Origin of the sequence: Wenzhouxiangella sp. XN24 (assembly GCF_011064545.1) — a bacterium.
Lineage (GTDB): Bacteria > Pseudomonadota > Gammaproteobacteria > Steroidobacterales > XN24 > XN24.
This window is the reverse complement of sequence record NZ_JAAMFG010000036.1, coordinates 55,603-112,535: the sequence shown is the minus strand read 5'-3', so window position 1 is coordinate 112,535 and position 56,933 is coordinate 55,603. Positions and strand designations below refer to the sequence as shown.

Annotated in this window: 51 protein-coding genes and 1 riboswitch (2 of these 52 only partly in view); of the genes, 24 read left to right on the top strand and 27 right to left on the bottom strand. The window is 65.3% G+C overall.

Features of this window, described 5'->3' with window-relative positions; genetic code table 11:
- The 14 genes from G6032_RS12630 to G6032_RS12565 all read right to left on the bottom strand — a co-directional run.
- A protein-coding gene (locus G6032_RS12630) for a helix-turn-helix transcriptional regulator (protein WP_165282513.1) crosses the window boundary here: on the bottom strand, window positions 1–96 show its beginning. 129 nt of this gene lie to the left of the window's left edge; the window shows 96 of its 225 coding nt (coding positions 1–96); the start codon lies at window positions 94–96; the stop codon falls past the left edge of the window.
- Window positions 93–515, bottom strand: a complete 423-nt coding sequence (locus tag G6032_RS12625; protein WP_165282512.1) for a hypothetical protein — start codon at window positions 513–515, stop codon at window positions 93–95. The genes G6032_RS12630 and G6032_RS12625 overlap by 4 nt, the downstream gene beginning before the upstream one ends.
- A 182-nt stretch (window positions 516–697) precedes the next feature.
- On the bottom strand, window positions 698–2,074 hold the full coding sequence (locus G6032_RS12620) for a hypothetical protein (protein WP_165282511.1): 1,377 nt from the start codon (window positions 2,072–2,074) through the stop codon (window positions 698–700).
- Between the two features lie 80 nt (window positions 2,075–2,154).
- Window positions 2,155–3,144, bottom strand: a complete 990-nt coding sequence (dmeF, locus tag G6032_RS12615) for a CDF family Co(II)/Ni(II) efflux transporter DmeF (protein ID WP_165282510.1) — start codon at window positions 3,142–3,144, stop codon at window positions 2,155–2,157.
- A 23-nt stretch (window positions 3,145–3,167) separates the two neighbouring features.
- The gene (locus G6032_RS12610; protein ID WP_165282862.1) at window positions 3,168–3,743 is read right to left on the bottom strand and encodes a TMEM165/GDT1 family protein; all 576 of its coding nucleotides are present in this window, start codon (window positions 3,741–3,743) and stop codon (window positions 3,168–3,170) included.
- Window positions 3,744–3,748: 5 nt separating this feature from the next.
- A riboswitch (yybP-ykoY riboswitch) is annotated at window positions 3,749–3,919 on the bottom strand.
- A 68-nt stretch (window positions 3,920–3,987) separates the two neighbouring features.
- Window positions 3,988–6,207, bottom strand: a complete 2,220-nt coding sequence (locus G6032_RS12605; RefSeq protein ID WP_165282509.1) for a hypothetical protein — start codon at window positions 6,205–6,207, stop codon at window positions 3,988–3,990.
- Between the two features lie 110 nt (window positions 6,208–6,317).
- Window positions 6,318–6,926 carry a hypothetical protein gene (locus G6032_RS12600; protein WP_165282508.1) on the bottom strand — a complete coding sequence of 203 codons (609 nt, stop codon included), beginning with the start codon at window positions 6,924–6,926 and terminating at the stop codon, window positions 6,318–6,320.
- Window positions 6,923–7,150 carry a helix-turn-helix transcriptional regulator gene (locus tag G6032_RS12595; RefSeq protein ID WP_165282507.1) on the bottom strand — a complete coding sequence of 76 codons (228 nt, stop codon included), beginning with the start codon at window positions 7,148–7,150 and terminating at the stop codon, window positions 6,923–6,925. The genes G6032_RS12600 and G6032_RS12595 overlap by 4 nt, the downstream gene beginning before the upstream one ends.
- 304 nt (window positions 7,151–7,454) lie before the next feature.
- Window positions 7,455–9,368, bottom strand: a complete 1,914-nt coding sequence (locus tag G6032_RS12590; RefSeq protein ID WP_165282506.1) for a multiheme c-type cytochrome — start codon at window positions 9,366–9,368, stop codon at window positions 7,455–7,457.
- Window positions 9,365–10,054 carry an aquaporin Z gene (gene aqpZ / locus G6032_RS12585; protein WP_165282505.1) on the bottom strand — a complete coding sequence of 230 codons (690 nt, stop codon included), beginning with the start codon at window positions 10,052–10,054 and terminating at the stop codon, window positions 9,365–9,367. The genes G6032_RS12590 and aqpZ overlap by 4 nt, the downstream gene beginning before the upstream one ends.
- Complete coding sequence (locus tag G6032_RS12580; protein ID WP_240902287.1) at window positions 10,054–11,580, bottom strand: arylsulfatase; 1,527 nt, start codon at window positions 11,578–11,580, stop codon at window positions 10,054–10,056. The genes aqpZ and G6032_RS12580 overlap by 1 nt, the downstream gene beginning before the upstream one ends.
- Before the next feature lie 84 nt (window positions 11,581–11,664).
- Window positions 11,665–13,434 carry an amidohydrolase gene (locus G6032_RS12575; protein ID WP_206211975.1) on the bottom strand — a complete coding sequence of 590 codons (1,770 nt, stop codon included), beginning with the start codon at window positions 13,432–13,434 and terminating at the stop codon, window positions 11,665–11,667.
- A gap of 39 nt (window positions 13,435–13,473) precedes the next feature.
- Window positions 13,474–14,280 carry a transporter gene (locus G6032_RS12570; protein WP_165282504.1) on the bottom strand — a complete coding sequence of 269 codons (807 nt, stop codon included), beginning with the start codon at window positions 14,278–14,280 and terminating at the stop codon, window positions 13,474–13,476.
- On the bottom strand, window positions 14,277–16,193 hold the full coding sequence (locus tag G6032_RS12565; RefSeq protein WP_240902286.1) for an amidohydrolase: 1,917 nt from the start codon (window positions 16,191–16,193) through the stop codon (window positions 14,277–14,279). Before G6032_RS12565 ends, G6032_RS12570 begins: the two co-directional genes overlap by 4 nt.
- A 177-nt stretch (window positions 16,194–16,370) precedes the next feature.
- Here G6032_RS12565 and G6032_RS12560 point away from each other — a divergent pair, with 177 nt between their 5' ends.
- Window positions 16,371–17,042 carry a Crp/Fnr family transcriptional regulator gene (locus tag G6032_RS12560; RefSeq protein ID WP_165282503.1) on the top strand — a complete coding sequence of 224 codons (672 nt, stop codon included), beginning with the start codon at window positions 16,371–16,373 and terminating at the stop codon, window positions 17,040–17,042.
- A gap of 31 nt (window positions 17,043–17,073) precedes the next feature.
- Here G6032_RS12560 and G6032_RS12555 read toward each other — a convergent pair whose 3' ends face one another.
- A complete protein-coding gene (locus tag G6032_RS12555; RefSeq protein ID WP_165282502.1) occupies window positions 17,074–17,598 on the bottom strand; it encodes a DUF937 domain-containing protein in 525 nt (174 codons plus the stop codon).
- Window positions 17,599–17,708: 110 nt separating this feature from the next.
- Here G6032_RS12555 and G6032_RS12550 point away from each other — a divergent pair, with 110 nt between their 5' ends.
- A complete protein-coding gene (locus G6032_RS12550; RefSeq protein ID WP_165282501.1) occupies window positions 17,709–18,581 on the top strand; it encodes a neutral zinc metallopeptidase in 873 nt (290 codons plus the stop codon).
- Between the two features lie 19 nt (window positions 18,582–18,600).
- Here the strand turns inward: G6032_RS12550 and G6032_RS12545 are convergent, their stop codons facing one another.
- Window positions 18,601–19,527 carry a hypothetical protein gene (locus G6032_RS12545; RefSeq protein WP_165282500.1) on the bottom strand — a complete coding sequence of 309 codons (927 nt, stop codon included), beginning with the start codon at window positions 19,525–19,527 and terminating at the stop codon, window positions 18,601–18,603.
- 123 nt (window positions 19,528–19,650) lie between these two features.
- On the opposite strand from G6032_RS12545, the gene G6032_RS12540 reads away from it, so the two are divergent.
- The 9 genes from G6032_RS12540 (at window position 19,651) to mgtE (ending at window position 31,603) form a co-directional block, all read left to right on the top strand.
- Window positions 19,651–22,074, top strand: a complete 2,424-nt coding sequence (locus G6032_RS12540; RefSeq protein ID WP_206211974.1) for a phosphoketolase family protein — start codon at window positions 19,651–19,653, stop codon at window positions 22,072–22,074.
- A 167-nt stretch (window positions 22,075–22,241) separates the two neighbouring features.
- The gene (pseB, locus tag G6032_RS12535; RefSeq protein WP_165282498.1) at window positions 22,242–23,252 is read left to right on the top strand and encodes a UDP-N-acetylglucosamine 4,6-dehydratase (inverting); all 1,011 of its coding nucleotides are present in this window, start codon (window positions 22,242–22,244) and stop codon (window positions 23,250–23,252) included.
- Between the two features lie 3 nt (window positions 23,253–23,255).
- Complete coding sequence (gene pseC, locus G6032_RS12530; protein ID WP_165282497.1) at window positions 23,256–24,416, top strand: UDP-4-amino-4,6-dideoxy-N-acetyl-beta-L-altrosamine transaminase; 1,161 nt, start codon at window positions 23,256–23,258, stop codon at window positions 24,414–24,416.
- Window positions 24,413–25,108 (top strand): pseudaminic acid cytidylyltransferase, encoded by a 696-nt coding sequence (gene pseF, locus G6032_RS12525; RefSeq protein WP_165282496.1) that lies wholly within the window; start codon window positions 24,413–24,415, stop codon window positions 25,106–25,108. Before pseC ends, pseF begins: the two co-directional genes overlap by 4 nt.
- Complete coding sequence (gene pseG, locus G6032_RS12520; protein ID WP_165282495.1) at window positions 25,105–26,184, top strand: UDP-2,4-diacetamido-2,4,6-trideoxy-beta-L-altropyranose hydrolase; 1,080 nt, start codon at window positions 25,105–25,107, stop codon at window positions 26,182–26,184. Before pseF ends, pseG begins: the two co-directional genes overlap by 4 nt.
- A 2-nt stretch (window positions 26,185–26,186) precedes the next feature.
- Window positions 26,187–26,711, top strand: a complete 525-nt coding sequence (locus G6032_RS12515; protein ID WP_165282494.1) for a GNAT family protein — start codon at window positions 26,187–26,189, stop codon at window positions 26,709–26,711.
- A 12-nt stretch (window positions 26,712–26,723) separates the two neighbouring features.
- Complete coding sequence (gene pseI, locus G6032_RS12510; protein WP_165282493.1) at window positions 26,724–27,785, top strand: pseudaminic acid synthase; 1,062 nt, start codon at window positions 26,724–26,726, stop codon at window positions 27,783–27,785.
- A 70-nt stretch (window positions 27,786–27,855) separates the two neighbouring features.
- Window positions 27,856–30,156: a tetratricopeptide repeat protein gene (locus G6032_RS12505; RefSeq protein ID WP_165282492.1), complete on the top strand. Its 2,301-nt coding sequence runs from the start codon at window positions 27,856–27,858 to the stop codon at window positions 30,154–30,156.
- A gap of 64 nt (window positions 30,157–30,220) precedes the next feature.
- On the top strand, window positions 30,221–31,603 hold the full coding sequence (gene mgtE / locus G6032_RS12500) for a magnesium transporter (protein WP_165282491.1): 1,383 nt from the start codon (window positions 30,221–30,223) through the stop codon (window positions 31,601–31,603).
- 44 nt (window positions 31,604–31,647) lie between these two features.
- Here the strand turns inward: mgtE and G6032_RS12495 are convergent, their stop codons facing one another.
- The gene (locus G6032_RS12495) at window positions 31,648–34,047 is read right to left on the bottom strand and encodes a fused MFS/spermidine synthase (RefSeq protein WP_165282490.1); all 2,400 of its coding nucleotides are present in this window, start codon (window positions 34,045–34,047) and stop codon (window positions 31,648–31,650) included.
- A 204-nt stretch (window positions 34,048–34,251) separates the two neighbouring features.
- Between G6032_RS12495 and G6032_RS12490 the strand changes: the two genes are divergently transcribed.
- From G6032_RS12490 to motB, 4 genes are all read left to right on the top strand, one after another.
- Window positions 34,252–34,641, top strand: coding sequence for an MAPEG family protein (locus G6032_RS12490; RefSeq protein WP_165282489.1), 390 nt, complete (start codon window positions 34,252–34,254; stop codon window positions 34,639–34,641).
- Window positions 34,642–34,749: 108 nt separating this feature from the next.
- Complete coding sequence (locus G6032_RS12485; RefSeq protein ID WP_165282488.1) at window positions 34,750–35,130, top strand: hypothetical protein; 381 nt, start codon at window positions 34,750–34,752, stop codon at window positions 35,128–35,130.
- Window positions 35,131–35,145: 15 nt separating this feature from the next.
- Window positions 35,146–36,000 carry a flagellar motor stator protein MotA gene (gene motA / locus G6032_RS12480; RefSeq protein ID WP_165282487.1) on the top strand — a complete coding sequence of 285 codons (855 nt, stop codon included), beginning with the start codon at window positions 35,146–35,148 and terminating at the stop codon, window positions 35,998–36,000.
- 4 nt (window positions 36,001–36,004) lie between these two features.
- Window positions 36,005–36,931 (top strand): flagellar motor protein MotB, encoded by a 927-nt coding sequence (motB, locus tag G6032_RS12475; protein ID WP_240902285.1) that lies wholly within the window; start codon window positions 36,005–36,007, stop codon window positions 36,929–36,931.
- Here motB and G6032_RS12470 read toward each other — a convergent pair.
- Both G6032_RS12470 and G6032_RS12465 read right to left on the bottom strand, forming a co-directional pair.
- Window positions 36,921–37,145: an amphi-Trp domain-containing protein gene (locus tag G6032_RS12470; RefSeq protein WP_165282486.1), complete on the bottom strand. Its 225-nt coding sequence runs from the start codon at window positions 37,143–37,145 to the stop codon at window positions 36,921–36,923. The genes motB and G6032_RS12470 overlap by 11 nt on opposite strands.
- A gap of 47 nt (window positions 37,146–37,192) precedes the next feature.
- Window positions 37,193–37,489, bottom strand: a complete 297-nt coding sequence (locus G6032_RS12465; protein WP_165282485.1) for a hypothetical protein — start codon at window positions 37,487–37,489, stop codon at window positions 37,193–37,195.
- 279 nt (window positions 37,490–37,768) lie between these two features.
- Here G6032_RS12465 and katG point away from each other — a divergent pair, with 279 nt between their 5' ends.
- On the top strand, window positions 37,769–39,937 hold the full coding sequence (katG, locus tag G6032_RS12460) for a catalase/peroxidase HPI (RefSeq protein ID WP_276611072.1): 2,169 nt from the start codon (window positions 37,769–37,771) through the stop codon (window positions 39,935–39,937).
- Between the two features lie 114 nt (window positions 39,938–40,051).
- The gene (locus G6032_RS12455) at window positions 40,052–40,948 is read left to right on the top strand and encodes a DMT family transporter (RefSeq protein WP_165282483.1); all 897 of its coding nucleotides are present in this window, start codon (window positions 40,052–40,054) and stop codon (window positions 40,946–40,948) included.
- 105 nt (window positions 40,949–41,053) lie between these two features.
- Here G6032_RS12455 and G6032_RS12450 read toward each other — a convergent pair whose 3' ends face one another.
- Entirely contained in the window at window positions 41,054–41,617 is a 564-nt protein-coding gene (locus tag G6032_RS12450; RefSeq protein ID WP_165282482.1) for an NAD(P)H-dependent oxidoreductase, read from the bottom strand.
- A 165-nt stretch (window positions 41,618–41,782) separates the two neighbouring features.
- Between G6032_RS12450 and G6032_RS12445 the strand changes: the two genes are divergently transcribed.
- Window positions 41,783–42,559 (top strand): SDR family NAD(P)-dependent oxidoreductase, encoded by a 777-nt coding sequence (locus G6032_RS12445; protein WP_165282481.1) that lies wholly within the window; start codon window positions 41,783–41,785, stop codon window positions 42,557–42,559.
- Between the two features lie 10 nt (window positions 42,560–42,569).
- Window positions 42,570–43,568, top strand: a complete 999-nt coding sequence (locus G6032_RS12440; RefSeq protein WP_165282480.1) for an L-threonylcarbamoyladenylate synthase — start codon at window positions 42,570–42,572, stop codon at window positions 43,566–43,568.
- A gap of 4 nt (window positions 43,569–43,572) precedes the next feature.
- Here the strand turns inward: G6032_RS12440 and G6032_RS12435 are convergent, their stop codons facing one another.
- The gene (locus G6032_RS12435) at window positions 43,573–44,298 is read right to left on the bottom strand and encodes a glutathione S-transferase family protein (RefSeq protein ID WP_165282479.1); all 726 of its coding nucleotides are present in this window, start codon (window positions 44,296–44,298) and stop codon (window positions 43,573–43,575) included.
- A gap of 249 nt (window positions 44,299–44,547) precedes the next feature.
- Between G6032_RS12435 and G6032_RS12430 the strand changes: the two genes are divergently transcribed.
- Window positions 44,548–45,483, top strand: coding sequence for a carbon-nitrogen hydrolase family protein (locus tag G6032_RS12430; protein WP_165282478.1), 936 nt, complete (start codon window positions 44,548–44,550; stop codon window positions 45,481–45,483).
- A gap of 190 nt (window positions 45,484–45,673) precedes the next feature.
- Here the strand turns inward: G6032_RS12430 and G6032_RS12425 are convergent, their stop codons facing one another.
- The 3 genes from G6032_RS12425 to G6032_RS12415 all read right to left on the bottom strand — a co-directional run bounded on the left by G6032_RS12425 (window position 45,674) and on the right by G6032_RS12415 (window position 50,550).
- Window positions 45,674–46,813 (bottom strand): hypothetical protein, encoded by a 1,140-nt coding sequence (locus G6032_RS12425; RefSeq protein ID WP_165282477.1) that lies wholly within the window; start codon window positions 46,811–46,813, stop codon window positions 45,674–45,676.
- A gap of 46 nt (window positions 46,814–46,859) precedes the next feature.
- Window positions 46,860–48,638 (bottom strand): TIR domain-containing protein, encoded by a 1,779-nt coding sequence (locus G6032_RS12420; RefSeq protein ID WP_165282476.1) that lies wholly within the window; start codon window positions 48,636–48,638, stop codon window positions 46,860–46,862.
- 133 nt (window positions 48,639–48,771) lie between these two features.
- Window positions 48,772–50,550, bottom strand: coding sequence for a TIR domain-containing protein (locus tag G6032_RS12415; RefSeq protein WP_165282475.1), 1,779 nt, complete (start codon window positions 50,548–50,550; stop codon window positions 48,772–48,774).
- 242 nt (window positions 50,551–50,792) lie between these two features.
- Between G6032_RS12415 and G6032_RS12410 the strand changes: the two genes are divergently transcribed.
- Window positions 50,793–51,212 (top strand): protein tyrosine phosphatase family protein, encoded by a 420-nt coding sequence (locus G6032_RS12410; protein ID WP_165282474.1) that lies wholly within the window; start codon window positions 50,793–50,795, stop codon window positions 51,210–51,212.
- 36 nt (window positions 51,213–51,248) lie between these two features.
- Here the strand turns inward: G6032_RS12410 and G6032_RS12405 are convergent, their stop codons facing one another.
- Together G6032_RS12405 and G6032_RS12400 are read right to left on the bottom strand one after the other, a co-directional pair.
- On the bottom strand, window positions 51,249–51,512 hold the full coding sequence (locus tag G6032_RS12405) for a CopG family antitoxin (protein WP_165282473.1): 264 nt from the start codon (window positions 51,510–51,512) through the stop codon (window positions 51,249–51,251).
- A gap of 5 nt (window positions 51,513–51,517) precedes the next feature.
- Entirely contained in the window at window positions 51,518–51,982 is a 465-nt protein-coding gene (locus G6032_RS12400) for a nucleotidyl transferase AbiEii/AbiGii toxin family protein (RefSeq protein WP_165282472.1), read from the bottom strand.
- A 219-nt stretch (window positions 51,983–52,201) separates the two neighbouring features.
- Here G6032_RS12400 and G6032_RS12395 point away from each other — a divergent pair, with 219 nt between their 5' ends.
- Both G6032_RS12395 and G6032_RS12390 read left to right on the top strand, forming a co-directional pair.
- A complete protein-coding gene (locus tag G6032_RS12395; RefSeq protein WP_346763827.1) occupies window positions 52,202–54,412 on the top strand; it encodes a TIR domain-containing protein in 2,211 nt (736 codons plus the stop codon).
- A 32-nt stretch (window positions 54,413–54,444) separates the two neighbouring features.
- Window positions 54,445–54,942 carry a hypothetical protein gene (locus G6032_RS12390; protein WP_165282470.1) on the top strand — a complete coding sequence of 166 codons (498 nt, stop codon included), beginning with the start codon at window positions 54,445–54,447 and terminating at the stop codon, window positions 54,940–54,942.
- Window positions 54,943–55,027: 85 nt separating this feature from the next.
- On the opposite strand, the gene G6032_RS12385 is transcribed toward G6032_RS12390, so the two are convergent.
- Entirely contained in the window at window positions 55,028–56,104 is a 1,077-nt protein-coding gene (locus tag G6032_RS12385; RefSeq protein ID WP_165282469.1) for an NAD/NADP octopine/nopaline dehydrogenase family protein, read from the bottom strand.
- Between the two features lie 114 nt (window positions 56,105–56,218).
- Between G6032_RS12385 and G6032_RS12380 the strand changes: the two genes are divergently transcribed.
- On the top strand, window positions 56,219–56,933 hold the beginning of the coding sequence (locus G6032_RS12380; RefSeq protein ID WP_165282468.1) for a tetratricopeptide repeat protein. The gene runs 1,448 nt beyond the window's last position; 715 of the gene's 2,163 nt are visible here — the first part of the coding sequence; its start codon is at window positions 56,219–56,221; its stop codon lies off the right edge, out of view.

Genomic DNA, 56,933 nt, shown 5'->3' with positions numbered 1-56,933 from the left:
CGTCACGCCGATCCGCTTGCCGAGCTCGGCCTGGGTCATTTCGCCGTTGTGAAAGCGCAGAATGCGCACCCGGTTGGAGATGGCGCCGTCGATCATGACTGGCGGCGATAGCTGCCGACGGTGACGCCGTAGCTAACGAACTCCGCCAGCACGATCATGAAGATCGCTGCATTGACGATCGCCCAGCCCCCGGTGAAAAAGGGCATCACGATCGCGACCATGATCACGCCACTGATGAGCACGTGGTACGCGTAAGTCACGGCGCGCTGCTGGATCAGGCGGTCCCGTTCATCTGCCGGTGCGCCCGCTTCGTCGGGCGAACTGCGGCGCAACAGGAGGTGGCCGATGGCGAGGATGATCAGCTGGACCACGACGGCGATGGCGAAAAAGCTGAGCTGGCGCAGGTTGGGCAGCATGTCGTCGGGCGGGGTGGTCGCGGCGATGGCGAAATAGGGTCCGAAAGCGACCACCATGGCCAGTAACGCGAGCCATGCGGTTTTTTCTTTGTAGGGCATGCGGCTTTCCTTGTCACCGTTGGCGAAAAGACGATTTATTTTTACTTGATGTTAACTATATTTGTCAACATGGTGATAAAAATTAACACTGCGGGGTGTGCCTGAGGCTCCGCGGGGCGCCATGGGTGGGGCCTACTGGTGTGGCTACGGCGTCCGGTACGGTGCGTCGGCGAGGCGGCGCACTAGGGCGCGGGCGCTTCGAGCGGGCGCTCGAAATCCGGGCTGAAGAGGAACGGGATGCGATATTCGAACCGCGCGGAATCGTAGCGGTCGTCCACCGGTCGATCCTCGGCTCCCGCCTGCGGGTTCCAGATTACTGTAAGAAGCTGCAGGCCCGGGCTGAGGCCCTCGAGCGGCACGACAGCCAAGAGGCCCCGCATGCCGAGGTCCAACCGTTCGCTGGCGATGAATTCCTTGATGTCCACAGCTTCGCCGTTCAACTGCACGGACCATAGCCGCCCGAGGCACGCCGCGCCCAGCGCCGCGTCTTCCCCGGGGCAAAGCTGCTCGAGCAGGAGGTTGTCCCGCAAGGGCTGGTACGGCAGGAACACGCGGACATGGCTGCTGCGCTGCTCGAAGGTGGGGATGATCGGGCGCCCGCGCAGGCGGTCCTTGCCGGTCCGCATGTCTTCGTAGTAACTGCTGCGGAACAGGGGCCCATCGAAGTGATCCTCGTTGAGGTATTCGAACTGGTCGGAAACGGTGAATTCCGCCGATCGTTGAAAGCTGACCTGGCCGATGATGATGATGAAAATGACCCCCAGGACCAGCAGAAACGAGAAGATCACCGGCCGGGTATTACTCTGCAGGGTCAACCGCACGGGCAGCACCAGCCGCTGCGGGATCAGCCAGCTGTTGACGTGACCGAGTGCCCCCACCAGCCAGCGGAACCAACCGGCGCGTCGCAAGGCCGGGATCCGCGCCGCCAGCACGGCGTCCATGAGCCAGCGCAGCAGGGTAGTGCCGCCCGCGATAATCAAGAGGCCCAGGCTGGCGTAGATGATTCCCTGGTTGGTGGCGCCGAACTGCCCGCCGACGAGGCCGCCGGTGGCCGCCGTCACGGTCAACAGCATGGCGAACCAGATGATGGCGATGGCGATGACGCTGATGACCGCGAACAGCGAGGACGCAAACCGGTCGGAACGCTTGATCGCCGTCTGGAGGTCGGGCAGTTTTTGCCGGTATCGCTCGCGGGACAGCGGCCCGACGCCGACTGTGCGGTTCCAGTCGATGCCTTGCGGGAATACTGCCCGCAGCCCGATCAACCCCACCCAGTAGGCGCGGGCCAGCAGGTGCAGCAAAAAGCACGCACCGAGGCCGTAACTCAGCCCCGTGAGCACCGGGACCACCGCGCCGCCGCTGACGACCAGCGTCACCGAGAGGTGCGTGTAGGACTCGGCGTACCGCTCGAACAACCAGCCCGGCAGCGTGAACAAGGCCACCGTGGTCAAGCTCGAGATGATCAGTTCCAGCTCGTCGGTCCGATCCCGCAAGCGGGCCAGTTCGTGATCGCTCGGGCGATCGTTGCCGTCACTTTGCGTAGGGGCTTCGTTCTGCATAGGTGCCTGGTGTCGAGCTGCAGCCTGGAGCAGCGATGATCGTATCACTGTCGTACGGTGACTATGCCCGGACGGCCCGATCACGCCGGGCAGACGTGAATCTCCACGGTCAGGTGTGCGATCTCGTCGTGCTTCGCGAGTTGCTCGTGGACCTGCCGGGCGGTGAGCGCGGCATCGTGTGTCACCAGACTGAGCGCGCAGGCGTAAGCGCGTTTGCCCACCCGCCAGACGTGCAGGTCGGCGATCCGCGTGCTGCTTTCCGCGAGGCTCGATTCGACGTCTTTACGGATCGTCGCGACGACCGGCTCATCCATTTCCCGGTCGAGCAACACCTTGCCGGTCTGCACGATCAGGCCTTTCGCCCAGATCGAGATCAGGATGGCGCCGACGATGCCCATCACCGGGTCGAGCCAGCCCCAGCCGAACAGCAGGCCCCCGGTGAGCGCGATGATCGCCAGCACCGAGGTGGCGGCATCGGCGATGACGTGCACGTAGGCCGCCCGCAGGTTCAGGTCGTGGTGCTTGTGGCCGGCATGATCGTCATGGTCGTGCGCATCGTGGTGATCGTGTGAATGCCCGTGTCCGTGCCCGTGTCCGTGTCCGTGTCCGTGATCGTGGGCGTTCCCGAGCACCAGTGCACAGACGACATTCACCACCAGCCCGAGCACGGCGACGGCGATCGCCTCCTGGTAGTGGATTTCCTGCGGGGCCAGGATCCGTTCGATCGACGCGACGACCATGAGCGCCGCGATCACCAGCAGCAGCAATGAGCTGGCGAAGCCCGCCAGCACCTCGATCTTGAACGTGCCGAAGGCGAAGCGGACGTCACCGGCATAGCGACGTGCCGCGACATAGGCAAAGGCGCTCAGGCCGATGGCCAGCGCGTGGGAGCCCATGTGCCATCCGTCGGCCAGCAGGGCCATGGAATTGAACCACCAGCCCGCGGAGATCTCGACCACCATCATGGTGAGGGTGATCCACATCACCAGCATGGTGCCGCGCTCGGCGGCGCGACTGCCGGAATCGAAACTGTGGCTGTGAGTCCATGCGGTCAGGTCGTGGTGTGACATAGCTATACCTTTCAGTTCCTTGTTCAGAGAGTCATTGCCTCGCCGACGCCAGCCAGTACGAGCATGCCAAGCACGGCAAACGCGACTGCGGCGACGATGCTGATGATCCTGGTCGGCAGACGATGCGACATCCGGTCGCCGATGTACACCGCCGGGACATTGGCGATGAGCATCCCGGTGGTCGTGCCGGCGATGACGAGAAAATACTGTTGCCAGTGCGCGACCATGGCCATGGCGGCGATCTGCGTCTTGTCGCCCATCTCGGCGAGAAAGAACGCCAGCAAGGTGGCCGCGAAGGGGCCGAAGCGCGGCGGCGCGAGTTCGTCGGTGTCCGCCTTCTCCGGCAAGAGCATCCAGGCGGCGACGGCCAAAAACGCCACGCCCACGATCCAGCGCAGGCTGCCCGGCGGCAGCGTCATCGCGAGCCATGCACCCAGGCCCCCGGCCAGGCCGTGGTTGGCGAGCGAAGCCACGAGGATGCCGGCGATGATGGGCACCGGAGCGCGATAACGCGCGGCCAGCAGGAAGGCCAGCAACTGGGTCTTGTCGCCGAGCTCGGCGAGGGCGATGACCCCGGCGGGGATCAGGAAGGCTTCCATCGGATGTCCCGGGCCGGAATCAAGACGCATGACCACGCTGCGTCCCCGGCCGAGCAGAGGCAGCATGGTCAAAGGTCTTGCCAGGTCCAAGGACTGCCTGCACCACGGCCATCCGGCCGAGTATGTTGGCGCAGGCCTCTTCGGGCGAAGAGCGGCTACTCCCCAGTGACCCGATCGATTCTAGCGTCCCGTGGCGACGAACCCGATAGGTATGTACCGAAGGTTTTCCGGTGAGATTCTCGCGTCAGCGAATATCCGGAGGGGGCTCGCTTTGCATCAGGTCGTAACGTGCCCGCTCGGCTTTAAGCACGTCGTCCATCATCGCGACGATGCGCTCGGCTGTCGCGTCATCCACGTTCTCAGCCAACATCCAGCGGAGCGCCGGGATCGGTGCCCGCCAGCCGTGCTCGATGGCCCGAGCTGCGGCGGCTTCCGGACTCTCGGCTTCGCTTTCGTCAAGCACGTGCTCGATGTAGTTCTCGAGCAGGGTAATGCTTCCCGTCATTCGGATACGCTGCGCGCGCATCCCGTTCACGAGAGCCTGGATCCGGATCGCAACTTCCATGGCCTCCTGCGGACGCGCCTGGTTGTTGATCGCCATGAGCAGTCCTATGCAGGGCGCCAGTTCCTGCGGCGCGTCGCAGGACGGCATTTCCTGCGGCGAAATGTCAAGCAGCTCTCTCAATCGCTGCTCGGCGGCTGCCGGTTCGCCCGCCGCGATTTCCAGCGACGCAAGCTCGCCGATCACTTGCGTATTGCTCGTCTGCATAAGGCGGGTCGCTTCGCGGTACGTCGCCAGGCCCGCAGCCATGCCCCCCGTCTCGATCGCGCGGCGCGTCTTGAAACCGGCCAGCTCGAGCTCGAGGTCGGGGCTGTCGGTCTGTTTGACGGCATCCATCAGCAACTGTTCGGCGCGCGCGTCGTATCCGAGTGCCTCGAGCGCGGTGGCCTCCTGTACAAGCGTGCTGCGGTGTTCCGGATTCAGCGTCCGGGCGTGCGCGAGGGTGCTGGCCGCGTCGGCGAGTCGCCCTTGTTGCAAGTCCACGAGGCCGGTCGCGGCCCAGGTCATGAACCATTCCGGCGCCACCTCGCGCAATTCCCCCAGGTAACGCTCGATCGCCGCTTCGTCCCCTTCGGACAGTGCCCACATGACCTGCCGGTAGACGATGACAGGCGACAGCGGGTCGACCGCGTAGGCGCGCTGGAGGGCATCGCGGCCGGCCTCGTAGTCCGGGAATAGCGTGCCGACCAGCCACAGGTGCGCGAAGGCGTTGTTCGGATTGATGGCCACCGCGCGCTCCAGCGCGGCTCGCGCCTCGTCGCTCCGTTCCCTCGCATCCGGTCCCTGGCCGAGCAACAAGCCCTTCACGGCCCATGCATCGTCGCTGTCGGGATCGATCTCGAGCGCGCGTTCCAGGGCCCTGTTGGCCAGGGGGCCGGTTTCGTCCAGGCTACGGTAGTTGTAGTTGTCCAGCAGGGCATAAACCATGGCGATCCCCGCGTAGGGCGGCGCGTACTCGGGATCTACCAGGATGGCTTGCTGGAACTCCTCGAGGGCACGACGGAGGCCCTCGGGGGTGCGCAGGCGCGCGTGGAATTGGCCGCGCAGGTAGAGGTTATAGGCTTCGACGTCGCCCTTGGCGCTCTGGCTGATGACCTCCGTGTCTCCGGGCAGCAAGGTCCTGCGCAGCGCCCGCACCACCTCGGTGGCGATGTCGTCCTGGATGGCGAAGATGTCGTCCAGCCGGCGGTCGTAGGTGTCCGACCACAGGTGGTAACCGGTCCGCGCGTCGATCAACTGGGCCGTGACCCGCACCCGGTCGTCCTGGCGCCGCACGCTGCCCTCGAGGATGTTCGCCACGCTGAGGCGTTCGCCGATGGCGCGCAGGTCCTGGTTCTGGTTCTTGAAGGCGAAAGAAGAGGTGCGCCCGGCCACGCGGAAATCGTCGATGCGCGCCAGGACGTTGAGGACCTCTTCGGAAAGGCCTTCCGAGAAATACTCATTATCCGGATCTTGCGACATGTTGACGAAAGGCAGCACCGCGATGGACAGGTCGCGCGGCTCCATCGACGGCGTCCCGGCCGGCGCGGTTGTCGCCATGCCCGGCGTGGTCTCGCGCGCGCCGAACATGTTCCAGGACAGCAGCGCGATGGCCAGCAGCAGCACGATGATGGTCGCGATATTGAGCTTTCGTCCCGCTTCCGCCGAGGCGCGGCCGTCCGTTCCTCCGTCGCGGTCGCGCCTGATTCCTTCGGGCGTGATCTCGAAGGCCCAGGCCAGCACGAGGGCGAAGGGAAAGCCGAGCGCCAGCACGATCGCCAGCAGCCGCAGCGAACCTTCCGGCGCATCGACGATGCCGAGCAACACGTCGGCCACCTGCAGCACCAGCCAGGCGCCCGCACCGTAGAACAAGGCGATGCGGATGACGTTGCGTCGCTTCAGCTCGGAGAAGAAAGATGGCATGCCGTGATCCCGTGCTCGTTCGTCAACGCTGCTTCCGTCAAGGACGCGATCAAGCCTACAGGCGGCAAGTCAAAACGCCAACCGCCCCGGAGGTTGCGCGGGGCCCGCAGTCAGACGACCTCCACCTCGTGGCCGCCGCGCAGGAAGAACACCGCGAGCACCAGCAAAACGACCGGGAACAGGAAGATGTTGACGACGCCGAGCACGACGGTGAACTGCAGCAGGCAGCAGGCCAACAGCAGCACCGCGAACACCTTCAGCAGGGGCGGAAGTTCGATCTTGCCCACCAGCAGGACGATCGACAGGATCGAGGCGAGCACGGTGTAGACGAACAGCCCTGAAATCGCGATGACGGCGCTTGTCGTGCCCAGGGCTTCGCGGGTGGACTCCGCCAGGTCCGGCGTGAACGCGAGGACGACGTCGAACAGCACCGTGGCGTGAAACAGGCCCACGACGATGGCCATGAGCAACAACATGATGGCAGGCACGCCGCCGTGCAGGTGTTCCAGCAGCACCTTGCGCAGGGCGAGGTAAATATAGATTTCCATCACGCCGATCAGGACGAACAGGGCGTCCCGCGCGCTGACGCGATTGAGGTCGGCGATGAACGCGTCGAGGAGGGATTGTTCTCCCAGGCCGAGCGTGGACACCCAATAGATGGGAAACAGCACGGCGAGCGCGATGGCGGTGTAGCCGGGCAGGGCGTAGGTACGGTTCATCGTGGGTCTCCATGCGGACCGTCGGGGACGTACTCGAGCAGGTCGCCGGGCTGGCAATCCAGCGCCCGACAGATGGCTTCGAGCGTGCTGAAGCGGATCGCCTTGACCTTGCCGGTCTTGAGCAGGGACAGGTTGGTCATCGAAACGCCCACTCGCTGCGACAGTTCCGTCAGCGACATTTTTTGCCGGGCCAGCTCGATATCGAGGTTGATGCGGATGCTCATTTCGTCCCGCCAGCGCCTGGGAAATGAATAACAATAATTAATTTACGTTAATCATAATATTAATTACGAAAAGGATGTCAACCCCAAGCGCGGGGCAGCCCCCCGGCTGGCGCCGGGAGGCATAGGGAGACTCAGCTCGATGTCACTGCGCCCGAAAGACCGTGCGCCCGTCCTTGATGGTCTCGATCACCCTGATGTCCTTGATTGACATCGGATCCACCGCCAGCGGATTGCGGTCCTGGCGGCGATGGTGTTGCTGTAGGAGCCTGGACGTCTCAGCGTACAGCCGCCTCGAGACTTGTGGTCAGCGTCCTTTGAGGTCCTCGCGGAGGGTGAGGAGAACAGGGTCTTGCGGCATGGCGGCGAGGGCTTCTGCAAGAGTTGCGCGAGCAGCTTCTGCGCCGCGGGTGGCGGCGGCGATCCGCACGAGCATGATCCAGGCTTCGACACGCTGGCCGTCGAGGTAGACGGTTTCGCGCAAGGCGGCTTCGGCCTGAGGCAACGCCCGCAGTGTCAGGGCTGCGCCGGCCAGCTGCAGGTGGGTCTCCGGAAAGTCGACACGGCTGGCCAGGGCGGCGCGCCACTCTGCCATGGCTGCATCCAGGTGTGCCTGCGTGGCTCGCGGCAGCCGCGCGATCGGTGCGCCCAGCAGTGCTTGCGCGGCTGCCATCCGCACACTGCGGACCGGATCGGCCAGCGCCTCGAGCAGGCGCATGATCTGCTGCTCGGGCGGGGCGGAGCGCTGCAGCCGCACTGCAGCGGCCCGCAGCAGCGGATCTCGATCCGACAGTAACGGCGCGAGGCGCTCGGCCAGCGCCGGAGTGGACGCGCCCTCGAGCAGCCACATCGCGCTGGCCCGCACTATACCGGCTTGCGTTCCGTCCTCGGCAAGCAAAGCCAGGTCTTCTTGCGCGGCCGTCGGATCCGCGCGACCAGCGGCGAGGACGTGCCCGAAATGCCGCCCGCGGTTGCGACTCTCGGGGTAGCGCGCCACTATCTCTGCCGCTGCCCAGTCGAATGAGCGACCAGTGTGGCAGCGGGTGCATGCATCCGGCGCACCGCTTACGGCGGACAGATCCGGGCGCGGGATGCGGAAGGAATGATCCGCGCGCCAGTCATTGCCCATGTATACGCTCTCGGGGGTGTGGCAGTTCTTGCACTGAGCGCCCGCAGAGTCCGGCGCGTGGAAGTGATGTGCGGGGGTGTCGTACTCTGCCCGCCGGACGGTCGGGAAGTCAGGGTTGCCGGCAGGCGCATGGCATTGTGTGCAAATGGCGTTGCCCTCGGCGGGAGGTCTCCCGCTATGGGCGTCATGGCAACTCAGGCAGCCGACGCCCCTGGCGTACTTCTTCGCCTGCAGGAAGGAGCCGTAGACGTAGACCTCATCCAGGATCTGGCCGTCCGCGTGGTAGAGGCCAGGCTGCAGGAGCGCGAGGCCATAGGCATCGTAGTACGGCATGCCGGGGAGGGGAGAAGCATCGTCATGTGCTTCGCGCCGGGAATGGCAGCTCGCGCACTGCTGGATCGTCGCTTCGGTATCTCTGAAGGCCTGGGTAAAGCCATAGGCGTCGAGCCCCGGCGTTGCCTTCCATGACTGTTGCGACTGTGTCCATTCGAGGTGCGCCGAGCCCGGCCCGTGGCAAGCCTCGCAACCCACTCCGATCTCGCTTTGCGTAGAACTGTAGCGGCGCGTTGCCGAGTCATAGTTCTTCGTGAAGCCGGTCGCATGGCACTCGGCGCAGCGGGCATTCCAGTTCTTGTAGGGGCCGGTCCAGTGGAGGCCGTCGTCAGGGGACAGGACCTGGTCCGGATACAGGTGGAACCAGCGATCCTCCTGCGTATTCCAGACCACGTCAAAGCTTTGCAGCCGACCGGGCTCGGTCTCGAGCAGGTACTGCTGTAGCGGTTCGATTCCGGCCACGGAATGTACGCGGTAGTCGGTCGTGACGCCGTCGCTTTCAGTCACCGCCACATGATAGCCGTCGGCCTCGATGCGAAATCGGGCGACCATGTCCCCATGGCGGAACTCGGTGCCGTCGAAATCAGCCGCCACCGTCTCGTGAGACGGCAAGGTCCAGGCCAGCGCATGATGCGAGCCAGCCCAGGCCTGCGCTGCCTCCACGTGGCAGGCAGCGCAGGCCTTGGACCCTACATATGCAGGCGCGCCTTGCGCGAGGGCAGATGCCGCGAGGAACGTTGCGGCAAGAGTGTTGCTCAATCGTCGGACTTGCCAATGAAACGGTAAACAACTGCCCCAAGAGCTCCGCCGATAAGCGGTGCAACCCAGAAGAGCCAGAGTTGCGCAGTCGCCCAGTCCCCGACGTAGAGCGCCACGCCGGTGCTGCGCGCCGGATTCACCGAGGTGTTGGTCACCGGAATACTGATCAGGTGAATCAATGTCAGGCACAGGCCAATTGCTATCGGCGCGAAACCAACTGGGGCGCGTTTATCGGTGGCGCCGAGGATGACAATGATGAACATCATCGTCATGACGATCTCGGTGATCAACGCCGCCTGCATCGTGTAACCGCCCGGCGAGTGCTCTCCGTAACCATTCGAGGCGAATCCGTCGGCAACGTCAAAGCCGGCCTTGCCGCTGGCGATCAGGTAAAGGATCCCTCCCGCCACGATGCCGCCAACCACCTGGGCGAGGATGTAAGGGATGAGTTCCTTTGCCGGGAATCGCCCGCCCGCCCACAGACCGACGGAAACGGCCGGGTTGAGGTGACAGCCTGATATGTGTCCGATCGCATAGGCCATGGTGAGTACTGTGAGGCCGAAGGCAAGCGACACACCCAGGAGGCCGATACCGACTTCAGGGAACGCTGCCGCAAGCACTGCGCTGCCACAACCGCCGAGAACCAGCCAGAACGTTCCGACAAACTCTGCCGCATATTTTTTCATCAGCGTGCTCCGGGTTGCTTACGCATTCTCTGCAGGACGGAGTTCAGGTCGTCCACCTTGGGAGAAAAACTCGGCTGCCGCGGAGGAAACTCCTCGAAGCTCTCGACGAAGCTCGCCAGCTGCATCATGGCTGGGCCGAACAACCACGCACGATTTTCCTGCCACTCCTCATAGCCGCGGGCCTCGTGAAAACGCTCGAAGGGGTCGAGATCGAGGTTGGTGATATACGGCGTGCTCAATACGGTCTGGCCGGAATGAAACCACTGATCCTGCTTCGTATACATCAGTTTCCATGGACCGTAGCGGAGTCCATGGAAGGTGGTTTCGGTGAAGTAGTAGTAGTCCATGCGCTTCGATTCACCGTTGCGCAGAACCAGCTCGCTCTGGTCGTAGCCGTCGAGATGAACTTTGTATCGGCGTGCGCCGACCTTTTTGCCGGACTTCAATTCGTCCTTCAGGTCGGGCTGGCCGAGAAAAGACATGAAGGTGGGCACCCAGTCTTCCATGCTCATGAATTCGCCCGTAGCCACGCCCGCGGGAATGCGCCCGTCCCACTTCACCATCACCGGGACCCGATAGCCGCCTTCGTAGCCGCCCGCGCCCTTTTCGCCCCGGAACGGATGATTTCCGCCATCCGGCCAGGAGTTGGACGCAGCCCCGTTGTCGGTCGCGAACATCACGATCGTGTTTTCGGCCACGCCGAGCTCGTCCAGCAGGTCGAGCAACTCCCCGACAATATCGTCGAGTTCAGCCATGCCATCGGCATATACGCCGAGGCCCGTCTTGCCGTCATACTCCGTCGAAAGGTTGGTCCGGTAGTGCATGCGCGTGGTGTTGTGCCAGACAAAAAATGGCTGGCCGGCGCCGACGGCGTCGCGGATGAAGCGCTTGGACTGTTCGAGAACTTCACTCTCGAGGGTGCGCTGGCGTTCCCGACCGAACGGACCCAGGTCTTTCACTTCTTGGCTGCCATCGGCCAGCCGCCGCGAGTGAATCACGCCGCGTTGCTTGTCGAAGCCGAAGCGGGCGATGGCTTCAGGGTCTTGCGGATAGTCGATCTGCTCGGGATATTCACCGGCATTGAGATGGTAAAGAATGCCGAAAAACTCATCGAAACCATGCGCAGTCGGCAGGTACTCGTCGAGGTCGCCGAGGTGGTTCTTGCCGAACTGGCCGGTGGCGTACCCCATGGGTTTCAGCAGCTCAGCGAGCGTCGGGTCTTCCTTCTGCAGGCCCTGCGGCGCGCCCGGCAGCCCGACCGTGCTCAGCCCGGTTCGCATCGGGTACTGGCCGGTGATGAAGGAAGCGCGGCCGGCGGTGCACGATGCATGCGCGTAATGGTCCATGAAAATCATGCCATCGGCAGCGATGCGGTCGATATTGGGTGTGGTGCCGCCCATCATGCCCCGGTGGTAGGCACTGATGTTCCACATGCCGACATCGTCGCCCCAGATGGCCAGGATGTTGGGGCGCTCTGCCTGCTGCGCATGCGCCGTGCCGGCGATAAACAAGGTGAGCAATATCAACAGCGTATGCGTTCTTTTCATGATTCTCTCCAAATGGGATATCAAATGAGGAATTCTTGTTTTAAGTTTGTCGCGTGCGCGCTGTCATTCGGCCCGATAGACCGTACGCCCGTCCTTGATGGTCTCGACGATCCGGATGTCCTTGATTGACATCGGATCCACCGCCAGCGGATTACGGTTCAGGATCACCAGGTCGGCGACCTTGCCGGCCTCCAGCGAGCCCTTGCTGTCCTGCTCGCCATACTGCTCGGCCGCCCATAGCGTCATCGCCTTCAGCCCTTCCAGCGGCGTGATCCTTTGGCCGGGCCCGATCTCGTCGCCGGCCCGGGAGACGCGGTTGACCGCCGACCAGAGCATGAACATCTGGTCGAGGGGTACCACGGGTGCATCGGTGTGGTTGGTCGGCCGCAGGCCGGCGTCGATCGAGTCGCGGATCGGGCTGATGTACGCCGCCTGCTCCGGCCCGCGGTTCGCAATATGCGCCTCCGCGAAATAGTAGGTGTGCAGCGTGTAGAAGGAGGGCCTGATCTGGTACTCGACGAAGGCGTCGATCTGGTCGCGGCGGGTGAACTGGGCGTGGATTGCCGTGACGTTGCGGTACCGGGTCGGATCGTCGGCCGCCGCGAACTCGTGGGCCGTGATCAGCGAGTCGATCGCCGCATCGCCATTGACGTGGAACGTCACCGGCACGCCGAGCCCATAGACCTTTTTCAGGCCCTGGTTGATGACTTCCTGCGGGGCGAACAGCTCGCCTTTCCAGTTCTCCTCGCCGCTCGGGCCGCCCGTCAGGTACGGCGTCGTGAAGGCAGCGGTGCGGCCCTGTGGAGAGCCGTCGATGGTGATCTTGACGCCGCCGATCTTCAGTCGCTTCCGGTACTCGCCCCACAGCTCGAGCGGGAACTCGGCCAGGATCTTGTCCACGTCGGTGATGAAGGGGAAGACCACGACATCGATGCTGTGGGCGCCGGCGTCCGCCGCGCGTGTGAGCGCCTGGAGCTGGTGCAGGTGCGTGGCGCCTTCCTGGGCCGTGGTGATACCGGCTGCGGCGTACATGCGGTGCGCCGCCTGGGTTCCCGCGATCTCCTGCTCCGGCGTAAGCGGCGGCGTCTGCTCGAAGACCGGGAGGAAGGCGGTCTCCATGATCAGCCCCCAGGGCTCGTTCGTACCCGGCTTGCGGACGATGACGCCGCCCGGCGGCGTTTCGGTCTCGGCGCCGATGCCGTAGTGCTCGAGCGCCCGGCTGTTCAGCACCGCGCCGTGCATTGAGATGTGGTCGACGCGCACCGGGTTGTCCGGAAAGGCCGCATCCAGGTCGTCACGGTTGAGCAGGCGTCCGTCCGGCATGACCGTGTCGTCATAGCCGTACGCCATGATCATCTGCCCTGCAGGAATCTCACTCGCGGCGGCGAAACGCTGGAGCTCGGCGACGATGCTGTCGACATCGGCGCCCGGCCCGGCCGGCGGTGGGTACAGGTTGACCTGCTCGGCCAGGAACAGGGCATTGAAGTAGTGGCTGTGGCCGTCGATGAAGCCGGGCGCCATGGTGCGGCCTCCCAGGTCGATCACTTCGGTCGCATCGGTATGGTGGGTGAATACCGTCTTGGCCCGGCCTGCGGCGAGAATCCGGCCGTCCGCGACTGCCAGCGCTTCGGCGACCGTGTTGTCGGCGTCCAGTGTCAGGATGTCGCCGCCGTAATAGATCACCTCGGCGGCCTCGACCGGCACCGCCACCGCCACCTCCGCTGGGCTGCTCTCCTGCGGTTGGCCGCAGGCAGTGAGCGCCGCCGTGCCGATTGCAGCAACCAGGGCAATCCGCGCGATCCTCAGGACTTCGAGCAAAGTGGCCATGTTCATTACCCCCTCATCTGCCCTGCGGTGTTATCGCCTGCGTCTTCACCTCGGGAACAGCAGCGTGATCACGACACGCGCACCCCAGCCTTCCGCGCCCGCGTCCGGGCTGTCCACGTAGTAGCGGACGCCGCCGCCGATGCTCACGAGCTGGTCACCGATTTTCGTCACCTTCGACGCGACCGCGACCACCGGAAAGTTCCACTGCTCGCCCTCCCAGTCGTAGGTGCTCTCGGTCTGCAGCGTGAAGGTCCAGGCCTCGGGCGTGGTGTACGAAACGAACGGTTGCAGGAAGGTGGCATTGATGTCACCGCGCGCGCTATCTCCAGCGAACGAGACGAGATGATTGACGAGCCCGCCATAGGTCCACGGACCCTGTTGACGCAGCGCCACCGCCGTGGGGCCCACGCCCCACTTCTCCGCGCCGAGCAGTTCATCCGTCGCGGTCGGCAGCAGGAGGGCCGGACCGACCCCCCAGATCCAGCCGCCGGCGGTCGGCTCGACGGGCGAGAAGAACGCGCTCTGCACGATGTCGCCCAGCCCGCTCTGCCCGCCTGCGCCCGGGAAGATGTCGTCCTGGTCGATGAGCGGCACGATGGTGCGCGAGATGAGGTTCCAGTCCTCGTTGAGGCTGAGCGGGATGACCGGCTGGATGTTCAGGTTCCAGCGCTCCCCTTCGTCCGCGGGACCGATGTTGCTGTCGTAATTGAACTGCATCGGCACGCTGATCAGGGCGGCCACTGGGTTGGCGAGCTGCTTGGCGAGGTCCTGCTTGCTCTCCTGCGCCGCGCCCTGGGTAGCCGACAGGCCGCCCAGCGCGAGGGCGACGATAGCTGCTTGGAAAGTTCTCATTGTTGTTGCTCCGTGGTCGCCGGCATGGCGCTCAGCATGGCGGTGGTCAGGTTGAGGATTCCTTCACTCATGCAGGTGGCCGTCGCGGGCGTGCTGCGGCGGGGCAAGAGGGGGTTCGCGAAACTGGGCTGGCCGTCGTAGTGGCCGAGCGCGGCGAGCAGCCGCGTCATGGCAGGATTGGTCACCGGGTCCGGTGTGGACGAGGCGGCCGCGCCTTCGAGCGCGAACACTGTCGTGCCGTTCTTGATCGTCTCGAGCACCTTGATCTGGTCGATCGTCTCCGGGTCGATGGCGGTCGGATCGGCCGAGAGGACCACGAGATCGGCAAGCTTGCCGGCCTCGATCGAGCCCTTCCAGTGCTCCTCGTAATGCTGCCAGGCCGGCCAGATCGTCATGGCTTTCAGCGCCGTGATCACGTCGACACGGTGCGCCGGCCCGATGATGTCCCCGGAGCGCGAGCGGCGCGTGACCGTGGCGTCGAGGATGCGCATGGAATCGGGAAACGCCACGGGGGCGTCATGGTGCGAGCCGAACTTCATCCCGCGCGCCACGACCCAGCCCGTTGGCGAGATGTTCTCGGCGCTCACCGGCCCGAGGGTGTGGTCGCGGTGCCAGTCGCCCCAGTAAAAGGTGTGCATGGGGAACAGCGACGGGAAGATGCCGAGCCGATCGTACGACTCGACCTGGTCCTGGCGCAGGAACTGGCCGTGGATCAGCACGTCGCGGCGACCGGTTGCCCCATGGGTCTCGCTGGCGGCTGAGTGCGCTGCGATCAGCAGGTCCGAGGCGGCCTCGCCGTTCGAGTGCGTGAGAATCTGGACGCCGTTTTCGTAGGCCCAGTCGACCGCGTCGATCACCTGCTCGTTGGTCACGGCGGGATAACCCACGTAGCCCGGCGGATAATCGCCGACGGGAGCGTAGTACGGACGATCCCGCCAGGCCGTGAAGCCTTGCGGCGAGCCGTCGATGGTCAGCTTCGCGCCGCCGAGGCGATAGCGATTGTGGTAGTTGCGGTCGGCGTTTTTCGCGATGTAGTCGCGATCGACCAGGACGTCGCCGTAGGCCACCACGTCGATCGCCAGGCCGCCCTCATCGGCGACCGCGCGCAGGACATTGGCGGTGCCCGGCGACGTGCGGCCCTCCTGCCCGGTCGTGTAGCCGTAGCGCGCCCAGAGTTCGCTGCCCGCACGGACCATCTGTCTTGCGCCGGCCTCGCCGACACGCGGAATCAGCTTGATCAGCGCCGCGAAGAACGCCGTCTCTTCGACCACGCCGTCGGGCTCGCCGTCCTCGCTGCGGCGGATGATGCCGCCGGCCGGGTTCTTGGATGCCGCAGTGATGCCGGTTTCCGCAAGCGCTTTCGAGTTCATCGCGCCGATATGGCCGGACTGGTGGACGAGCACGATCGGCACTTCGGTGGATACCGCATCGAGATCCTCGCGAGTTGGGTGCCGGAGTTCGGCCAGCTGCGCGTTGTCGTAGCCGAAGCCGATGACCAGGTCGATCTGCTCGACGATCTTGCTGTTGGCCGCCATCCATTCGCGAATGACGCGCTGCATGGAGGCGATGTCCGCGACCTCGCCGTCCGGGGGCGCCAGCATGTTCGCGGACAGCGCCTGCAGGCCGCCCATAAAGACGTGGCCGTGGCTGTCGACGAAACCGGGCACCATCGCGCGGCCTTCGAGATCGACCACCTCGGTGCCTTCACCGCGATGGGCCATGACCATGTCCGCAGCACCGACGGCGAGGATCCGTCCGTCCTTTACGGCCACGGCCTCGGCGCGCATGGCGGCGTCGTTCATGGTCAGGATGGTGCCGCCGGTCCAGATCCGGTCGGCGGTTTCGCCGTGAGCCGGTGGGGCGACCAGGGCGCCAAGGGCGGTCAGCATTACGAGGGCTGGGTTGATACGCATGGGGCAGTCTCTCCTGTTGTGCCGGAGGCGGCGAAGAACCCGTCCCTGGGTCGCGACCGCCTCCTTGGTAGCGCGGCAAAGTAGCCGAGCGTCCCCGGGCAGATTGTCCGGAAATTGACAAACCGAGGTGTTTCTTCAAATCTTCACGGCAGCTTCACGGCCAGGGACAAGCGATCCATGGAAGATTTGTTGCAGCACGGCTGGTTGTCACGCTGCCCCCGGCGGTTCCAGCAGGCCGTGCTCGAACGGGGGAAAGCACGGCGCTACGCCGCAAGCGAGTTCGTCTTTCATCTCGCCGACGGGCCTGCCGGGGTATTCGGCATCGCCAGCGGCAGCTTCAGCCTGATCGCGGCGACGGAGCGCAACGTGCCGCGCGTCGGGCACGTGATGCATCCCGGCGGGTGGTTCGGTGAAGGTCCGCTGATGAGCGGCGAGCGGCGCCGCCTCGCGGTGCAGGCCTGCACCGCGGGGGAGGTCGTTTGCCTGTCCCTCGAAGAGATCGAAAAGATGTGCAGTGCCACCCCGGCCTGGCATCGCTTATTCGGCTTGCTGGCCTTCGAGAACCTGGCGGTCGCCGCGAGCATCGTCACGGACCTGCAACTGCGCCGCAGCGAGTCACGCCTCGCCGCCGTCCTGTTGCGCGCAGCCGGGCGCACGGTCCTGGCGCCGGACCGGGTGCTTATCCCGGTGAGCCTCAGCCAGGCCGAGCTGGGCGAGATGGCCAACGTGTCGCGCCAGGTCGTGAACGCCACGCTGCGCCGCTGGCAGGCCGCGGGGTGGATCGACCTGCGTTACGGCGAGGTCGTGGTGAACGACCGGGAGCGGCTGCTGGATTGCACCGCGGAGTGAGCGGGAGACCCCAGCCGAGTGGCTAAGGACCTCAGCGCTTGAACTTGCCGAGCATTCCCATGACGTCGTTGAGCGGGTTGCCGTCGCCGTCGGCGTCGAGAATGCCGGCCAGGCCGCCGGCCCGGGATGGGCTCGCGGCCTGCGGTGCGGCAGCGCCTTCCTTGCTCATGTAGCCCGCCACCAGCATGCCGAGCATCGGCAGCATCTTTTTCAGGGAGCTCGGGTCGAGGCCCGTCTGCCCTGCAGCGTTCTGCGCCACAGCGCGACTGACGTCCTTCGAGCCGAAGATCTGGCCGAGCAGCTGGTTGCCCTGTTCCAGGTTGGTCGGCTGGGCGCCGAGCACTTCGTCCATCATGCTGCCGCCGCCCAGTTTGCCGAGCATGCCGAGGAGGTCGTTCGTCCCGCCGGGTTGCGCCTGGGCCTGCTGCTTGAGCCCGCCGAGGATCGCCGGGAGGAGCGCTTCGGCGCCGCTCTGGACCTGGCCCTCGTCGACGCCGATCTCGCGCGCGATGTTCTTGAGTCCGCCCATCTGCTGTAACAATTCCGTGATCTGCATGTCCTGCTCCTTGGGTAATGAGTCGGGCGAGTATAGGGTGATGCATCCCGGAAACAAAAAACCTAGACTCGTGCCGTCCCGGGGCGCGCCCCGGTCAGGGAGGGCAGGGCATGAAATGGAAGGGCCGACGGGGCAGCACGAACGTAGAGGACGTCCGGGGCAGGCGGGTCGTGGCGAGAGCGGGCGGGCTCGGCATGCTGCTCAACCTGGTGGGTCGGACCTTCGGCATGAAGGGCGTCCTGGTGCTCCTGGTGCTCGGCCTCGTCGGCTGGCAGATGGGCCTGCTCGACCCCGCCACGCTCATGGGCGGCAGCCAGGTGAAGGAAACCGCGTACCAGCCGAGTCCGGAGGAGCAGGAACGCTTCGAGTTCGTGCGCGTCGTGCTGGCCGACACCGAGGACATCTGGGCAAGGGAGTTCAAACGTGTCGGCGGCCAGTACCAGGCGCCCGAGCTCGTCGTGTACAGCCGGCAGTACCCCACCGCCTGCGGCATGGGCGATGCGCGCATGGGGCCGTTCTACTGCCCGGCGGACCGGAAAATCTATATCGACCTGACTTTTTACGATGAACTCGCGCGCACCTTCGAGGCGCCGGGGGATTTCGCGCAGGCCTACGTGATAGCTCACGAGGTCGGCCACCACGTGCAGAACCTGCTGGGGATCTCGGGGCAGGTCGCGGCGTTGCGCGGACGACCGGAATACAACCAGCACTCCGTGCGGCTGGAACTTCAGGCGGATTACCTGGCCGGCGTATGGGCCCACCACAACCGCCAATACCTCGAGCGTGGCGACATCGAGGAAGCCATGCAGGCCGCCAACCAGATCGGCGACGATGCCATACAGCTGCGCACGCAGGGCCGGGTGGTGCCGCATGCCTTCACCCACGGCAGTTCCGAGCAACGTATGCGCTGGTTCAGGCGCGGGCTCGAAAGTGGCCGGATCGAGGAGGGAGGCACCTTCGAGATGCCGTTCGAACGTCTTTGAGGCACGCCCGGGTCCGGGGCTACGGACGAATGAACCGGTAGGTGGCCGACCAGGTGACGGTTTCGCCAGGTTCCAGCGTGGCCCGTTTGAACACCTCCGGGCAGAAGCCGTCGGCGTTGGCGAACAGGGCGAAGCGCGCGGGCGCAAAAGAGGCGCGGTAGTCGACGAACGGCCGGCCTTCGACTTGCACTTCGAAACGGTTCGCTCCGGCCGCCACCTGCGGCAGCTCGCTGGCGTAATAGGCTGCCGCACCTGGCGCCAGCGGCGCTGACATCTCGAGCGAGAACGGCGTGCGGCGAAAGCTGGTCTCGGCCTCAGGTAACTCGAAGCCGGTGACGGCGGAGTAGCCCGGACCGATCGCGTCGTCGGCCACGCGGAACCAGTGATGGTTGTAGTGCTCGAAACTCCACGTGGTGGCGCCGGTGTTGCTCAGCGCATATCGAATCAACAGTCCGTCATCGCCCAGCAGTTCATACGATTTCCGATAGTGATAGTCCCCCGCCGCATTCCCCGCGGAGCGCTGGCTGACCGAGATCGATGTTGGGCCGGATGCCACCTCCACGGGAAGCAGGGTGTCGATCGGGTACGGATGGGCGAAACGGTAGTCCTCGGCGGTGTCGCGCAGCAGCCGGCCCACGCCGATCTTCAGGAAGCTCTCGCCCGGGCGCGCGCCGTCGTAACCGAGCACCCCGTCGCCATAAAGGCCGAATTCGTCGCTCAATCCCCACGGCCCCAGGAGCTCCGTGCCATCCAGGGTCACACTGCTCACCACCGCGGTGCGGTCGAAGCGCGGGCCGAACTCCGCCATGAGGCGATCCGTCGCCACGTCGATCTCGATGCGCAGGCCATCGCGAGCCAGCACGTGCACGTCTGCCGCGGCCGCAGACGCTGCTGTTAACAGCGCGGTAACGATTGCGATGGCAGACTTCGGGCGTCGCAAATGCATGATCGGATTCTCCCGGGATGGCAGGTCTTGGTCATTGATTCGGATTATCCGCATGGCCACGGCGGGCGGCTTGCACCATAATCTTTGCTGAAAATGACAGCGCTGTCACGCGAGGACGTTCTCATGAGTTCGACACACGTAGCGCCCCGGCCCCTGTCCGACAAGGAACTCGACCTGCTCGACGCCTGGTGGCGCGCGGCGAACTACCTGTCCGTCGGGCAGATCTACCTGTTCGACAATCCGCTCCTGAAGGAACGGCTCGAGCGCAAGCACATCAAGCCCCGCCTGCTGGGCCACTGGGGCACCTGTCCCGGGCTCAACATGTTGTGCGCGCATCTGAACCGCGTCATCAAGCGCGACGACCTCGACATGATCTACATGATCGGTCCGGGCCACGGCGGGCCGTCCATGGTCGCGCATGCTTATCTCGAGGGCACCTACAGCGAGGTCTATCCCGAGATCAGCCAGGACGCCGAGGGCATGCAGAAGCTGTTCAAGCAGTTCAGCTTCCCCGGCGGCATCCCGAGTCACGTGGCGCCGGAGACCCCGGGCAGCATCCACGAGGGCGGCGAACTCGGCTACGCGCTCAGCCACGCCTTTGGCGCGGCCTTCGACAACCCGGATCTCATCGTGGCCTGCGTGGTGGGCGACGGGGAGGCCGAGACAGGGCCGCTGGCCACCAGCTGGCACAGCAACAAGTTCCTGAACCCGGCGCGCGACGGCTGCGTGCTGCCGATCCTGCACCTCAACGGCTACAAGATCGCCAACCCGTGTTTTCTTGCCCGTATTCCGCGGGAAGAGCTCACCAAGCTGTTCGAAGGCATGGGCTACAAGCCGCATTTCGTCGAGGGCCACGAGCCGCAGGCGGTACACCAGCAGCTCGCCGCCGTGCTCGACACCGTGCTGGCCGAGATCCGGGCCATCCAGGCGAACGCACGAGAGAACGGCGACCTGCGCCGCCCCGCCTGGCCGATGATCGTGTTCCGCACGCCCAAGGGCTGGACCTGCCCGCCGGAGATCGACGGCAAGAAGTGCGAGGACTACTGGCGCAGCCACCAGGTGCCGATGGGCGACATGGACAACGAGTCGCACATCCGCGTGCTCGAAGAATGGATGAAGAGCTACCGGCCGGAGGAACTGTTCGACGAGCAAGGCGGACTCCTGCCGGAGATCGCGGCCCTCGCGCCGGAGGGTGCGCGCCGCATGAGCGCCAATCCGCACGCCAACGGCGGGCTGTTGACGCGTGATCTCAAGCTGCCGGATTACCGCAATTACGCCGTGGACGTGCCCAGGCCCGGCGCGACCATCGCCGAATCGGCCCGGGTGATGGGCACTTACCTGCGCGACGTGATGAAGCGCAACCTCGACAGCAGGAACTTCCGCCTGTTCAGCCCGGACGAGAACAACTCGAACCGCTGGCAGGACGTGCTCGAGGTCACCGACCGCTGCTACATGGCCGAGATCTACCCGGAGGACGCCAACCTCTCGCCGGACGGGCGGGTCATGGAGGTGCTGAGCGAGCACCAGTGCCAGGGCTGGCTCGAGGGCTATCTCTTGACCGGGCGCCACGGGTTCTTTTCCTGCTACGAGGCCTTCATCCACATCATCGACTCGATGTTCAACCAGCACGCCAAGTGGCTGAAGGTGTGCAATCACATCCCGTGGCGCCGTCCGATCCCTTCGCTGAACTACTTCCTCAGCTCGCACGTCTGGCGCCAGGACCACAACGGCCTGAGTCACCAGGACCCGGGCTTCATCGACCACGTGGTCAACAAGAAAGCCGAGGTGATCCGGGTCTACCTCCCGCCCGACGCGAACTGCCTGCTGTCCGTGACGCAGCACTGCCTGAAGAGCCGCAACTACGTGAACGTGGTGGTGGCCGGCAAGCAACCCGCGCCGCAGTGGCTGACGATGGACCAGGCGGTCAAGCACTGCGCCGCCGGGGTGAGCATCTGGGAGTGGGCGAGCAACGACGCGGACAGCGAGCCGGACGTGGTGATGGCCTGTTGCGGCGACGTGCCGACGCTGGAGACGCTGGCGGCGGTGGCGTTGCTGCGCGAGCACCTGCCCGAGATCAAGGTACGCGTCATCAACGTCGTCAACCTGATGAAGCTGCAGCCGCAGGTCGAGCATCCGCACGGCCTCTCGGATCGCGAGTTCGACGCGCTGTTCACGACCGACAAGCCGATCATCTTCGCTTTTCACGGTTACCCGTGGCTGATCCACCGCCTGACCTACCGGCGCAGCAACCACAAGAACCTGCACGTGCGCGGCTACAAGGAGGAGGGCACCACCACCACGCCCTTCGACATGGCGGTGATCAACGATCTCGACCGCTTCCACCTGTGCGAGGACGTGATCGACCGCCTGCCGCAGCTCGGCAGCCGCTCCGCGTATTTCAAGCAGCGCCTGCGCGAGAAGCTGATCGACCACAAGAACTACATCGAGAAGCACGGCGACGACATGCCCGAGATCAGCGGCTGGCGCTGGGGACAGCGCGAGGTCATGGCGACCGCCGGCACCTCGACCGAGGGCGACAACGTATAGGCCACGGCCTTCGTCCAGGCCACCGGATCCGACCCGTGGATGGCGTTCACGGGGTCCGTGGCCGCGGCACAATGCCTCTCGGGGCCCGGTGGGGTCGCGGGGTTTTCTGTTAGAATCCCGCGCTAATCAGTCAGTTGCGTTCCGCACGAGACTGCCAGGGGCTGTTCATGAAAGACCTGCAATCCATCCTGGTGACCGGGGGAACCGGCTCCTTCGGCAAGGCCTTCATAAGGACCGTGCTGGCGCGCCACCCGGACATCAAGCGCCTGGTGGTGTTCTCCCGCGACGAGCTCAAGCAGTTCGAGATGGCCCAGGAGTTCAGCCCGGAGCGCTACCCGGGGCTGCGCTATTTCCTCGGCGACGTGCGCGATGAGGCGCGGCTCAGTCGGGCGCTGGAAGGCATCGACACGGTGGTGCACGCGGCGGCACTCAAGCAGGTGCCGGCGGCGGAGTACAACCCCTTCGAGTTCATCAAGACCAACGTCCTCGGCGCGCAGAACGTGATCGACGCCTGCCTGAACAACGACGTGAAGCGGGTGGTGGCGCTGTCCACCGACAAGGCGGCGGCGCCGATCAATCTCTACGGCGCGACCAAGCTTTGCTCGGACAAGCTGTTCACGGCGGCGAACAACATCAAGGGCTGGCGGGACCTGCGCTTCTCGGTCGTGCGCTACGGCAACGTGATGGGCAGCCGCGGTTCGGTGATCCCGTTTTTCCTGGAAAAGCGCAAGACCGGGGTGCTGCCGATCACTCACGGCGACATGACGCGCTTCAACATCACCCTGCAGGAAGGCGTGGACATGGTGCTGTGGGCGCTGGAGAACGCCCACGGCGGCGAGATCTTCGTCCCCAAGATCCCGAGTTACCGCATCCTCGACGTCGCTGCGGCGATCGGCCCGGATTGCCGCCACGAGGTGCTGGGAATCCGCCCGGGCGAGAAGATCCACGAGGAAATGATCACCTCCAGCGACAGCTTCTACACGGTGGATCTCGGCGATTACTACGCGATCCTGTCGCCCACGGGCGCGCTCGGCGTGGAAGCCTATTGCGAGCGATTTGGCGGCACGCCGGTCGAACCGGGCTACGCCTACAACAGCGGCGCCAATCCGGAGTTTCTCAGCGTCGAGCAGCTCCGCGCCCTGGTCCGGGAGCACATCGATCCGGATTTCGCGGTCTAGGCCGTGATCCCCTACGGCCGCCAGGACATCACCGACGCCGACATCGACGCGGTCGTCGCGGTGCTGCGCTCCGACTGGCTGACCCAGGGCCCGATGGTGCCGCGTTTCGAAGCAGCCGTGGCCGGCTACACGGGTGCGGGACACGCGGTGGCGGTGAACAGCGCGACCAGCGCCCTGCATATCGCCTGTCTCGCACTCGACCTGGGGCCCGGCGACCTGCTCTGGACCAGCCCGGTCACTTTCGTGGCGTCGGCCAACTGTGCGCTGTACTGCGGAGCGGACGTGGATTTCGTCGATATCGATCCGCGCAGCTACAACATGAGCCCGGTCGCGCTCGAGGCGAAGTTGCAGGCCGCCGAGCAGGCGGGCCGCCTGCCGAAGATCGTCGTGCCGGTGCACCTGTGCGGCCAGTCCTGCGACATGGCGGCGATCCGTGCGCTGGCCGATCGCTACGGCTTTCGCATCATCGAGGACGCCTCGCACGCGATCGGCGGGCGCTACCGCGATGCGCCCGTCGGCGACTGCCGCTACAGCGACATCACCGTGTTCAGTTTCCACCCGGTGAAGATCATCACCACCGCCGAGGGCGGCATGGCGCTGAGCAACGACGCCGAGCTCGCGGCGCGCATGGAAATGCTGCGCAGCCACGGCATCACGCGTGACGCCGCCAGGATGTCTCGCCCCCCCGACGGGCCGTGGTACTACGAGCAGCAGGCGCTCGGTTTGAACTACCGCCTGACCGACCTGCAGGCGGCGCTCGGCCTCAGCCAGGTGCACAGGCTGGACGACTATGTCGCCCGGCGGCATGCGCTGGCGGCCCGCTACGATGCGTTGCTCGCAGGGCTGCCGGTGACGCGACCCTGGCAGCACCCGGACAGCTATTCGGGGCTCCATCTATACGTCATCCGGATCGAAGGCGGCGGCGATGGCGAGCGCCGGCGCAGCGTGTTCGAGGGACTGCGCACGCGGGGGATCGGCGTGAACGTCCACTACATCCCGGTCCATCTCCAGCCCTATTACCGCGCACTCGGCTTCGCCCCGGGCGACTTCCCGAACGCCGAAGCCTATTACGCCGAGGCCATCAGCCTGCCCATGTACCCGACGCTGAGCGAGTCGGAGCAGGACCAGGTGGTCGCCGCGTTGCGCGAGGCGCTGGCTGGATGAAGCTGGCCGTCATCCCGGCACGCGGCGGCAGCAAGCGCATCCCGCGCAAGAACATCCGGGCGTTCTGCGGCAAGCCGATCATCGCGTGGTCGATCGAGGCGGCGCTGCGCTCGGGATGCTTCGACCGGGTGATCGTGTCCACCGATGACGCCGGGATCGCGGAGGTCGCGCGGGCCCACGGGGCCGAGGTGCCGTTCATACGACCTGTGGCGTTGTCCGACGACCACACGCCGACCGTGCCGGTGATCGCGCATGCCATCCGGTGGTGCGAGGCCGAGGCCGATGCTCGCGCGATCGAGGCGGCGTGCTGCATCTACGCGACGGCGCCGTTCTGCCGGGCGGAGGATCTCCGCGCGGGCGAGGAGATCCTGATGCAGGAGAGCGTGGACTACGCTTTTCCGGTGGTGAGCTACGGGTTCCCGATCCAGCGCGCATTGCGTATCACCACCGACGGCCATGTCGCGATGTTCCAGCCCGAACATGCCGCCACGCGCTCGCAGGACCTCGAGCCCGCTTATCACGACGCGGGGCAGTGGTACTGGGGCAAGCGCGCGGCGTGGCTGTCGGAGCGGCCGATCTTTTCACCGGCGTCGCGTCCGCTCGTCCTCCCGGCGGAGCGCGTGCAGGACATCGATACGCCGGAGGACTGGGCGCGCGCCGAGCTCATGTTCCAGGTGCTGGCAAGACGATGAGCCCGGGCTCGACGCCCCGCATCGTGTTCCGCGCCGACGCCTCGCTGGAGATCGGCACCGGGCACGTGATGCGTTGCCTGACGCTTGCGGACGTGTTGCGCGAGCGGGGCGCCAGCTGCGAATTCGTGTGCCGGGCGCTGCCGGGCGACCGGATAGAGGAGATTCGCCGGCGCGGGTTCGACGTCCGGGCGGGAGACGAACCCCGTGCGGCCGGCAGCCCGCGGGCGGACTGGCTGGTGGTCGATCACTACGGCCTCGATCGAGACTGGGAACAATCGCTGCGCTCCGCCGCGGACCGGATCATGGTCATCGACGACCTTGCGGACCGGCCCCACGATTGCGACCTGCTCCTCGACCAGAATCTCGGCAGCACGCCGGGAGACTACGACAGGCTCGTGCCGCTGGGCTGCGAGCTGTTGTGCGGGCCGAAGTTCGCCTTGTTGCGCCCGGAATTCGCCGCGCTTCGGGCGGACGGCCTCGAGCAACGCCGGGCGCGCCGCGCCGGGTCCCCTGTCACGCGCGTGCTCGTGAGCATGGGTGGCGTGGACAGGGACAATGCGACCGGGCGGGTGCTGGAGGTGCTCGGCGCCGCCACGCTTCGGGGCGAAGTCGAGGTGACCGTCGTGATGGGCGGGGCGGCGCCCTGGATCGGGCAGGTGCGAGCGCAGGCCGAAGTGCTGCCGTTTCCGGTCGAGGTCGCCGTGGACGTGGGAGACATGGCGGTGCGCATGGCGGCGAGCGATTTCAGCATCGGCGCAGCCGGCAGCACCTCGTGGGAACGTTGCTGCATGGGCTTGCCGAGCGCGCTGGTGGTGCTCGCGGACAACCAGGTGAAACTGTGCCGCGAACTGGTCGGCGCGGGCGCCGCCTTCGCCCTGGGTGGCCCGGAAGAAGTCGCCGCGACGCTCCCTCCGGTGCTTGGTACGATTTGGACTGAACCGCAGCGCCTCGCCGATATGTCGGCGGCGGCCGCAGCGATCTGCGACGGGCTTGGCACCCGGCGGGTGGCGGACCGGCTGCTGGCGACGCACGGCGGGCGCGACGCCCCGGGATCCGGCACCTGGAGAAGAGATTGACCGTGGACATCCATTTGCGACCCCTCGCAGCGGACGACTTCGATGCTGAGCTCGTCGGCTGGTACGCCAACGACGACGGGCATCTCGACTTCTTCACCGGCAGTGGCCGGGTCTTCGATCGTGACACCCTGGTGAAGGACTTCGAACTGGGGCGCGACACCGGGCGGTGGTTCTACTACCTTATCGAGACGGCGGGGGCCGAGCGCGTCGGCACCCTCAAGATCGGGCCGATCGATGTGCGCAACAAGACCGCGGACCTGGTGGCGTTGATCGGCAACCGCGATTTTCTCGGCCAGGGCCTGGCGACGCGGGCCATCGCGCTCGGCAATGCGCTGGCCTTCGAGCGACACGACGTGCGGCGGCTGCACAGCGGCATCTTCGCCACCAACGTCGCGGCGATCAAGGCTTACACGCGCGCCGGATGGTTCGTGGAGGCGACCATGAAGGGATACTACCTGCGCGACGGGCAACCCGTGGACCGCGTCTGCGTGGCCTGTCTCAACCCGAAGTATTTTCCGGACAGCTGATGGAGCTGCGCAATGCCCAGTGAATTCGCCATCGCGGGACGGGCCATCGGCCCGGATCATGCGCCGTACGTGATCGCGGAGGTTTCCGCCAATCACAACGGCCGGCTGGACGCGGCCATGAAGATGATCGAGGTGGCGAGCCAGTCCGGGGCCGACGCGGTGAAGCTGCAGACCTATCGGCCCGACACGATCACGCTCGACTCCGACGCCGAAGAGTTCCGTATTCGCGGCGGTCTGTGGGATGGGCGGACGCTCTACGAGTTGTACGAGGAGGCGCATACCCCCTGGGAGTGGCACGCGCCGCTGTTCGAGCATGCGCGCAAGCTCGGCATCACGATCTTCAGTTCGCCCTTCGACACGACGGCCGTCGACCTGCTCGAGGACCTGGATGCGCCGGCGTACAAGATCGCCTCTTTCGAGGCGGTGGACCTGCCCCTGATCCGCTACGTGGCGGCGACCGGCAAGCCCATGATCATCTCCACCGGGATGGCCGACGCCGGGGAAATCGGCGAGGCGGTCGAGACGGCACGCTCGGGCGGTTGCCGACAGCTGGCGCTCCTGCATTGCGTGAGCGGCTACCCGGCGCCTGCGGCCGACTACAACCTGCGCACCCTGGCGGACATGAGCGAGCGCTTCGGCGTCGTGATCGGCCTGTCCGACCATACGCTCGACAACGCCACGGCGATCGCCAGCGTGGCGCTCGGCGCCTCGATCATCGAGAAGCATTTCACGCTGGATCGCCAGGGCGGCGGGCCGGACGACAGCTTCTCGCTCGAGCCCGCCGAACTCGAGGCACTGGTCCGCGGTGCGCATACCGCATGGGAAGCGCTGGGGCAGGTGGATTATGGCCGCAAGTCCAGCGAGCAGGGGAACGTCCAGTTCCGCCGCTCCCTGTATTTCGTCAAGAACCTCGCGGCGGGCGAGACCATCACCGCGGATGCGGTACGCAGCGTGCGGCCGGGATACGGCCTGGCGCCGAAATTTTTCGAGGCCGTGGTGGGAAAGCGGGTCATCCAGGACGTGGCCAGCGGCGAAGCGGTGAAGTGGGACGCGATCGAAGGCGCGTCACGGTAGAATCGTTTGGGACTGCGGTGCAGCGAAAAGTGAACTCGCCAGCGCGGATCCTGGCCCACGGGGAGGTCGCATGAGCAACGGCATCACGAAGGACTTGATGGAGCGGCGGGTGCCGCAGTACCTCGCGGCCTATCTCGCGGGGTCGTGGATCCTCGTCGAGTTCTTCGCGTTCCTCGAGGAGCGCTTCCTGCTGTCGCCGCACCTCACGAACTTGGTGCTGCTGCTCCTTCTGCTGATGCTCCCGAGCGTCGCGCTGTTCACCTATTTCCACGGCAGGCGAGGCCCGGACCGCTGGCAACGGGTCGAGAAAGTGTTCATCCCGCTGAACGCGGTGGTAACCGTTGGTGTGCTCGCCGCCCTGTTCGCGGGCCGCGACCTGGGCGCGATGACCACGACGGTGACGGTCGAGGGTCCGGACGGGACCCCAGTCGAGCGCACCGTGGCGAAGAGCGAGTTTCGCAAGGGCGTCGTGCTGTTCCCGTTCGCTCTCGTCAAGGAGGACGCGGACGCCCAGGCGCTTGGGACCGGCGTACTGAACGTCCTCGCCGTCGACCTGGTCCAGGACAGTTTCATCGACGCCCGGACCCCGGCGACGTACCGGGACAAGGCGCGCAACGCCGGCTACGAGGTCACGGAGGTACCCCGTCCCCTGAGACGCCGCATCACCCGCGAACTCAACATCGATCACTTCCTGGACGGCAAATTCTCTTACGATGGCGCCATTTTCCGGCTGTCTCTCCTGCTGCACGACGCCGAGCGCGGCGGCGTGGTCGCCGCGCATGACTATGAGAACGAGGACCTGATGGCGCTCATCGACGCAGCCGCCATACAGCTGCGCAAGGATCTCGGCCTGCCCGCCAGGTACATCGAGGAGACCCTCGACCTGCCTGCCCGTGATCACGCCACGGCTTCGATCGAGGCGTTGCAGGCCTATGGATATGGCGACCTCGCCGTGCTCGAGCAGGATGATTTCCAGGCGGCGCGCGAGGCAATGCAGCGTGCGACGGATCTCGACCCGACCTACGCCGTCGCGGGGTTCCAGCTCTACCGCCTGAACATCCTCATCGGGGACGTTGCTGCCGCCACCGATGCCATTCGCAACGTGATGGATCATGTCTATCGCATGCCGGAGCGCTTCCAGTTCGCCGTGCGCGCCGAGTGGTACGCCATGCAACAGGACCTGCCGAAAGCATTTGCCGTGTATGAAATGTGGGCCGAACTCTACCCGCAGGATCTCGATGCGCAGCTCTACAGTGCCCAGGTCCGGACCTTCCAGGGCGACCGGGAAGGGGCGCTGGCGGCCTTCGAGAAGGCACTCGACCTCGATCCCACGCGACTGGATATCATCGAGCATGTCGGGGACCTGAACGAACAGCTCGGCAAGCCGGACGCAGCGCGCTCGGCCTACGAGCAAATGATCGAGGCGCAACCGGGGAACGAGACGGGCCTGGTCCGCCTGGCCAGGCTGGAGAACCGCGTCGGCAACCATGACGAGGCACGTGCGCTTTTCGAACGCGCGTCGCTGATGGATCCCGGGAACGTGGGCATCATCAACGGTCTCGCCGATCTGTATGCCGATACGGGCGAGTTCGATGCGGCCGAGGCGGCCTACGAACGAGCGCTCGCCGGAGCGAAGACGCCGCAGCAGCGCTGGGAAGTGCTTCGCGCGTTGCGGAGCTACCACGCTTATCGAGGCGCCTACAGTCGCGCTCTCGACTACCAGTTGCAGGGAGAAGCCGCGGCAGCGGTCTTCCAGCCACCGCTGCCCCAGGTCCAGCTCCAGCTGATGGGATTGCGCACCTATGTTCATGCCGGCCAGGCCGAAACGGCACTGGAGCGGCTGGAGGCACTGAGCAGTCAGCTCCAGGCGCCCATGGACGCCCTGGCGCCGATCGGGCGGGTCGCCGTCCACGAGGCGATAGGGGATGCGGAGGCGCTGGCGCTTGCGCTGGACGATGCAAGGGCGATGCTGGAGCGCACGGGACTGAACTCGCTGCAGCGGGATATCGTGTTCGGGCAGGGCCGGCTGCACGAGATACGCGGCGAATGGGAGGCGGCAATCGCCGCCTACGAGGAGGAGCGCCGCCTGTCGCCGACGGATACCGAGATCCCTCTTCAGCTGGGCCGCGTCTATCGCGCCAAGGGAGACCTGGAAGCCGCCGAGCGGCACCTCCGGGAGACGCTCACGGCACAGCCATCGAACGGCCGGGCCAACTACGAGCTGGCCCTCGTCCACGAGGCACGCGGGCGCAATGCCAAGGCCATCGAGCACCTCGAGCGTGCCATGGACACCTGGGCGCCTGCGGACGAAGCTTACGCATATCCGGCCCGTGCCAGGCAGAAGCTGGCGGAGCTCAACAACGCGCGCTGAAGTTCCACGCTGCCGGGCACGTCCGCGTAAGATAGCGGGGCCACGCCCGGGAGATCGAGAGCCGATGCAGACCACGGAACAAACCGAGGACGTCGCCGAAGTCCTCGAGGAAATCACCCCTGAGCAGTGGCAGGTCATCCGCGCCGCCCTGGAGGCGGAGGATGCGGTCGCGCTGAAAGAGGCGCTCGCGCCGGTCCACCCGGCGGACATCGCCGACCTGCTCGAACAGGTCGACACGGACCAGCGCTCGAGGTTCCTCCGGCTCTATGCCGCCGAGTTCGAGGGCGAGATCCTCTCCGAGATCGACGAGTCGATCCGCGAAGAGGTCATCGAGGTCCTGCCGCCCGAGGTGCTCGCCGAAGCGGTGCGCGAGCTCGACTCCGACGATCTCGTCGACATCCTCGAGGATCTCGAGCAGCCCGAACGGGACTTCATCCTGCGTTCGCTGGAGAAGAAAGACCGCGCGGCCGTGCAGAGCGCCATGGCATGGCCCGAAAGCTCGGCCGGCCGCCTCATGCAATGGGAGACGGTCACGGCGCCGCAGGATTTCAACGTCGGCGAGATGATCGACTACCTGCGTTCCGCGGAGTGGCTGCCCGACCAGTTCTACCACATCATCCTGGTGGACGCGGAAGGCAAGCCGACCGGCTACGTGACGCTCGGCCGGGTGCTGGCTTCGCGGCGGGACGTCGCCCTGGTGGACATCGCGGAAGAGAGCTTTCGCACGGTCAAGGCGACCGAGGACGAGGCCGAGGTCGCGCACCTGTTCAACAAGTACCACCTGATCTCGATGCCTGTCGTCGACGAGGCGGAGCGTCTCGTCGGGGTCATCACCATCGATGACGCCATGAACGTGCTCGACGAGGAGCACGAGGAAGATATCCTGCGCCTGGCCGGCGTGAGCGAGGAGAGTTCGCTCAGCGACCCGATCTGGGACACGACGCGCGGGCGCTTCGTCTGGCTGTTCATCAACCTGCTGACCGCCATCTTCGCCTCCTTCGTGATCTCGATGTTCGAGGCCGAGATCGACGCCCTGGTGGCGCTGGCCGTGCTGATGCCGATCGTGGCCTCGATGGGCGGGAACGCCGGGACTCAGTCCATGACCGTGGCGGTGCGCGCCCTGGCCACGCGCGAACTCACCGGGAAGAATGCCCGGCGGGTGCTGTGGCGCGAGGTCGTCGTGGGCGTGCTGAACGGCTGCGCCTTCGGCATCATCATGTCGCTCGTCGCCGGGTTCTGGTTCGGCCTGCCGATGCTCGCGCTGGTCATCGCCGTGGCAATGATGCTGACCCTTGCGGCTGCGGCCTTCGCCGGGATCGTGCTGCCGCTGGCGCTCGACAGGATGGGCGTCGACCCGGCACTGGCCTCCGGTCCCTTCGTCACGACGGTCACCGACGTGGTGGGCTTTTTCGCCTTCCTGGGACTCGCCTCACTGGTGCTGTTGTAAGGCGGGCGAACCGCCCGCCGGGCGATGGCTGTTGCGACTGATGATTATTCCCGGAGCTGGCGCTCGTACATACGCACGTAGTTCTCGTAATGCCCGGTGTACTCCTCGAAGTGCTCCTCCAGCACCTCAAGTTGGCTTTCCGTGCCGATGAAATACTCGAGCAGGTCCTCTTCCTGGAACTCCAGGAGTTTCCCCAGGTTCGGCGCGACGTCCGTGGCCATGTAGAGGTCCATGTCGGAGTACTCGAGGATTGGGCGGTTGTCGGTGTGTAGCGGCTGCCTTGCGACCAGCGCATCGACGTCGTTCTCTCCCAACAGCAGCATGCTGGCCAGCTCATAGACATTGTCGACGTCGAGGCTGCGCAGATCCCCCTCGACCTGGGTCATCTTTTGCTTGAGCTCGGCCAGGTTCACCACCACCGGTTCCGGCGTGCCCACGAGAATGATGAAGTGGGTCGGGAACTGGGTGAAATACCAGGTCGTCGTGTGCGGAAAGACGCGGTCGAAGGTTGCGATCAGCGTGCGCAGATCGTCGAAGGACAAGCCGCCGACCGGCAGCCATGCTGCGGCGACGCCGTCGTCCGTGAGCGCGTCGCGCATGAGTTCGAAGTATTCCTGCGTGTAGAGATACGGGTTGCGCTTGTATTTCAGGTTCGTCACGTCCGTGACGATCACGTCGAATTCCTCGTCCGTCATGGCGATGTAGTTGCGCGCGTCGTCGAGCACGATGTTGATATCTGGATCAGCGAACGAGTCGTAGTTGACGTCGCTGAACAGCGGCGCGGCCTCCATGATCTTCTTCTCGATCTCGACGGCGTGGACCTCCACCCCGTGGAGCAGCATGCTCCCCGAGGTGGTGCCCGTGCCGTAGCCCACGGTCAGCGCGACTTCCGGTTCCTCGGCCAGTAACAGCGGTATGTGGGCCAGCATCTTCGAATCGGCGAGCAGCACCGGATCCGTGCCGGACACGTTCTGGCCGTCCACGAACAGCCCGCGGTAGTTGCCCCGCTCGATGGCCGTGACGGTGCCGGAGACGCCTTCCGCGTAGTAGATCACTTCGAAGCCCTGCGCGGCGGTCCGAAGGTCGGGTCCTTTCAGCTGGGCATGGAAGGTCTTGCTGTCGGAAAACACCAGCAGGTTGGCGACCACCGCGACGACCACGAGTGCGCTCCACTGCAGCGGAGCACGGCCCGCGCCCCTGACAAGCAGCACGACCGCGATCAGCAGGCTCAGGTTCACGAGGATCAGCGTGGTGTTCCACATGCCGAAGAACGGGATCAGCACGAAGCCGGTGAGCAGGCTGCCCAGCACGCAGCCGACCGTGTTGGAGAGGAAGGTGTTGCCTGCCTTGGCGCCGATCCGGTCCACGTCGTGCACGTAAATGCGGACCCCCAGCGGGAACAGGATGCCCATGAAGACCGCCGGGATGAACGAGACGACGAACGCCAGCGCGAGGCTGAGCGAGAGGTAACTCAGCGGCATCCAGTCTGTGAGCAGGACCGTGATGCTCTCGAACTGGCGGAACAGCACGAGCACGAGCGCGCCGCTGAGCGCGGTGACGATGGAGACGGCGCTGAACCACGTCTCGAGGTCCTGTCGCTGGTCCACCTTGCGCGCCACGATCCACGAGCCGACCGAGAAGCCCAGCAGGAAGCCCGTGAGGATCAGGGCGAAGGCCTGGGAGGTGGACAGGCCGTAGGTGGAGAGGATGCGCACCCACAGCATCTCGTAGCTCAGGGTGATGAAGCCGGTGAGAAACAGGAAGAACAGCATGTAGGAATAGGGCGCATGCTCCTTGGTCGCCGGCTCGGGCCGGGCGGTCTTCGTCTTGCTCGTGGCGACGATGAGCGCGACGAGGATATTCCCCCCGATCGCGATCATCAGCGTCGCGATGACGCCGAAGTACTTCACGAAGAAGAAGCCGGTCAGAAGCACGCCGGCGCAGGCGCCGAGCGTGTTGACGTAGTAGAGCTTGCTGAAACCGGAGCCGAGGTTCTCGGGCGAGCGCAGGAAGTACTTTGCGATCAGCGGCATGGTGCCGCCGATGAGAAAGACGGGCGGCAGCAGCACGATCAACGACAGGGCCAGGCGCGCGATCGAAAGCCCGTAGAATCCGAGGTTGTTGTATGCGTATTCGTAGAGGTAGCGGTAGACGGGCAGCGTCTCGATGACCAGGTAGGAGAGCAGCGAAGTCGCAGCAATCCCAAGCTCCACGTAGAGGTAGATCCGCAGCGGATCGCGGGTGCGTTCCGACCAGCGCCCGAACACGTAACCGCCGAGTCCGAGGCCCAGCAGGAACACGGCGACCACGGTGGCGACGGCGAAGCTGCTGACGCCGAAGACCAGGCCCAGCAGGCGGACCCAGATCAACTGGTAGATGAGGGCCGAGAAGCCCGAGATGAAGATGGCGGCGAAAAGCAGCCTGTTGCTCAGGGTCCAGACCATCAGCGTGAGTCCCTTGTCCCGGTGGAATGCCTTTGGCGGCGCGTTGCTTCGATAATAACGACACACCCAGCGTTGCTGCAGATAATATCCCCCGGGGGTAGCCGGTACCGCCCCGGGTTTTACCTAGGCGCCGGCGATGCTGTTAAATTCACGAGCATGTCGAGTCGTGCATCACACAAGTGTTGGTGACCAGGGGAAATTGATATGCCCGTAGAACTCAAGATTCTCGGCTATGCGGCATTGCTGCAGTTCGTCCAGTACGTCCTGATGGCGGTACCCGTCAACCTGCAGCTCGGCCCCGCGTACACCGGCGGAAACCGGGATGTGCAGAAACAGGCCCAGGGCATGGCGGGCCGCCTGCAACGGGCCCTGGACAACCATTTCGAAGCCCTGGTCCTGTTCACGATCGCCGTGCTGGTGGTGGTTTTCGGCCAGGCCTCGTCAGCGACCACCGAGGCGGCGGCCTGGACCTACCTGGTCGCCCGCATCCTTTATGTGCCCGCCTACGCGTCCGGCGTGTTCCTGCTCCGGTCGTTGATCTGGGCGGTGGGATTCGTCGCCACGCTGGTGATGCTGGTCGCTGCACTCTTATAGCATTCAACCCGGTAGCCGCGACTGCGATCTGCGTATGCGGCCTCCCTGCTCAAGCCCCGGGCTCCCTGGCCGATATCCCGTAAAGAAGCGGGTTTCAGGCTGGTTCCCATGGGCAACGACATGTTCGAAAAAGACGATCAGCGACAGCTGCGCCGTCAGCGTCATTTTCTTGAAGAGCTGGCACGGGATATCTGGACCGCCAACCGCCAGATCATCAATGACGAGATCCCGGCGCTCAGCCGGCAGAATTTCATGGACCTCGGCCGGCTGGTCGCCTGCAGGCGAGCGGCGTACCTGCGCAAGTCGATCGAGCTGAGCGAGTTCGAACCGGGTTCGCCCGAGGCCGCGGCCGCGTTCGAGGCGTTGCCGGCGCTGCGCGTCACCTACTCGGAAGCAAAGAACGCATTCGCCGCACTCGAGCGCGCCATCGAGCGGGGCTACATAGATATCGACATGGGTGAGCCATCGGCGGGCCCAGAGCAGGACTAGCGGCAGGAACTAACGATGCTGTTGATCATCGGTTGGGTGGTAGTGATCATCGTCGTGTTCGGCGGCTTCATGGTCTCCGGCGGCCACCTCGCGGTGCTGGTTCATCCCGTCAAGCTGCTGATGATCGTCGGCGCAGGCGTCGGCGCGTTCGTGGCGTCCTGCAGCCCCGGTGCGCTCAAGTCCGTGATCAAGCTGTTGCCGAGCGCCTTCAAGGGACCGAAATACACGAAGGCGCTGTACACCGAGTTGCTGTGCCTGTTGTACGAGCTGCTGAACAAGATGCGCCGGGACGGCCTGATGTCACTCGAGGACATGGTGGACAAGCCCGAGGACAGCGCGCTGTTCAAAAAATATCCGACGCTGCTGGCCGAGCGCCACGTCATCGAGTTCCTGTGCGACTACCTGCGCATGATGATCACCGGCTCGATGGATCCCAACGAACTCGAGACGCTGATGGACCAGGAACTGGACACCCATCACCAGGAGACCGAGGTGCCGCTGAGCTTGTTGAACAAGCTGGGCGATTCCATGCCCGCCTTCGGCATCGTGGCGGCTGTCATGGGCGTCGTGCTGACCATGAGTTCGTTGCACCTGCCGGCAGAAGAGCTGGGTCCGATGATCGGCGCGGCATTGGTCGGCGCCTTCGTCGGCATCCTGTTCGGCTATGCGATCATCGCGCCCATTCCCGCGGCCTTGGAACACAAGATCAGGGATGAGGCGAAGGCGCTCGAAGCGATCAAGGTGACGCTGCTGGCGACGCTCCATCACGCAGCGCCCTCGGTCGCGGTCGAACACGGACGCAAGGTCCTGTTCAGCGCGGATCGGCCGAGCTTCCAGGAGCTGTCGGAAAGCATCCGGGCGGCACGGTAGCCTGATGGACGACACGCCCCAGATGGACCGGATACCGGACGAGCCGGCGCCGGTAATCATCATCAAGCGCATCAAGAAGGTGCGCGGGCACGCTCACCACGGCGGCGCCTGGAAGATCGCCTACGCGGATTTCGTCACCGCGATGATGGCGTTTTTTCTCATGATGTGGCTTCTGGCCATGACCGACGACGCGAAACGCCGCGGCATCTCGGACTACTTCGAGAATCCGTTGCGGGTGCAGGCCAGCGGCGGTCAAAGCGTGGGGGACCAGGCATCCCTGCTGCAGGCCGGGGGCGAAGATTTCCGCTTCGAGGAAGGGGAAGCCGTGCGGGGCACACCGGGCGAGTCCACCGCGGAGGCGCTGGAGCGCGCCAGGGAAATCGAGGAGCTGGAGCGGCTGAAGGCCGAGATCGAGGCCGCGATGGAGATGATTCCCTCGCTGCTGAAGTTCAAGGGCCAGCTGTTGCTCGATCTCACCAGCGACGGGCTGCGATTGCAGATCGTCGACAAGGAAAACCGCCCGATGTTCGCCAGCGGGAGTGCCGAACTTAAGCCGGAAGCGCAACTGCTGCTCACCGAGGTCTCCAACCTGCTGGCGGATTCAGGCAAGCGGATCAGCATTTCCGGGCATACCGACGCTACGCCGTTCGCGGGCGGGTACGCCGGCTACAGCAACTGGGAACTCTCCAATGATCGCGCCAATGCGGCGCGCAGGGCCCTGGTGCGCGGCGGGCTGGACCCTCAGAAGGTGATGCGCGTCGTCGGCCTCGCGTCGACCGTGCTTCTCGACCGGGAGCAACCTCACAGCCCCGTGAACCGGCGCATATCGATAGTGATCATGAACCAGGAAGCCGAGGAGGCCATCCAGCGCGACGGTGCGCTGGATGGCGAGGGGAGCGAACCTGCCGAGAGACGCGATCCTACTGGCTGACCCACTTGATCTGGAACTCGATCTCCTCTTCGTCGCCCGAGCGTTCGTGTTCGATGGTGAACTCGGCGCGCACCGGCACATAGATGCGTTCGCCGTCGATCTGGATCTCGAAACGGTCACCGTTCTCTATTGCATCCGCCAGGCGACGCAATTTGGCTACGAAATCGGCTTTCGGGTAGCCTTTTTCCACGTCTCGTTCCGGTTTCGTCGTCATATTTCCTCCGCAATCAGGCCAAGTTATCGATCAGGTCAGGAGCAGCCTCACACGAGGGTCATCAGGACCAGCCAGACGATCGCCACCCCCACCGCAAACTCGCTGCGCCCCGGTGTGCGCCAGAGGGCGCCGACCAGGAACAGGTTGTACGGCAGCGGTGCGAAATGCAGCGCGGCGGAGAGACCGGAGGACGCGCCCTGGGTGATTGATGCAAGCGCGAACATGGTCGCCACCAGGTTGATCAGGGTGCCGACGCCGAGGATATCCCGCCAGAGTAGTTGCGCTACCGGCACCCGGCCGTTCCAGCGGCGGGAGAAGTAGTTTCCCTCACCCGTAGTGTTCATCTCGTTGCACTCGCTTATGGGGTCCGGTCGGCTGCGGCGCCATGGCGCAGTGTATCCACCTTGCACGCCCGGAGCATGACGGCGCCGCCAAAAGAACCCACCGTCAACGAGCAGTCCCTCTCCATAGGGTTTGCCTATCAGGGCCATAGTAAATATCAATCACAAGGGTATTCGCAATAGATATAGTATATGCCTCGTATGCCACGATATCCGTGGCAGGGAGGAGGACTCATGTTCAGAAAAACAATACCTTTAATTGCTGCGTTGGCCGTCACCGTGATGGCCGGCCCGGCCCGTGCCGACGGCCCGGCGAAACCACACCAGTTCTGGTGGCCTCAGCAGCTCGACCTGACCCCGCTGCGGGCGCATGCGCCCCAATCCAACCCCTACGGCGACGACTTCGACTATGCCGCGGCCTTCCAGAGCCTCGATCTTGCAGCCGTGAAGAAGGACATCGAGGCGTTGATGACCACCTCGCAGGACTGGTGGCCGGCTGATTATGGGCACTATGGCCCCTTCTTCATTCGCATGGCCTGGCACAGTGCCGGCACCTATCGCACCTTCGACGGTCGCGGCGGTGCCCGTGGCGGGCAGCAGCGCTTCGAGCCGCTCAACAGCTGGCCCGACAACGTCAACCTTGATCGTGCCCGCGCGCTGCTGTGGCCGATCAAGCAGAAATACGGCCGCAGCCTGTCATGGGCTGACCTGATGGTCCTGACCGGCAACGTCGCGCTCGAGTCGATGGGCTTCAAGACCTACGGTTTCGCCGGCGGCCGTGAAGACGACTGGGAGCCGGACATGGTCTATTGGGGTCCCGAGAAGGAGTTCCTCGCCGACGAACGCTATAGCGGCGAGCGTGACCTGGAACGGCCGCTCGCGGCGGTGCAGATGGGTCTGATCTATGTGAATCCTGAAGGGCCGAACGGCAATCCCGATCCGCTGCTGGCTGCCCATGACATCCGCGAGACCTTTGCTCGCATGGCCATGAACGACGAAGAGACCGTGGCATTGATCGCGGGCGGTCACACGTTCGGCAAGGCGCACGGCGCGCACAAGCCGGCTGACTGCATGGGCCCCGAGCCGGCTGCCGCCGGCGTCGAAATGGTCGGTCTCGGCTGGGACAACAAGTGCGGCGCCGGTAACGCCGCCGACACCATCACCAGCGGGCTGGAAGGCGCCTGGTCGGTGAACCCGATTGCGTGGACCACCCAGTACCTCGATAACCTGTTCGCCTTCGAGTGGGTGCAGACCAAGAGCCCCGCCGGCGCGATCCAGTGGATCCCCGCCGACGGCCAGGCCGCCAACCTGGTGCCGGACGCCCATGATCCGGCGAAGCGCCACGCGCCGATCATGTTCACCACCGACCTGTCGCTGAAGTTCGACCCGGCCTACCGCGAAATCGCCAAGCGCTTCCACGAGAACCCGGAAGAGTACGAGCGCGCTTTCGCGAAGGCCTGGTTCAAGCTGACTCATCGCGACATGGGGCCGCGCGCGCGCTACCTCGGCGCCGAGGTCCCTGCTGAAGACCTGCTCTGGCAGGACCCGATCCCGGCGGTTGACTACAAGCCGATCGACGCGCGCGACGCCAAGGCGCTGAAGGCCGAGATTCTCAGTTCCGGCCTGACCGTTCCGGAACTGGTGCGGACGGCTTGGGCCTCGGCCTCGACCTTCCGCGGTACCGACCTGCGTGGCGGAGCCAACGGTGCGCGCGTCCGGCTTGCGCCGCAAAAGGACTGGGCGGCCAATAATCCGGCTGAACTGGCCAAAGTGGTTGCGCGTCTTGAGCGCATCCAGGAGGACTTCAACGGCAAGCAGCGTCGCAGCGGCAAGCAGGTGTCACTCGCCGACCTGATCGTGCTGGGCGGCGCCGCCGCAATCGAGCAGGCCGCCCGGGACGCAGGCCATGAAGTTCAGGTCCCCTTCACGCCAGGCCGCGCCGACGCTACCCAGGCGGAGACCGACGTGGCGTCATTCGCGGTGCTCGAGCCAGGTGCGGATGGTTTCCGCAACTACTTTGGTGAGGGTAACCGCCGCTCGCCGGCGGAGTTGCTGGTCGACCGCGCCAGCCTGCTGACCTTGACCGTGCCGGAAATGACGGTGCTGGTGGGCGGGATGCGTACATTGAACGCCAATGCGGGCCAGGCGGCGCACGGCGTGTTCACCGACAAGCCCGGCACGCTCAACAACGACTTCTTCGTCAACCTGTTCGACATGTCGACCCGCTGGTCGAAGGCGTCGGACGCCGAGGGCGTGTACGAAGGTCGGAATCGTGCCAGCGGTGAGCTGAAGTGGACGGCCACCCCGGTCGACCTGATCTTCGCCTCGAACACAGAGCTGCGCGCCATTTCCGAGGTCTATGCATCCAACGACGCGCGCGAGAAGTTCGTGCAGGATTTCGTCGCGGCCTGGGTCAAGGTGATGAACCTCGACCGGTTCGATATCAGCTGACACGGCTTCCTGTTGCATCAATGAACAGGGACGGCGGCGCTCCGGCGCCGCCGTCTTTTTTTTGGACGACGGGCGCCTGATAGACTGCCGCGATTCTCCGCAGCGGTGTAACGCATGCCACTCAGCAACGAACAGCGCGCGATGCTCTTCGGCCTCGGCGCGGTGCTGCTCTGGTCCACCGTCGCCACGGCGTTCAAGCTCTCGCTGCAGTACCTGTCGCCCGTGCAGTTGCTCGCCTGGGCGAGCCTGGTCTCTTTGCTTACGCTCGGCGTTTTGCTGGTCGCGACCGGCCGGTTCGCAGAGGTGCTGCGGGGCAGCCGGCGCGACTACCTGCGCTCGCTCGCGCTCGGGCTGATCAATCCGCTTTGTTACTACCTCGTGCTGTTCGAGGCCTACGACCGCCTGCCGGCCCAGGAGGCGCAGCCTTTGAATTACACCTGGGCGTTCACGCTGGCGATCCTGGCCGTGCCGCTGCTCGGGCATCGCCTGACTCGCGCCGACGTCCTCGGGGGGCTCGTGGCCTACGCGGGGGTCTGGGTGATCGCGACGCGCGGCGAGGTGTTCGCGCTCGAGTTCGCCAACCCGGTCGGGGTCGCCCTGGCGCTCGGCAGCACGGTGCTGTGGGCGCTTTACTGGGTTTACAGTACGCGCGACAGGCGTGATCCGCTGGTGGCGTTGTTCTGCAACTTCGGGCTCGGGCTGCCCTTCGTGTTACTGGTTTGCGCCTTGACCGACGGCCTGGCGCTGCCCGACTGGCGTGGGCTGGTCGGCGCCGCCTGGGTCGGCGTGTTCGAGATGGGGCTGGCGTTCGCCCTCTGGCTCAGCGCGCTGCGGCTCACGAAGAGCGCCTCGCGCATCGGCAACCTGATCTTCCTGTCGCCGTTCCTGTCGTTGTTTTTCATCCGCGCGTTCGTCGGAGAGACGATCCTGCCGTCGACCTGGGTCGGGCTCGGGCTCATCGTCGCCGGACTGCTCGCACAGCAGATGTTCCGGCCGCGTCACAACGCCTGAGTCACTCCACTTGTCGGCGCGTAATGTCGTGCGGCCTTGCCCTCATGGCGGGGCGATGAATTCTTCTTCGTCACCGGGAATCCCCGGGCACCGCTGCAACGCCGATCAGCGCATCGCCTTCAGCGCCTGCGCCCATTTCGCGAGTTCCGGCAGAAGGGTCATCGCCGAGGCTTCGTGCGGCGGCCCTGCCCTGAACTGCTTGTCTTCATCCAGCTGCTGCCATGGCATCTGGATCATCACGCCCTCGGGGAGGGGCATCATCTTCAGCGTGCTGACCATCAGTCGGGCCGCCTGGGCGGAGCGCAGGCCGCCCGAGACCCCCCCGTAGCTGACGAATGCGCAAGGCTTGTAATTCCATTCGACGTAAAGGTAATCGAGCGCATTCACCAGAGAGGGCGGCGGCGAGTAATTGTACTCCGGCGTGACGAACACGTAGGCGTCCGCGGCCGCGACGCTGCGCGACCATGCCTTGGTGTGTTCATGTTTGTAGTCCTGCCTGCTCGGGTGTTGCGGTTCGTCGTAAACGGGGAGGGCGAAATCCGCCAGGTCCACGAGACTGCATTCGAACCGCCCCTGGGCCTGGGCGACGCTATGGAACCACCTGCCGACGGCGGGCCCGATGCGGCCCGGACGGGTGCTGGCGATGATGGTCTGGAGCTTCAGGGGCATCGGTCGGGTTCCTCGAGCGGGTCGATACGTCGAATGATATCCATTTTGCATGACCGCTTGCTGGCGTGGTTCGCAGCACCGCCCGGTGTGCTATACAGGCTCCGACTCGCCGATATCACCTCGCGCCTCCCGAGCGCGATTCCACACCAGGCCAGGGAGCACGACATGCCAGGGACGCGACTCGCGAACAAAGTAGCAATCATCACCGGCGCGACCGGCGGCATCGGCGAAGCGACGGCCAGGCGGTTCCTGCAGGAGGGCGCCGGCGTCATGCTGGTGGGGCGCTCGGCTGAAAAGCTCGCGGCCACCGCAGAGCGGCTGGCTGATTTCAGCGCCACCGCGACATTCGTCGCCGACGTGACGGATGAAGAAGCTGCCGCGGCCGCCGTGGCTGCGACCATCGACCGCTTCGGCGGGGTGGATATTCTCATTGCAAACGCGGGCACCGAGGGACGGACCGCGCCGATCGAGCGACAGACCGTCGCGAACTTCGAGGAATGCCTGCGCACCAACGTGATCGGCGTGTGGTTGTGGATGAAGCACTGTGTCGCGCCGATGCAGCAACGGGGCGGCGGCTCCATGATCGCCCTGTCGTCAATCGCCGGCGTCGTCGGGCCGCGCGAGATGGCGCCCTACAACGCAAGCAAGCACGCGGTGAACGGCCTCGTGAAGACGGCGGCCAACGAGCTTGCGACGACGGGGATCCGCGTCAATGCGATCGGCCCGGGACCGATCGACAACCGCATGATCCGCTCTCTCGAGGAACAGATCCTTCCCGACGATCCAGACGGGATCCGGGTCATGGTCATGGCGGGTATCGCGATGAACCGCTACGGCACGAACGAAGAGGTTGCGAACCTGGCGTTGTTCCTCGCCAGCGACGAGTCCTCGTATTGCACGGGCGGCATCCACATGATCGACGGCGGGCTGACGGCGGCGTGATGGCGGCCCGATGACGGCCATCATTGCACCCGTGCCGGTATCGCCCGCAGCCGTCGCCGCAGCGGCGCGGCTGCTCCGCGAGGGCGGAGTGGTGGCGATCCCGACCGAGACCGTCTACGGACTGGGCGCCGTGGCGATGAATCCGGCGGCAGTGAGCCGGGTGTTCGCCATCAAGCGCCGGCCGGCGAACCATCCGCTCATCGTCCACCTGCACTCGTCCGACGCCCTGACGGACTGGGCGCGCGAGATCCCGGAGTCGGCATGGCGGCTGGCCGGGCGCTTCTGGCCCGGCCCGCTCACCCTGGTGCTGCCGCGCCGCCCGGAGGTGCCCGACGAGGTCACCGGCGGGCAGGACTCGGTGGCGCTGCGCGTGCCGGACCAGCCGGTGGCGCGTGAACTGATCGCTGCGGCGGGAGCGCTGGCGGCGCCGTCGGCCAACCGCTTCGGCCGCGTCTCCCCGACCACGGCGGCGCATGTGCTGGCCGAGCTAGGGGACGAGGTGGACATGATCCTTGACGCCGGTCCCTGCCGGGTCGGCCTCGAGTCCACCATCCTGAGCCTCATTGATGACCAGCCGGCTTTGCTGCGTCCCGGCGGCGTCACCGTGGCCGAGCTCGAGGCCGTGCTCGGGCGACCGGTCGACCCCCCGCCGCGGGACCTGCGCGCGCCCGGACGGCTCGCCTCGCATTACGCTCCGGCCACGCCGCTCGAACTCATCGCCGCGGACGGCCTCCGGGAGCGCTTTGCCGGGACAGTCGCGGGCGCTGCCGGCCCGCGCATCGGCGTCGTCGCGCACAGCCCCGACGCCATAGCCGCCGCCGAGGCCGCCGGCGCCGCGGTGACTGCGATGCCGGCGAATGCTGCGGAATACGGTCGCCTGCTGTACGCCACGCTGCGCCGGCTCGACGCAGTCGGCCACGAACTGATCCTGGTGGAGGCGCCGCCGGCGACGCCGGATTGGCTGGCGGTGCGGGATCGCCTCACGCGCGCTGCGAGCCGTTCGCCCTAAAGTGTCAGCCGGGTGAACCGGCCTTCGCATCCAGCTCCAGCATCTTTCGGATGGACTGCTCGATCTGGCCGCCGCAATAAAGCTTGCCGTACTCCTGTTCTTGCTGCGCGACATACCTGGCCAGCGATGGCTCTGCGCCGATCTTCCGGCACAGGGCATGAATGCCCGGCGCGTGCTGACGCAGGTCGGGCTCGACTTGCGGCAGGCAGCGCGTCATGTTGCCGAACAGCGCATAGACGCCGATGTCGGCGAAACTGGGCGCGGCCTGGCCGATGAATCCGCGCTGTAGCGACTCCTCGAAGATTCGCATCCAGCGAGGCAGACGCGTAGAGCGGAAAGACTTCCATTCGTCTCGCGTCCACATGGAAGAGCCGTTGTAGCGGCAGATCTCCATCAGAACGTCGTTGCAGTCCATCAGCACCTTCATGCACGAGGCCACCTCGAACGGGTCCGAAGGCATCAGGTCCAGCCCGGGAGCCACGTACAGGACGATGGCCGGCATCTGGCTCAGCGCGCGACCGGACTCGAGGTCATGCAGCATGGGCGGACCCATGTAGGGGACGTCCTGCTCGTCCGGGGGCCGGTTCTTCAGGTCTGCGTTCGTCTCGAATCCCGATTCCACGAGCAGCGGGACGTCGCGGTAGGCGAACAGGTAACTGACGAAACAACCCCGGAACGGAATCGGCCAGTAGTAGAGCTTGAATCGGGGTGGAGAGTCGGCTGATAGCATGATCCATCCTCGTCGAATCATCGATTCTGGCTCCAACTAGCTTAGATGACGCATGAGAATGAAGCCCGACGTGGGCCAGCCGGGCTTGTGCGTGGAGCCGAAGCGGCGCAATGTCGTGTGAAAGGGTATTTCTATGCTGCGGTCAGGTGGTTCTTGAGCGAACTCGATGATCCGGTCTTCCCGCGACATGATTCTGCCGTCAGGGCGCAAACGTCGAGCCGATTTCGGTCGTCATAGAGAGGAATGCTGGTGGGAAAAATTGCGGTCGTACAAGAATCTCCGGTATTCCTCGATCGTGAGAAAACGATCGAGCTAGCCATCGATCGGGTTGAAACGGCGGCAAAAGGGGGCGCCAGGCTGGTCGTGTTCCCTGAGGCTTTCATATCAGGGTATCCGGCATGGATCTGGCGGCTTCGGCCCGGAAGTGACTGGGGGCTTAGCGAAGATTTGCACACGCGTCTGCTGGGCAGTTCAGTCAATCTCCGTGCCGGTGACCTGGATTCTCTGTGCCAGGCCGCGAGAAGGCACAAGGTCACGATAGTCTGTGGCTTGAACGAAAGAGACGACGAACTGAGCCAGGCTACGCTCTACAACACGGTGGTGGTCATTGGTGATGACGGCACTATTCTGAACCGGCATCGAAAGCTCATGCCAACGAATCCGGAGCGAATGGTCTGGGGTTTCGGTGATGGATCCGGCCTGAATGTCGTCGATACGCCGGTCGGCAAGATCGGAACCTTGCTGTGTTGGGAAAACTATATGCCCTTGGCGCGGTATGCGCTCTATAGCCAGGGAGTGCAACTCTATGTCGCACCGACCTACGACTGTGGTGATGCCTGGATCGGCACTATGCAGCATATCGCCCGTGAAGGTCGCTGCTGGGTTATATCTTGCGGCGTCGCACTGACCCGAGAAGATATCCCGTCCAGTTTCCCGGAGAGGGAAGTGATCTACCCGGACTCGGAAGACTGGATCAATGCCGGCGACTCCACTGTCATCATGCCTGGTGGGAAAATTGTGGCAGGCCCGATGCGGGAGAAAAAGGGCATCCTGTTTGCCGAGGTGGATGCGAAAAGCGCGGTGAATGCCAAACGCGCCCTCGATGTGGCGGGACATTACTCCAGGCCGGATATTTTTACCCTGAGCATCGACAGGCAGCGGCAAAAGCCGGTGGTCTTCAAGTAGCTGAGAAACAAACCAGCTGTTCAGGGTGGGTGGGGTTTGGCTTGCCAGTCACCGTCGTTGCCACCAAAGAAACGGTTCTGGCAAATGCGCTAACGCGTTCGCCCAGTGGGCATTTCAATCCAGAACACCAGGAGGAAGGATGCTCGACGCCGGTCCCTGAAGCGCCTGTTACGGCACGCCGCCCGGCGGACTACTCGAGCGGGCGGTCGAGCTCGGTCGTCCACGTATCCAGGGCCGGGCGCGGATTCAGGTTTTCGTCGTAAAGGCCGGTGTCGCGCCAGATCCGTGCGATCGGATCCTGTTGCAGCAGGTCGTTCCACAGCGAGTCGTAGTCTGCGAGGAAGAACCACACGATGAACTGCGCGTCCAGCGACGCGGCCGCGGCGAAGAGACGTCCGAGATAGGCGTCCTGCCTTGCGGCGTCGCTAGCGATGTCGACGCCGAAGGCCGGGATCGTGAGCCGCTCCGCCGGCCAGCCGGTCTCGGCGATTGCGACCGGTTTGCCCCCGGCCAGCGCCGTGACCTGGGACAGCCAGTCGGGCGGGAGGCTGGCCGGGTCGCCGCGGTTCTCATGGTCGAAGAACACGAAGGGATAGACGCTGATGCCGACGGCGTCGACATGCGTGAGCAAATCCGGCAGTGCCGCGCGCAGGATGGCCGTCTCGGGAGAGTCCGGCGACTTGAGCGCAACGCTCGCCATGAGCTGAACATCCGGGAACTCGGCGCGCAACGCGCCGGCCACGGCGGCCGTGAAAGCCACCAGGCTGTCGAAGGCGGCGATGTCGTTCAAAGCGAGTTCGCTGACCTCGATGCCCAGGTTGAAATACTCGGGGGTGAAACGCCGGACCAGGTCCGCGGCGAAGTTCGTGTAGGCGGTGATCACGGCCGGGTCGTCCAGCGAGCGCGTGTCCCATGGCGGCGGCAGCGGCTGGTTGGTCGCGTCGCCCCAGTAGCTCGCCAGCCCGTCCCGGGCGCCGTTCAGGGGGCTCAATGCCAGGTAGGTGCGCATGCCGGCGGGAGTCCGGTCCAGCCGCGTCCGGATTTCATCCTCGACTGCCGCCGGATACGGGATCCCGTCGAGGGCTTCCTGCCAAGGAATGCCGGCGTCGAGATGGTGGGCAATGAAGTCGCCCCGCGCAGCAATCTCCGAGTACACGAAATTGACGGCGTCCGGGCTCGCGGCATAGGGCCAGGGGGTGAAACCGAGCTCGTAGGTCCTGGTGTCGGTCGCGGGCGGCGGCAGGGGCGCCGGATTCGAGCCGCCACCACAACCCTGCAGCAGGCCTCCCACGGCGAGCCACGCGAGCAGTCTGAAACGCCTTCCAGGCATGAACGGACGATAAGCAAACCCGGCGGCGGGAATATTTATTGCGCAGTTAACCACTCGTCAGCGCGATGAACTCCGGATCTTCCCTCAGGGGATCGAGATCGGGATCGTTCTTCGTCCAGCCCGGGATGTCGGTGCCGCCGGCGATGGCCTGGCGCAGCGCGTCCACGGCTTTCCTCGTCTCACCCAGCTGGGCATACAGGCAGGCGCCGTTGTACAGCATCACTGAATCGCCGGGGCTCATCTCGAGCGCCGTGGTGCCTTCCACGACGGCCTGATCACGCCGGTCGAGTTCCGCCAGGGTGATGGCGTAGAACATCCGGGCACGGGAGTCATCGGGGTTCTGCAGCAGGTAGGTCGGCAGCACATCATCGGCGAGCTCGACCCCCAGGGTGTCCGCTTCCTCTTTATCGCCCATGACCTGCAGCGCCATCCTCAGGTCCGCATACGCCACGTAGAAACGGGGCTTCAGCTCGATCACCCGGCGGCACAGCTTGGCGGCTTCCACCGCGTTGCCGAGCGTGAGATGGATCCTGCTGAGCGTCCAGTAGGCGATGAAATCGTCGGGGTTGAGCTCGATGGCCTTGCGGCCCGATTCCGCGGCCTCGTCGAACTTGCCCCAGCTGAAATACGACAGGCCCATGGCGGTGTAGGCCTCGGGCAGGTTGTTGTCGTACATCAGCGCCTTGAAGCTGAGTTCCTGGGCCTTGGTCCGATACTCTTCTTCTCGTGAGAAATACTGGTACATCTGGCCGTATGCGCTGGAGCAGGCGGCATAGGCGGCGGCGTAGCGCGGGTCCAGCTCGATGGCTTTCTCGAACAGCTGGATGGCGTACTCGACGCTGCGCTTCGTGAGGCGATACAGGTAGTCCTGGCCGCGCAGATACAGGTCGTAGGCATTCGCGTTCACGGTCTGGCGCTTGGTCAGCGAGACTTCCTCGGAGAAACTCAGCCGCAGCTTCAGCGCCTCGACGATCTGCTTCGCCACCTGCTCCTGGATGTCGAAGATGTCGTCCAGCTTGCCCTTGTAGGTGTTGCCCCAGAGTTGCCGGTTGGTCCCGGCGTCCACCAGCTGCACGGTGATGCGCACGGAGTCGCGAAACCGCCGCACGCTGCCGCCCACGACATAACGGGCCCCCAGCTCCCTGGCGATGACCCGGATGTCCTGCTTCGTGTCCTTGAACTGCATGGACGCCCAGCGCGAGATCAGGTCGATCTCGCTCACCAGCGACAGGCGTGCGATGAGCTCCTCGGTGAGTCCGTCGCTGAAATAGTCGGTCTCTTCGTCGGGGCTGATGTTGTGGAAGGGCAGCACCGCCAGCGCGCCGGGCTCGATGGGATGGTCCGGGTCGGGCGACGGCTGGTCGACGGCCTCGATGGCCCGCGGCTCGAGCTCGGTGAGGGCCTTGCCCTGCTGGACGGTGACGCCGATCCGCTCGAGCGAGCGCACGATGACGCGCAGGTTTTCGTCCGGGTCGCCCTGGAAATACTCGATGTGCTGTATGCCCGCGAGCTGGTACTTGAGGCCCGCCGGGATCTGGGTCGGCTCGAGATGCACCGGCAGGATGTGCCCCTTGCGCTCGCTGGTGAGGATCACTTCCTTGGCCACGTTGTGCGAGTTGACCGCGGAGGGGGTGACCATGAGCAGGAGCGCCTTGGCGTTGTCCAGCGCGTTGACGATCTCCTCGCTCCACATCGTCGCCGCGTCGATGCCGCCGACGTCCATCCAGACCGCCACGCCCGCGGCGCGCAGCTTTTCCGCCAGGGCGAGGACCTTGTCGTTGTCCTCGCGCGAATAGCTGATGAATACGTCGGCCTGTTGTGTCACAAGATCGCCTGTTTTTGTTGGCCTGGCGGGTCCAAGCGAGGCGGGGTAATCGCTCCGGGCCTCGTGGTCCCTGGCCGCCAAGGGTAGCTGAATGGCCGGGCACTGAGAAGCATGCTGCGCCGCGGCGCGAAGATCAGGCTGCGGGCGGCTCGGCTTCGCCGGCCAGGCGCGTCTCCGCATCGGCGATCATGGCGTGAAAACGCGGATCGTCACGCAGCAGGTCGAGATCCGGATCCGCCTTGGCATACAGCAGGGAACTGTCCGTGATGCACGCGAAGACCGGGGTGAGCATGTCCAGTGCCGCTTCCTTGTCCGCGAGATAGGTGCACAAGGCGCAACCGAAGTTGTAGCGCATGTTCCAGTTTTCCGGGTCGATCAGTAGCGCACGTTCCATGCGCGCCTTGGCCCGCTCGCCCTGGCCGAGCGCAGCCAGGGCATAGGCGCTGTAACCCGCCACCATCGAGTTGTTCTGGTCGTGCGCCAGGACGGTCTCCGCACGCTTGAGCGCGACTTCGGCCGCGCGCCGCATATTCGCGTCATCGCCCAGGGCGGTGTAAGCGCTGACCAGCATGGACGGGGAATTCAGATCGGCTTCCATCAGCCCCGTGGATTTCTCGTAGAAACGGACCGCATCCTCGTAGCGATGGAGCTGGTAGTTCAGGCGCCCGGCCGAGCGGTTCACCTCGTAGGACTCGGGATTGAGCTTGTAGGCGATCTCGACTTCCCTGGCGGCGGCGTCCGGATTGCCGTCGGACAGCAGCAGTTGCGCTTTGACCGCATGCGCCTCCGCCAGGTCGGGATTGAGCGCCAGGGCCCGCTCCGCGGCCACCATGCCCTCGTCGCCATAACCTTGCCGGGCGTCGCGCAGCTTCATGTGGCCGATGGCCATCAGCGCCCAGGCCTCCGCATAGTTCGGATCGATCTCCACGGTGCGGGTGCACAGGCGCACGATCGCCTCCGCTGATCTCGCCGAGGCTTCCTGTCCGGTGACATGGGTCTGGCGCGCCATCAGGTAGAGGTTGTGGGCCTCGGCATTGTCGGTGCCGCGCCGCTCGATGGCCTTCTTTTCCCTGGGCAGCAGCGTGAGCCGGAGCGCCTTGACGATGGCCTCCGAAATTTCGTCCTGCAGGGCGAAGATGTCGCTCGAGTCGCGGTCGTAGCGCTCGGCCCAGATATGGTTGTTGGTCGTGGCGTCCACCAGCTGTGCGCTGATGCGTACCCGGCCGCCCGCCTTGCGCACGCTGCCTTCCAGCACGTGGCTGACTTTCAGCTCGCTGGCCACCTTGGGGATGTCGACATGCGTGCCCTTGTAGCGGAACGCACTGTTGCGCGAAATGATCGCCAGCGCCGACACCTTGCTCAGGTCGGTGATGACATCCTCGGTGATGCCGTCGCTGAAGTACTCCTGCTCGGAGTCGCCGCTCATGTTCGTGAAGGGCAGGACGCAGATCGTGAACAATGCCTTGGGCTTTTCGGCTTCGGGGGTCACGCCGGGTGCGGCGCTGACGGCCTTGGTGGGCGCGCGCGCGATCATCGCGCCCAGCGCGTGCAGGAACTCGCGTGCCGGCGGGCTGGCGGGATCCCCGGCCCAGTCGTCGAGGTCCGTCGTGTGGATGGCGCGCACGTCCATCGGCAGGCGGGCCTTGTCGAAGCGCACCGGCACCAGGATGCCCCGGTCCGCCGCCTCGCGGGCTTCGCCGCGCACCCAGCGCGAGGCCACCGAGGTCGGTGTCCAGACCACCATGACGGCCTTGGCGGCATCGATCTCTGCATCGATCTGGTCGTCGAATTCCTGGCCCGGCGTGATCTCCGGATCCCACCACACCGACCAGCCCTTCGCCACGATCGCGGCCACCAGCGGGGCGACCCGGTCCCGGTCCGCGCGAGCGTAAGACACGAACACATCAGCCATGCACGCCAAACCTTTGCAACACGGGCCCCGCAGCCTCGAGGGGGCAAGGATAACCTATTGATCCGGCGCGCCATAATCCGGTGCTTTCGGCTGCCAGGCTTGCAATGACGGCAGCGCTTGCGCACCCTTTGCCGATGCCTAAGTATTCACTCCAGAACCGGCTTGCCCTTTGTCTCGTCATGGCCTTGATGACGCCAGTCGCGCACGGTGAGACGAGTGGTGATCATCCCGCAGGTCCTGCCATGAATTTCCACACCATCAACGATCGCCTGGTTACCGGCGGTGACTTTGCAGAAGACGGACTGGAGACCATCGCCGGGCGAGGGGTCACCGTGGTGATCGATCTCCGGCCCGCGCCACCCGAGGGCCAGGCGCAACGGCTCCTCGGGCGGGGGATCAAGTGGATCAACATCCCGGTCGAGTGGCAGCAGCCCACCGTAGAGAACTTCGACGAATTTACGGCCGCGATGCAGGCCAGCGCCGGCGAGAAGGTGTTCGTCCAGTGCCAGGCCAACTACCGCGCTTCGACCATGACCTATCTTTATCGGGTCAAGGTCGAAGGGGTGGCTGAACCCGTGGCGCGAAAGGACCTGGAGGCGGCCTGGCAGCCGAACGACACCTGGCGCGCCTTTATCAGGACGGTCCTTGAAGAAGGCGAGTGACGGTATTCTTCAGTCGGCCGCTCCGACCCGGGAAGGTCACCCGTCCTGATCCGTCCTCTCGCGACCGTCCAGCACCCATTCCCGCATGAGCTGCTTGATCTGCGACTGGTAAGGCACGCCCGCAAGCTCAGCCCGCTGGCGGAACGCATGCAGCAGATCCTCGGGCACCTTCAGGCTGATCAGCCTGGAGCGGGCCGGGCGCTTCGCGTGGAGCTTGCGGAAGTCCTCGAGAAAACGGATCACCTGGTCGGGCGTCATGCCCCGGCACTGCGCCAGGTACTCGTCGGTGAACAATTGCACGGGCCTCACCCGAGCTTCTCCAGCGCCGCGACGTCTGCGAGATCCTGCGGCCGGCCGCTCGCCCGTTTCATGGCGATCAGGTCCTTGCGGCTGAGCACCTGGACGGGGCCGTCCAGTGTGTCGATTCGTATCCGCCGCTTGCCCTTGAGGTCCTCGCTGATGACGATGTCCAGCTGTTCGCTGAGGTCATGCGGGTTATAGAAGTTCCAGGCGAAAAGGTTCCGGTTCCGGATGTACTCGTCGCGAAACCGGAACACGCTTTCGGCCGTCACCGGCAGTCGCGACACCAGGCCGATGCTGCTCAACGCGGCTTCCGCGGCCTCCAGGTCGCGCAGGGTCCAGCGCAACACGAGATCGATATCGACCGTGCCGCGAACAGCCCCGTGCAATGCCACGGCGTAGCCCCCCACCACCGCGTAGCGCACGTCGGCGGCGTCGAGTGCCTTGCTGATCCTGGAGAGGAAAGTCATTCAGCGAGTATATCCCGGTATATACCAACTATGAAGCCGCGACGTGGGTCTCCGGGAAAGCCGGTGCGCGACGTCCAGGCAAGCGATGCGCCGCGGCACTCCGCAGGAGCGTGCCCCTGTCTGTGCCCTCGTTAATGACGCATATGCTAGTCTCCGCAGGCGTGGCCTTTGCGGGTCGGTCGGCGGGATCCGGCTGGTGGGGGGATTGGCTTGGTCGATGTGTTCGTCTCTTATGCTCGCCTTGATTACGCGCGCGTCGCGCCCTTGGTCGCAGCGCTCGAGGCGGAAGGCTGGTCGGTCTGGTGGGATCCCGAGATCTCGCCCGGGGAAGAATTCGACGGGCTGATCGCGGAGGCGCTCGAGAACGCGCGCGCCGTGGTCGTCGTCTGGACCCCCAATTCCGTGGGCTCTCGCTGGGTGCGGGGGGAAGCCAGGGATGCGGCGGACCGGGGCGTGCTGGTGCCGGTGCGTTTCGACCAGGCCAAGCTGCCGATCGACTTCCGGGCCCTGCACACCATCGATCTCGACGACTGGGGCGGAGATACCGCGGGGGAGAGCTTCCAGCGTATCCGGCGTGTGCTGGCGGCGAAGCTGGGGTCCTCGCAGGATTCCGGGGATGCCGAATGGGTGGCCCGGACGACCCGGTCGCGTGCTGCGCCGGCCGGATCTCCGCTGAAGCGCCGGGCGGGTATGGTGCTGGGCGCGGTGCTGGCGCTCGGCATCGGCGCAATGCTCATAAAGACCTATGTCCCCGAACCCGAGGCGGTATCCGCGGGGACGTCCGGCATGGGCGACGATGCGCCGGCCGCGGAGGCAACCGTCTCATCGGAACCCTCGATTGCGGTCATGCCTTTCGTGGACCTCAGCCCCGAGGGCAACAACGCGTATTTCAGCGACGGGCTTTCCGAAGCGTTGATGGACAGCCTCGCGAGGATTCCGGGCCTCACCGTGGCGTCCCGCACTGCGTCATTCGCATTTCGCGAGGCGGGGCCGAGTGTGCCCGAGGTGGCCAGCGCCCTGCAGGTGGCGAACCTGCTGGAAGGCAGCGTGCGCAAGTCGGGTGACCAGCTCAAGATCAGCGCGCGGTTGCTCGACGGCCGTTCCGGTCGCCCGCTCTGGAGCGAGACTTTCGACGCCAGCATGCAGGATATCTTTTCGGTGCAGGAAACGATCTCCGTCAAGATCGCCGATGCGCTGAAGCTCCAGCTGATGGGCAGCGAAACGCTCGTCCCGATCCCGACGCGCGACGAGGCGGCCTATGAGGACTACCTGCGCGGACAGGACCAGTTGCGGCGCGAGGGAACCGCCGCCAATTTCGACCAGGCGATCAGTTACTTCGAGAAAGCCCTGGCTCGTGATCCGCAGATGGGCGTGGCGCTCGCGGGCATCTGCACCGCGCGCTGGGAAAAGTATTCGCTCAGCCGTGAGCGGGCGCTTGCCGACGAGGCTATCGAGGCCTGCATTCGTGCCTACGCAAACGAGGGCGGGGAATCCTCGGTCAAGCTCATGGTCGCGCTGGGAAGCCTATACCGCGGGATCGGCGACGAGGAGTATGCCTTGTCCCTGTTCCGACAGGCGCTGGAACTCAGCCCCAACGATGCCGAGGTGAACTCGGGTCTCGCCATCACCTTGCGCGACATGGGCGAACTGGAGGAGGCGGCCCGATTGCAGCGCCGGGCCATAGAGCTGGATCCGGCCTACTGGCGCTACTACTCGGATCTCGGGGCGATCCTCGTCGACCAGGGCGAGCTCGAGTCTGCCGCGGACCAGTTCAGGCGCGCCATCCGCCTGAATCCCGACAGCCCCGCACCCTACAACAGCCTTGGCGGCGTTTACTGGCTGCAGGGCGAGTTCCTGCGCGCCGGAGACGCTTTTCGCGAATCCATACGCCGTGATCCCGAGGAGATGTTCGCCTATTCGAACGCGGGCACCATGTATTTCTACACGGCCGAGTTCGTCCAGGCCGAGGAGATGTTCCTGCAGGCCGGCAGGCTCAGCCCCTCGGACGATCGTTTCCAGGGCTATGTCGCCGAGGCGATCGTGATGCAGCCGTCGCGCGATCCTGCGGATGCGGCGCAGTACTACGAGAAGGCCCTCGAGCTTGCGCAGGAGCGGCTCGAGGTGAGCACGGGCGACGATGCGGCGCGCGCGCGCATCGCCGGCTACCTCGCGCGGCTCGGTCGGGACGCCGAAGCCCGGGACCTGCTGGAGAGTCTCGGGCAACAGGAGGACTTGTCGCTGGAGGCCGTCCGGGAAATCGGCATGGCCAGCCTGTTCCTCGGCGAACAGGCGCGAGCCGTCGAGCACCTCGCGGTGGCCAGGGCCGCCGGGTTGCCTGCATGGCTGTTGACCGCCGACAAGCGGCTCGAGCCCCTCGCCGAGTTGCCGGAGTTCCAGGCCCTGATCGCTGACAATACGACCGGACCCTAGACCCAGAATCCAGAAGAAGAGGAAAAGAAAAAATGCGCAGCAAGTTCACGAAACAACTGGTGGCGGCCGCGGGGCTGCTCTCCATGGCAGCCGTCGCAACACTGCCCGCGGCGGCGCAACAGGAGTGTCCGCCGAGCTGCGGCATGGATATCGAGCTGCCGGCGGAAACTGCAAAAGCCCCGGAGATCCCCGGCAGCCAGCAGACGATCATCGCGGTTCGCGGCGCCGCCATGCTGGCGACGGTGAGCGACCGGCGCGGGCGACCCGAAAAGGCAGCGACGAAGCTGGTTTTTCGCAAGGCCGCAGCCGGCGAGCAGGGCGAGCCCTACACGCCCTTCGTGGACCGTCCGGGGCCCAACGGCAAGCCGATCACCGAAGTGGAGCTGAAATCCCCCGGCCGCACGCGGCTGTTCGTGCGCGATGATGAAGAGCACGAGTGTTTCGAGGCGCCCGGCTGCAAATTCGACATCGTCAACGCGGGAGAATCCGAGCGGCCGGTGCTCGATCCCTGGATCATCATCCGGCGGTAACACGCCCGGACTGGCGTAAAGGCCGGCCGAGGCCCGCTCGGAACCGCGGGCCGCGTCCTGGTCGCGTGATCGACCGGAGCGCCTGCTACAGCGACGCGAGCTCCTCGGCCGAGCGATCCGCGATGCCCAGCGACGTCGGCGTGCGCAAGGCCGTGGCACGGTAGTCGCTCGCCATCACGATCGAGGCGACCTGGATGACGGCGTCGATGCCAGGCGTCGGAACGCCGACCTGCTTCGCCAGCTCGGACATGAACACCAGGCCGTAGCCGACGTCCTCGGTGAGATAGCGATGGTCGAGTTGCGGCTGGGCACCGATCCCCCGGAACCCGGGCGCATTGCGGTAGCCGGAGCCGTAATTGGCTTCCAGCATGTAGCCCTGGCGCATGCCCATCTCGGGATCGGGCAGGATCGTAATACCGAGCTTCTTGCCGATCGCGATGCGTTCGTTGTCGAGGGCTTCGATGAGGCGACCGACCGAATCGCTGACACCGTCCTCGTAGAACAGGAAGTCCCCGCCGGTCGTCTCGATGCGCGCGGCATTGCTCAGGGTCACGGCCGGGTGAATGATCGGGTTGGCGTTCTGCAGGCTCGTCTGCAGGACGTTCCCGGCAGGCTCCATCCCCGGATAGACGTCGGCAATGAGTTCCAGGATCCCGCCGGTGTGTCTGCCCGGCAGTGCGGCCAGGAGGTTGCCCGCCTTCAGCTTCAGGAACACACGGATCCTGCCGGGCTCGGTCACGCGCACCGCATAGTGCAACGTCGAAGTTTCCGCGACGCGGATCGATTCATCGTCCAATGCCAGCCCGGCCGCGCGCTTGAAGGCCAGGGCGCCGCCGCAGGAACACGGGCTGACGATCACCGTCTGTCCGGCGCTCAGCTTGCCGGCCACCGCTTTGCCGAACGGCTCGGTGCTGTAGGCCGGGCCGACCACGTAGATCAACTCGGCACCGCGCAACGCCGCGTCGATGTCGTGACCGGAATACGCGATGGGCCCGAAGCCGGAGATGTTGCCCTCGGCGTGGATCCCGCCCTGCGTCGCGATGGCCTCGATGTTGCCGGGGAATTGCTCGAAATCGAACAGCCGGACCTCGTGCCCGTGCGCCGCGCAATCGAATGCGACGGCCGTGCCGCCCGCGCCTGCCCCAAGTACGGTGATCTTCATGCCTACCTCTTCGTCGTGAGTCCTGACCGCACCATGCCATCCTTTTGGCCGGTTCGACAATCAATCCGCGCTGACGCATCATCACGCAAGCACTGCCACCGCGCCGCCTGAGCCATGTCGTTCTTTGCCGAACTGAAACGCCGCAATGTCATCCGCGTGGGCCTGGCCTACGTCGTCGCGGCGTGGGTGGTTATCCAGGTCATGGAGATCGCCGCCGACGCCTTCGAGGCGCCGGCCTGGGTGTTGAAGCTCGTGGTCACGATGTTCGTCATCGGGCTCCTGCCGGCGCTGGTGTTCTCCTGGGTCTATGAGCTGACGCCGGAGGGCCTGAAGCGCGAATCCGAGGTGCGCCCCGAGGAATCGGCGGTGGCGCATACCGCAAAGAAACTCAACCTCGCGGTGATCGTGCTGCTCCTTGCGGCGATGGGCATGTTCCTCGCGGACCGTTTCATGTCTTCGCGCTCAGAGCCGCCGGCCATGGCCTCGCAGCCGCCGGGTGTCGCATCCCAGCGGCCGGCCGTGGCTTCGCAACCGCCGGCCGTGGCTTCTCCGCAGCCGCCGGCCACGACCGTGTCCGCGTCGGGCGAGCCGGCGACACGGGCGGCGTCTCCCGGCGCTGTTGCGGACTCGCTGCCGGAGGACGCCGTGCCGGTGGTGGCGGTGCTGCCGTTCGCCGCGCGCAGCATGGGTGGAGAGGAAGGGCGGTTTCTTGCCGACGGCATCCACGACGACCTGCTGACCCAGCTCGCCAAGCTCGAGATCTTCCGCGTGGTTTCGCGCACCTCGGTGATGGAATATCTCGACACCACCAAGAACATGCGGCAGATCG

Excerpts from the sequence above, each read along its gene's own strand:
- G6032_RS12625 (WP_165282512.1), bottom strand. The coding sequence starts at position 515 with ATGCCCTACAAAGAAAAAACCGCATGGCTCGCGTTACTGGCCATGGTG.
- G6032_RS12620 (WP_165282511.1), bottom strand. The coding sequence starts at position 2,074 with ATGCAGAACGAAGCCCCTACGCAAAGTGACGGCAACGATCGCCCGAGC.
- dmeF (WP_165282510.1), bottom strand. The coding sequence starts at position 3,144 with ATGTCACACCACGACCTGACCGCATGGACTCACAGCCACAGTTTCGAT.
- G6032_RS12610 (WP_165282862.1), bottom strand. The coding sequence starts at position 3,743 with ATGGAAGCCTTCCTGATCCCCGCCGGGGTCATCGCCCTCGCCGAGCTC.
- G6032_RS12605 (WP_165282509.1), bottom strand. The coding sequence starts at position 6,207 with ATGCCATCTTTCTTCTCCGAGCTGAAGCGACGCAACGTCATCCGCATC.
- G6032_RS12600 (WP_165282508.1), bottom strand. The coding sequence starts at position 6,926 with ATGAACCGTACCTACGCCCTGCCCGGCTACACCGCCATCGCGCTCGCC.
- G6032_RS12595 (WP_165282507.1), bottom strand. The coding sequence starts at position 7,150 with ATGAGCATCCGCATCAACCTCGATATCGAGCTGGCCCGGCAAAAAATG.
- aqpZ (WP_165282505.1), bottom strand. The coding sequence starts at position 10,054 with ATGAAAAAATATGCGGCAGAGTTTGTCGGAACGTTCTGGCTGGTTCTC.
- G6032_RS12575 (WP_206211975.1), bottom strand. The coding sequence starts at position 13,434 with ATGAACATGGCCACTTTGCTCGAAGTCCTGAGGATCGCGCGGATTGCC.
- G6032_RS12570 (WP_165282504.1), bottom strand. The coding sequence starts at position 14,280 with ATGAGAACTTTCCAAGCAGCTATCGTCGCCCTCGCGCTGGGCGGCCTG.
- G6032_RS12565 (WP_240902286.1), bottom strand. The coding sequence starts at position 16,193 with ATGCGTATCAACCCAGCCCTCGTAATGCTGACCGCCCTTGGCGCCCTG.
- G6032_RS12560 (WP_165282503.1), top strand. The coding sequence starts at position 16,371 with ATGGAAGATTTGTTGCAGCACGGCTGGTTGTCACGCTGCCCCCGGCGG.
- G6032_RS12555 (WP_165282502.1), bottom strand. The coding sequence starts at position 17,598 with ATGCAGATCACGGAATTGTTACAGCAGATGGGCGGACTCAAGAACATC.
- G6032_RS12550 (WP_165282501.1), top strand. The coding sequence starts at position 17,709 with ATGAAATGGAAGGGCCGACGGGGCAGCACGAACGTAGAGGACGTCCGG.
- G6032_RS12545 (WP_165282500.1), bottom strand. The coding sequence starts at position 19,527 with ATGCATTTGCGACGCCCGAAGTCTGCCATCGCAATCGTTACCGCGCTG.
- G6032_RS12540 (WP_206211974.1), top strand. The coding sequence starts at position 19,651 with ATGAGTTCGACACACGTAGCGCCCCGGCCCCTGTCCGACAAGGAACTC.
- pseB (WP_165282498.1), top strand. The coding sequence starts at position 22,242 with ATGAAAGACCTGCAATCCATCCTGGTGACCGGGGGAACCGGCTCCTTC.
- pseF (WP_165282496.1), top strand. The coding sequence starts at position 24,413 with ATGAAGCTGGCCGTCATCCCGGCACGCGGCGGCAGCAAGCGCATCCCG.
- pseG (WP_165282495.1), top strand. The coding sequence starts at position 25,105 with ATGAGCCCGGGCTCGACGCCCCGCATCGTGTTCCGCGCCGACGCCTCG.
- pseI (WP_165282493.1), top strand. The coding sequence starts at position 26,724 with ATGCCCAGTGAATTCGCCATCGCGGGACGGGCCATCGGCCCGGATCAT.
- G6032_RS12505 (WP_165282492.1), top strand. The coding sequence starts at position 27,856 with ATGAGCAACGGCATCACGAAGGACTTGATGGAGCGGCGGGTGCCGCAG.
- mgtE (WP_165282491.1), top strand. The coding sequence starts at position 30,221 with ATGCAGACCACGGAACAAACCGAGGACGTCGCCGAAGTCCTCGAGGAA.
- G6032_RS12495 (WP_165282490.1), bottom strand. The coding sequence starts at position 34,047 with ATGGTCTGGACCCTGAGCAACAGGCTGCTTTTCGCCGCCATCTTCATC.
- G6032_RS12490 (WP_165282489.1), top strand. The coding sequence starts at position 34,252 with ATGCCCGTAGAACTCAAGATTCTCGGCTATGCGGCATTGCTGCAGTTC.
- G6032_RS12485 (WP_165282488.1), top strand. The coding sequence starts at position 34,750 with ATGGGCAACGACATGTTCGAAAAAGACGATCAGCGACAGCTGCGCCGT.
- motA (WP_165282487.1), top strand. The coding sequence starts at position 35,146 with ATGCTGTTGATCATCGGTTGGGTGGTAGTGATCATCGTCGTGTTCGGC.
- motB (WP_240902285.1), top strand. The coding sequence starts at position 36,005 with ATGGACGACACGCCCCAGATGGACCGGATACCGGACGAGCCGGCGCCG.
- G6032_RS12470 (WP_165282486.1), bottom strand. The coding sequence starts at position 37,145 with ATGACGACGAAACCGGAACGAGACGTGGAAAAAGGCTACCCGAAAGCC.
- G6032_RS12465 (WP_165282485.1), bottom strand. The coding sequence starts at position 37,489 with ATGAACACTACGGGTGAGGGAAACTACTTCTCCCGCCGCTGGAACGGC.
- katG (WP_276611072.1), top strand. The coding sequence starts at position 37,769 with ATGGCCGGCCCGGCCCGTGCCGACGGCCCGGCGAAACCACACCAGTTC.
- G6032_RS12455 (WP_165282483.1), top strand. The coding sequence starts at position 40,052 with ATGCCACTCAGCAACGAACAGCGCGCGATGCTCTTCGGCCTCGGCGCG.
- G6032_RS12450 (WP_165282482.1), bottom strand. The coding sequence starts at position 41,617 with ATGCCCCTGAAGCTCCAGACCATCATCGCCAGCACCCGTCCGGGCCGC.
- G6032_RS12445 (WP_165282481.1), top strand. The coding sequence starts at position 41,783 with ATGCCAGGGACGCGACTCGCGAACAAAGTAGCAATCATCACCGGCGCG.
- G6032_RS12440 (WP_165282480.1), top strand. The coding sequence starts at position 42,570 with ATGACGGCCATCATTGCACCCGTGCCGGTATCGCCCGCAGCCGTCGCC.
- G6032_RS12435 (WP_165282479.1), bottom strand. The coding sequence starts at position 44,298 with ATGCTATCAGCCGACTCTCCACCCCGATTCAAGCTCTACTACTGGCCG.
- G6032_RS12425 (WP_165282477.1), bottom strand. The coding sequence starts at position 46,813 with ATGCCTGGAAGGCGTTTCAGACTGCTCGCGTGGCTCGCCGTGGGAGGC.
- G6032_RS12415 (WP_165282475.1), bottom strand. The coding sequence starts at position 50,550 with ATGGCTGATGTGTTCGTGTCTTACGCTCGCGCGGACCGGGACCGGGTC.
- G6032_RS12410 (WP_165282474.1), top strand. The coding sequence starts at position 50,793 with ATGAATTTCCACACCATCAACGATCGCCTGGTTACCGGCGGTGACTTT.
- G6032_RS12400 (WP_165282472.1), bottom strand. The coding sequence starts at position 51,982 with ATGACTTTCCTCTCCAGGATCAGCAAGGCACTCGACGCCGCCGACGTG.
- G6032_RS12390 (WP_165282470.1), top strand. The coding sequence starts at position 54,445 with ATGCGCAGCAAGTTCACGAAACAACTGGTGGCGGCCGCGGGGCTGCTC.
- G6032_RS12385 (WP_165282469.1), bottom strand. The coding sequence starts at position 56,104 with ATGAAGATCACCGTACTTGGGGCAGGCGCGGGCGGCACGGCCGTCGCA.